Below are 57,671 nucleotides of genomic sequence, written 5' to 3' on the forward strand. Positions count from 1 at the left end.
TTCAAAGAACTACTTGGTCGCTCATTTGCGACTTCCTTATGTTAACATCTTCGTTTTTCGATGTCAACTAAGTTTTTCAATTTCTTTTTTGTCATTTTCTGCGTTTCCGCATCAGCGACGTTTATTAATATATCACGCAGTATATATAAGGTCAATACTTTTTATAAAAAAATTTCACATCCCGTTAAGGAGTTAAAAAACCTTTGATAACCCTTATTATTTCCGTTCGTTCTTCATTCCTCCTTATTTCATATCTTATCGCTTTAACATAATCTCTAGCGAATGAAAATTCTAAATTTTGTGTTATATTATTATTATAGGAGTGTGGTGAGAATGAGCATTAAATATTCAAACAAAATCAATAAGATTCGGACCTTTGCACTAAGTTTAGTATTTATCGGCCTCTTCATTGCATACTTAGGTGTCTTTTTCCGCGACAACATTATTATTATGACAACATTTATGATGGTTGGTTTTTTAGCTGTTATCGCTAGTACTGTCGTTTACTTTTGGATTGGTATGTTATCTACAAAGACTATACAAATCATTTGTCCAAGCTGCGATAAACCAACAAAAATGCTCGGTCGTGTCGACGCATGTATGCATTGCAATCAACCTTTAACACTTGATCGAAATCTAGAAGGAAAAGAATTTGATGAGAAATATAATAAGAAGAGCTATAAATTATAGGGATATAGGGTACAGTTCTATTTACAAAGCTAAAGAAGTTTCAACTCATTAAAAAGTCGATTTCTTAACCAAGAAATCGACTTTTTAATTTTTCCTTATTAAACTAAAGTTCCCGTTAGTTTAATAAGGAAAAAGGCTATTAGAAAAACGATGCCTTTCATATCGCTTACTGTCTTCTTCTAAAATTTATTATGTCTATTTTTTCGATATTACAGTAAACATCCCCGTCATGTTGGGTGAGTAATCTTTAAAATTATATTTTTCATAGAATGACGTTTTACCTTCTGATGCAAACAAACCAACAAACGCTTTATCCGGTGCAGTCTGATTTAAGTATTCAACTAAAGCACTCATTATTTTCTTTCCAATACCATTCTTTTGATAATCTGGATGAACCACTATATCTTGAATATAGAAATAGATAGCCCCATCACCAACAATTCTCCCCATACCCACAATTCGATTATTATTATTGACTGTGACGCAGTAAATAGAATTTTGAAGTGATGTTTCCACCACTTCAAAATTCATATAATTAGTCCACCCGACAGAGTCACATAAATACTTGTATTCTTCCAATGTTGGAATGTTATTTTTAATCTCATATGTTTTCAAAGCGCATCCCCCAAGATGTTATTTTCACTACATAAAATCTATTCGACGCAGTTTTATCTAACCCTCTTACTAACTTAACTTGCTCCCATGGCCTTTCCACTTAACGCTGTAATTCCAAATAAACATAAGATACCTTTATATAATAAAAAAAGAGGCTGACGTAACCGTCAGCCTCTTTTTTTATTATATATTACGCCTTATGACACTCTGGACAAACGCCATAAATTTCTAAGCGATGACTATTAATAACGAAGCCTGTCGTTTTCGCAGCTTCCTCTTCAAGCTGTTCCAATCCTCCATAAGGAAAATCAACAATCTTACCACATTTTTCACAAATCACATGATAATGTTGACTTGTAACATAATCAAATCTACTTGAAGCGTCTCCATAAGTTAATTCCTTTACAAGTCCAACTTCTTTAAATACACGTAAGTTATTATAAACAGTTGCAACACTCATATTTGGAAACTTACCTTCTAATGCTTTATAAATGTCATCCGCTGTTGGGTGCGTCATAGATTCCACAAGGTACTCTAAAATAGCATGACGCTGTGGAGTAATGCGTACACCCGTATTTTTCAGCATTTCTAGCGCTTCTTTTAATTCTTCTTTGACCACCGTCATGCACCCCGATTCTATACGGATTATTATTTTATAATTCTTATAAAGAGTGTACTCCTTTTCTTATAAATCGTCAATATTTCTACTATAAGTATGTGGTTTATTTTTGTATATAGCCTTATTCTTATGTATCTTTCCCCAGTTTCTATACATTTACATAGAAAAAAGTGCGACATAATCGCACTTGGAATACTATCATCTGAGGAGGTATGCCCTACACTTCCACTTTATGTAAGACGATAAAATATGTATAGACACTTGCCTTACTTCTATATATTTTACCTCCACTATAGGTTTACTTTATATAAGAAAGAACGTCCTCGGTATGCCCTTTTACTTTTACCTTACGCCACTCTTTTACAAGTTCACCGTCTTTATTAATAAGAAATGTCGAGCGTTCGATTCCCATATACTCTTTCCCGAAGTTCTTTTTCAATTTCCAAACATCGTACAATTCTGCCACTTTATGATCTTCATCTACTAAAAGTGTAAATGGAAGTTCATGCTTCTCAATGAATTTCAAATGTCTATTCGCTGAGTCAGGGCTTACACCAAGGATAACCGTATCCTTCTCTTGAAATAATCCATATGCATCACGAAAATCGCATGCTTCTGTTGTACACCCTGGAGTCATATCTTTCGGATAAAAATATAGAACTACATTTTTCCCGCGAAAGTCAGCTAAGCGAACTTGTTCTCCGTTACTTCCTTCTAACGTGAATTCCGGTGCCATTTCTCCTACTGTAATCATTATTATCACTCCTTATTGTTTCTTTTACTATATCAAATGCGATCTTATTTTTCATTGTCTATTACAGACCTCATCACAAAAGCAAACGGTAATGTATATCCAATTAGTGCTTCTCCGATTGCAATCCATCTCCCTATTCCAATCGGAGCTATATCACCATATCCAACGGACAATAAAGTGACTGCACTAAAATATAAACAAATTTCAACAAGCTGAAAAGAATGAGCGGTCAACCTTTCACTATCTTCTTTCAAAACTGTAAAACCCATTTCCTCTAATACAACATAACTTAATCCAAATGCAATCAGTACTGTTGTATAAATTAAAAATAACGAGGCTAAATTATATAACGAAAAGAAACGTTTTGAATCTGAATACGAACTCCATAATAATTGGACACTTCTTAAAATAGCTACTGCTGCAGTTAATAGAATAAATCCCCATAACATGTCCTCCACCTCATTTTATATGTATGAGATGGGCGGCTGATTTATCCCTTTGAAACGAACAAGCTTCTATAATTAATTCCCCGCACCACGATATCGTTTTACCCCTTGATTCCAGAGAGTAATTGCAATAGTAAAGCAAATGACACCAACAATTGGCGTTGCAAATGCATAGCTATTCCACTCTGTTTTTCTTAAGAAGTACGCCGCTGGGTATACTCCAACAAATGCAAATGGTAAAACAAACGTTAAAATGAAACGAATTACACGGTTATAAATATTAACAGGATAGCGGCCGTAATTACCTATGTTATACATAAGCGGCATAATGGAACTTTTCGCATCCGACCAAAAACCAAGGCTCGCAAGCGTAACAAATATCCCGCCGTACACAAGCGCTCCTCCTCCTACCATCAGTAAGAATAGGAAGAAATCATACCAGTAAAAGGATAAATTTAGTTCTACTGCTGCGTATCCCATTACAATAATTCCTGTAACCGCTCCAATTAAAGATTCAAGTTCCATTCTTTCTAATATAATTTGAAATAAGCTATGAATTGGTCTCGTCAATACACGATCCATTTCACCTTTAATAATGTAACGATCATTAAAGTCCCATATGTTAAAGAATGCTGAAAAAATGGCAAACGGTACTAAAAAGAAACCATAAATAAAGATGACTTCTTCTCGGCTCCATCCTTTTAATGCTTGTGTATGCCCAAATACTACGAGAATAAAGATTAAATTAACCGCTTGTAGTGATAAATCCGAAAGTAATCCGACGATAAAATCGCCTCGATACTCTAATTTTGTTTTTATATATTGGCTTGCGTATTGCAAAAATAATTTTATATATAGCATCCTATCATCCCCCTTGTACAATTAGACGTTTTCTCGCCGTTTTCCACATGAGTACAATTGGAATAATAAGTATAATTGCCCAAATTACTTGAAATAACAAAGCTTCATATAACTTACTTCCCTGTATACCTTCAGAGAAAATCATACTCGGAATATAACTAATTGCTTGAAACGGTAAAAACACCATTGCTTTTTGGGCCCATAATGGATAAAAACTAATCGGTAATAATAAACCAGAAAATAAATCAATCACGACACGTTTTGCATACATAATTCCACTATTATTAAATAAGAAGAATGTAAGCATTCCCGTCATTAAGTTTATTTGTGTATTAATGATAAAGCTAAATATTAACGATAAGAAGAAATATAACCACGTTTGAAAATTCGTTGTAATTTGTAATGAAAATAACAAAGTAACGATGACCATACCTGGGATTGAAAAGAATGCAAAACGAAATATCCCTTCGCCAAGACCTTGCATAACTTTCATTCCTAAATAGTTATATGGACGAATTAGTTCTACCGCCACACGCCCTTCTTGAATCTCCATCGCAATTTCTCTATCTATATTATTGAAATAAAAAGCACGTGCCATCCATGCGATCGCAATATACGTAGTCATTTGCGAAATAGATAAACTTTCAATATTCTCTTTCCCGCTATAAATCGCTTGCCATAAAAAATAATACGCACCGATATTAATCGTATAAATTAAAATCCCGCTGTAATAATTTGTACGATAAGCAAGCATCATTAAAAAGCGAATGCGAATCATTTCAATATACTTACCCATGCTTAATACCTTCTTCATAAATGTTACGAATTATTTCCTCTGTAGACACTTCGTTAATTTTTAAATCTTTAATTTGAAAAGCTTGTACTACTTTAGAAATAAGCATTGAAATAATAATTTCTTCATTCGGTATTTTTGCAACCCACGCATTTTCCTCTTTCGCTTTTGACCAAACGACTTGACTATCTGGCATAACCATCGATAACATCTGATAAGAAACTGGAGCGACAAATTGAAAATGGATTTCCTTCTCTGCTCCCCACTGTGTGCGAAGGTTATTTAAAGAACCGTCATACATAATATTTCCTTCATCCAGCATGATAACGCGCTCACATAAAGCTTCAATGTCAGTAATATCATGTGTTGTTAATAAAATTGTTGTTTTATAACGTTCATTCATCTCTTTTAAGAATTCACGTATTTTCAATTTCACAAGAACATCTAGCCCTATTGTTGGCTCATCTAAAAATAGTAACGGTGGATTATGAATTAATGCTGCCGCTAATTCACAGCGCATCCTTTGGCCAAGAGATAACTTTCGGACAGGCTTATCTAATAAAGGACCAATATCTAACGTTTCAATTACGTGCTCCATATGTTCCTTATACTGAGTGTCTGAAACACCGTACACTTTCTTCAATAAACGAAACGATTCTTGTACCGCAATATCCCACCAAAGCTGAGAGCGCTGACCAAAAACAACACCAATTGTTCTCACAAATTCTTCTCTTTGTTTATGTGGATTCATTCCGTTCACCGTGATTTGCCCTGAAGTCGGGGTCAAAATCCCTGTAAGCATTTTAATCGTCGTTGATTTACCAGCACCATTCTCACCAATATAACCAACCATTTCACCTTGCTTCACAGTAAAAGACACATCATTTACTGCTGGTACTATTTTATAATTACGATTTAATAAATCGCGAAATGCACCCTTTAATCCCGGACGACTTGAATAGGCTGTAAACTCTTTACGTAACCCTTGTACCTCAATTACCGATTTCATAATCGGACCCCCTTCCTAAATGTCACAACGAATAGTTTACCCAACTGCTCCTTCTATCACAAACAATACGTCTTTTCTAAAAACATGTTAGAATAATACATAGATTTTTGTAAGGAGATGAATTGTAGTGAATTTCACGAAATCAGAAGCATTACATAAAGAAGCTTTAGAACATATCGTTGGTGGTGTTAATAGTCCTTCTCGTTCTTTCAAAGCAGTTGGAGGCGGTTCTCCCGTTGCAATGGAACGTGGAAAAGGTGCTTATTTCTGGGATGTAGATGGAAATAAATATATCGATTATTTAGCAGCATACGGTCCTATTATTACTGGACATGCTCACCCCCATATAACAAAAGCAATTACAACAGCTGCTGAAAATGGTGTACTATACGGAACGCCAACAGCACTAGAAGTAAAATTTGCAAAAATGTTAAAAGAAGCAATGCCTGCATTAGATAAAGTCCGCTTCGTAAACTCTGGTACAGAATCCGTTATGACAACCATTCGTGTTGCCCGCGCTTACACTGGTCGCACAAAAATTATGAAATTTGCTGGTTGTTACCACGGTCATTCCGATTTAGTACTTGTAGCAGCTGGTTCTGGCCCTTCTACTCTTGGAACTCCTGATTCAGCTGGTGTGCCACAAAGTATTGCACAAGAGGTTATTACCGTTCCCTTTAATAATGTAGAAACTTTAAAAGAAGCGTTAGATAAATGGGGACATGAAGTAGCAGCTATCCTTGTAGAGCCAATCGTTGGAAACTTCGGTATTGTAGAGCCTAAACCTGGATTCCTTGAGAAAGTAAATGAGCTTGTCCATGAAGCTGGTGCATTAGTAATTTATGATGAAGTTATTACTGCTTTCCGCTTTATGTACGGTGGTGCTCAAGACTTACTTGGCGTAACACCAGACTTAACTGCACTTGGTAAAGTTATCGGCGGCGGACTTCCAATTGGCGCTTACGGTGGTAAGAAAGAAATTATGGAACAAGTTGCCCCGCTTGGACCTGCATATCAAGCTGGTACAATGGCAGGAAATCCTGCTTCTATGGCATCTGGTATCGCTTGTCTAGAAGTTCTTCAACAAGAAGGCGTATACGAGAAATTAGATGAACTTGGCGCAATGCTTGAAAAAGGAATTTTAGAGCAAGCTACAAAACATAATATCGATATTACAGTAAACCGCCTAAAGGGTGCATTAACTGTATACTTCACGACAAATACAATTGAAGATTACGATGCAGCCAAAAATACAGATGGTGAAATGTTCGGTAGATTCTTCAAACTTATGCTTCAAGAAGGTATTAATTTAGCACCATCTAAATATGAAGCATGGTTCTTAACGACAGAACATACACAAGAAGATATCGAATATACAATTGAAGCTGTTGGAAGAGCATTTGCTGCTTTAGCAGACAATAAATAATACTGTCATTACAAGGAAAAAAGAAAGGTTACCTTTCTTTTTTCCTTTTTTCTATTTCATAAATCCCGCATTAATAGTATAATTATTCATAATTATCTGTTTTAAATTCTTTTAGATCGTTATTATCTCTGTGTACAAGGTGATTTACACCTTAAATAGTAAGATTATTCAATCTTTTACAAAAGGGGGGATTGACGGATGCTCAATAAAAAAAATACATGGACACCGTCTTTATTTCGAGATTATAAAAATGCAGAACATGATGCGTGTGGAATCGTTTCCGTTATGGAAAAAAGAAAAATTCCTACAAAAGAAAATATCGACCTTTGTATACAATCACTAATCAAAATGAACCATAGAGCTGGTTTCATCAATGGCGAAGGCGATGGTATTGGAATCCATATTGATGTACCAAAAGCACTTTGGAACGAAAAATTGAAAAGTAGCGGATATAATCCAACGATTGTGGATCATCCCCACTTTATCGTTGGACATTTTTTTCTAAACAAAAAAGAAAATATTGTTGACTTAAAAAATTACATTCGTACGCAATTAAACAATGAAAACTTTACTATTATTTTCGAAAGTGATGATGTAATAAATTCCGATGCACTCGGTCCACTTGGTAAACAGGAAGAACCTTTATTTTGGCAAGTTGCCCTTATCTCTGAAAATGAAGTTAAAAGTATTGAGCAAACATTATTTGCTGTAACGATAAAAATAGAGGAAAACGAAGCGATTCACGTTGCTTCATTAAGTCGTGATCATGTTGTATATAAAGTTCTAGGTGCTGGAGATACACTTGTTGCCTATTACAACGATTTACAACACCCACTTATCGCTTCAACTATGACACTAGGACATAATCGCTATTCTACTAATACATTATCTAATTTTTTTCGTGTACAACCATTTAGCATTCTCGGACATAATGGTGAAATTAATACAATTGCCAAATTACGTGATCAAGCCGAAATGATTCATGTACCACTAACTGCAGGGGGAAGTGACTCCCAAGATTTAAACCGCACCTTAGAGACTCTTCTTGTTCAATATAACTACAGCTTATTTGAAGCGATGGATATACTATTCCCACCAATTATTAATGAAATAAAACTATACGAAACAAACTTACAAAACTTATACACTTATATAAGAGAAGCTTGGGGACATTTCGCACAAGGACCAGCTGGCATTATTTCACGCTATAAAGATGAAGCTGTATTCAGCGTCGATTCCCTTGGCCTACGACCAGTATGGAAAGTAGAAACAGAAAGCTCTTATATTTTCTCTTCTGAACCTGGAGTTGTATCACCAACCGAATATGTAGAAGAACCGAAACCACTCGCTCCTGGAGAAAAGGTCGGATTAAAATGGAATGAACAAGATGAACTTGTTCTTTATGAATACGACAAATACCAAATTGAAGTATATAATCGTTTCCAAAAACGAATCGATGTTAACAATTATCATTTAAACTTATCTATCCCTGAAACGAAAGAAATCCAAGGATTATGTGATTCTGTTCAAGTTGAAACGAAACAGTACGTTTCTTTCGGGTGGGATCGAGAGCATATTCAGCTCCTTGAACAGATGGCAACAAAAGGAGTTGAGCCAATTCGCTCACTTGGTCATGACTCGCCACTTGCTGCACTCGATACGGATAGACGAAATATTGCTGACTTTATTAAAGAAAGTGTAGCTGTTGTTACAAACCCAGCAATTGACCGTGATCGTGAAATTGAACACTTCTCTACACGTACTGTACTTGGAGAGCGTCCAAGTTTATTAAGTAAGATGAAACAGCCATTTGTAGTTGAGATGCTTTCACCAATTATTTTAGAAGGAAGTGTTGCACAATCTATCGCAGAGGAATTGCACACAATTACGTACGAACAACTTATACAGTTGTTCGTTACACATAGCTCTATCGCTACAATTTCTGCCACCTTCAGTCCGTTAGAAACTTTACAATGCGCATTAAATCGAATTAGTTCCGAAGCGATAGCTGCCGTTAACAATGGTGCTTCCCTACTATTATTAGATGACGCAAAAGCTCATCAAAATGAACAGTTATGGATGGATCCACATTTAGTTACCGCTAAAGTACATCAAGTATTAAGTGAAAATAAATTACGCCGAAACTGTTCTCTCGTTATACGTTCTGGCGCTCTTCGCTCCTTACACGATATCGTCACACTATATGGATTAGGAGCAGACAGTATTAATCCATATTTATTGTTCGCGACCGTAAATGATGGATCAAAAACACCAATTATGAATCTGTATAATGCACTTAATAAAGGACTAGAGAAAGTCATTTCAACAATTGGAATTCATGAGTTACGTGGTTACGGCCGCCTCTATTCCTCTATCGGATTACATGAGGAAATCGCAAATATATTACAAATTACGAATTTCTTCGGTTCAAATGATTTAGCTTTTTCACTTGAATCGCTTGCTAAAGATGCGAAATCGCGGGCAGATGATTATAACAACCCTAAAATTAGAATGCGAAAATCATTTCATATATTCCCGCGGATTTGGAAAGCAATTGGTGATGTTGCAAAAGGAAATTCTTATGATGATTACCGCGAAAAGTTAAGTGAATTAGAAGACAATAATCCGATTGCAATCAGACACCTTGTTCAAACGAAACAAACAAAGCATGTCGTTCCGGCTGAAGAAGTGTCTATTAGCATTCAAAATCATGATTTACCGTTTATTATTAGTTCCATGTCATTCGGTTCTCAAAATGAAATTGCCTTTCGTGCATATGCAGAAGCTGCCGATCAGCTAAATATGATTAGTTTGAACGGTGAAGGCGGCGAAATTAAAGATATGATTGGCAAATACCCAAATACACGTGGACAACAAGTTGCATCTGGCCGATTTGGAGTAAACGCTGAACTACTAAATTCATCAAATTTAATTGAAATAAAAATCGGTCAAGGCGCAAAACCTGGCGAAGGCGGACATTTACCAGGTTCTAAAGTAACCGCAAAAATTGCTGAGGCACGTAACGCTACAATTGGATCAGATTTAATTTCGCCTTCTAACAACCATGATATTTATTCGATTGAAGATTTAGCTCAAATGATTACAGAAATTAAAACGGCTAATCAACTTGCAAAAGTAGCCGTAAAAGTCCCTGTCGTTCCTAACATTGGAACAATTGCTGTCGGTATCGCTAAAGCTGGCGCTGATTTTATTAACATTAGCGGATTTGACGGCGGAACAGGGGCTGCACGTATTCATGCATTACAACATGTAGGTCTTCCAGTAGAAATCGGTGTTAAAGCTGCTCACAACGCTCTACTAGAAGCAGGTATGAGACATAAAGTAGAAATTTGGGCAGATGGTGGTATTCGAAGTGTAAATGACGCCTTAAAAATCATGCTTCTTGGAGCAAACCGTATTGGGTTTGGTACATTATCAATGATTGCCATCGGCTGTACAACTTGCCGTGGTTGTCATCTAGATACTTGCCACGTTGGAATTGCAACACAAATTGAATCTGAAGCACAAGCGAAAGAACATGGATTACGCCGCTTCGTCCCGCGCGAATTAGAAAGCGCAGTTGCTGGCCTATTAAATTTATTCACCACTTTCGGTTTAGAATTAAAACGGTTAACAGGGCAACTCGGTTATACAAATTTACAAGAAATTGTCGGGCGTTCCGATTTATTAGAACAAGTTCGAGGTCAAGATTTGTTAGAGTTATATAATTTACTACAAACGATAGAAAATTCAACTGTTACAACAAGAGTATCTGTGGAAGAAAAACAATTTGAAACAGTGCATTCTCCTCACTCAAAAGAATTAGTAGGAGTTGGCGTAGAACAACGAGTTATGGGCGGTTTAGAATCTTGTTATCGCGTTCGTAGTAAATTATATGAAGATACAAAGCTTGAACCACTTACATTAAAGTATACAAATGGCTCTGTTCCTGGAAATGGATTAGGTGCTTACAATAGTGAAAACTTATTTATACACGTAAATGGCGGCGCACAAGATGGCATTGGCAAAACTTCATTTGGCGGTGGCATTTATATAACGAAAGCAAAAGGTAAAAATGGAACATATTATAATGGATCTGTCGGAAAAGGATTTGGATATGGTGCACAAAAAGGTGCATTATACGTGCAAGGTAACGCCGACGCTCGTGCTGGTATTCGCCTTTCTGGAGCAGACATGATAATTGGAGGGAGAATGACAAAACCACTCCGTGAAAAAGAGCAAGGAAATATAGGATCATACTCGAATATTAAAGGTTTCGCTTTTGAATATATGACAAATGGGCGGGCTCTTGTTTTAGGAGATCCTGGTCCATGGATCTGTGCTGGTATGACTGGTGGTGTTGTTTATTTACGTCATGATTCAAACTTAGGTTTAACAGAAAAAGCCTTAAAAAGAAGAATCGCAAAAGGTGCAAATGTTACATTACAATCAATTAGTAAAAATGGTGTGCAAGATGTAACTGAACTATTGCTAGATTATATTCGTGTATTAAATGAGCATGAGCAATATGAGGAAGTTGCTTTGTTAACCCCGTTACTAGATGATATGCAGCAGCAATTTTTTGAAATTATCCCGAAAAAGGAGCAGGCTGATCCATCTATCTCAACTGAGTGATATATACCCTTTTTATTTTCAATAAAAAATTGACGAAGTATACTTCTCATAGTAATCTATAGTAACAATTTGAAACCTGCTGAAATTCAGCAGGTTTTTTTACTAAAAATTAATGTTTAAAAAGAATTAGGAAAAAATTATAAAGTGAAACTTTAATCAGTGGGGGTTTTGTTCATCCCCCACTGATTATTAGCCCACACCAATCGGGCATTTACGGGCAGCCCGACTCCCACCTAACTCCTTTGCTCTAGCCGAACTTTGAGGTAGGAGTTCTACTGCCCGCAAATAGCGGGATAAATGAATCTTAATTTCTTTTTTTATATCACTAAAATATCACTTGCTAACATATTGTAATGAATGTATAGTATCATGTTGTACATTCATTATGACAAGAGAAAGGATCTTATTAAGGGTATGAAACTTGGTGCTCGCATTTTAAAAACGGGTATTGCCATCACATTAGCTTTATTTGCTTGTACTTTACTTCACTTACCGAGTCCGGTATTTGCGGGAATCTCAGCTATATTCGCTGTTCAACCGTCTGTATATCGTTCGTATTTAACTGCACTTGAACAAATTCAAGCAAACGTAATTGGTGCGGTATTCGCTATCGTATTTGCTACTGCTTTTGGACATAATCCTTTTATTATTGGATTAACATGTATATTAGTAATTGCTCTTACATTACAATTACGATTAGAAAACACAATATCAATTGCTTTAGTAACAGTTATCGCCATTATGGAGTATCAAGGCGAAGATTTCTTTAGTTTTGCCTTACTTCGCTTTGCGACGATTATGATCGGAATTATTGCGGCTTCAGTTGTAAATTTAGTGTTTATGCCGCCAAAATACGAAACAAAGCTTTATCATCGTATCGTTGATAATACAGAGGAAATTGTGAAATGGATTCGAATGAATAGCAGACAAGCTTCTGACTTTACAACGTTAAAAACTGATATTGATCGTATGAAAGAAAAAATGATCAAACTAAACCATTACTATTTGCTGTATAAAGAAGAAAGAAGCTACACGAAAAAAGTACAGTTCGCAAAAATTCGTAAGCTCGTTTTATTCAGACAAATGTTAGCGACGACAAGCCGTGCTTTAAGTACGTTAAAATCATTACATCGTACTGAAAATGAACTGCGCTATATGCCAGAAGAATTTCAGGAATCTATTCAAAACGAACTTGACTCATTAACGCATTATCATGAACAAGTTTTATTAAAATTTATTGGTAAAGCAAAGAAACAACAATCCGTTGAGATGCTTGATGAAGTTGAAACAGGTAAACAAGAATTAATTGATATCTTTATGGAGTATCAAAACAAAGATGATGAGGAAGCATATAAAACATGGTTACATCTATTCCCTCTTATTTCTTCAATTATTAATTATAGTGAAGAAGTAGAGCATTTAGATTTACTTGTGGATAGCTTCTACACATACCATAAGCCAGAAACAGAACTCCAAATCGACGATAAAAAAGAAGACGAATAAAAAACAGCTCCTTTTACGCTAAAGGAGCTGTTTCTGTTATATTTTGAAGTTGATATAAATTGTAATAGAATCCCCTTTTTTTCATTAACTCTTCATGAGAACCTGTTTCTTTAATTTCACCATCTTCAATGTAAATAATTGTATCAACATGCGTAATCGTTGCTAATCGATGTGCAATTATAATCGTCGTCCGATCAGCAGCTAACGTTTGAAGTGCCTCTTGAATATACCGTTCGTTTTCTAAATCTAAAGCAGAAGTTGCTTCATCTAATATAAGTAACGATGGATTCTTTAGAAATACTCGCGCAATTGCTACACGTTGCCTTTGCCCACCAGATAACTTCACACCACGTTCTCCAACAACAGTATTGTAACCATCTGGTAACTCTATAATAAAATCATGAATTTGCGCGGCTTTGGCTGCTGCAATCACTTCTGTCTCTTTAGCTTTCGGATTTCCATATAAAATATTAGCTCCGATTGTATCGCTAAATAATAAATTATCTTGCAGTACAATTCCAATATGGCTACGTAAATTTCTCATATCATACTTTCTTACATCTATCCCATCTACATAAACTGACCCTTCCGAAACATCATAGAAACGCGGAATTAAACTAGCAAGAGATGACTTTCCTCCCCCACTCGCTCCTACAAGTGCTACCTTCTCTCCTGGCCGCATAGTTAATGACAAGTTATGTAATATCTCTTTTTCATCTGCATTATAACGAAAAGACACATTATCAAATACAATTTCTCCATTTAATTTTTTCGCTTGTACCGCATTTGGCACATTAACAATATCGTACTTTTCATCTAACAGTTCAAACACTCGATCCATTGAGGCGAAAGATTGCGTTAATGTTGTAGATGAATTAACAAGGCGGCGAAGCGGACTATATAAACTATCCATATAACCAACAAAAGCAACCATAGTCCCTAGCGTTAACTGACCTTGAATTACTTCATATGCTGCAAAACCAATGACAAGTAACGGGCCTAAATCAGTTAAAGTATTTACTGCCGAAAATGTTCTCGCCGTCCAACTTGTATGCGTTAATGCTTTCGTTAAAAATTCATTATTTCTTTTTTCAAACTGCTTACCCTCATACTCTTCTAATGCAAAGCTACGCGTCACTTGCATTCCTTGAATGCGTTCATGTAAATAACCTTGCATAGTTGCTAACGCTTGTGAACGTTCTTTCGTCAATTTTCGAAGACGTCCGAAAAAATATTTCACCGCAACAACATAAATAGGTAAAATCAATAAAGCAACAAACGTTAACTTTATGTTCATAGAAAACATAACAATAATAGCAATCGCAATTGTCGCAGTATCTAACCAAACATTCATTAAACCGGTAATTACAAAATCCTTCGTTTGCTCTACATCATGGATTACACGTGAAATAAGCTCTCCTGTTTTTGTATTCGAATAATAACGCAAGCTCAATTTTTGCAAGTGACCAAAAATATGTTTCCGCAAATCATATAGTATTGTATTCGCGATACGTTGCGCGAAATATTGACGATAATATTCAATCGGTGGCCTTAATACTGCAAAAATAAAAAAGGCTATCCCAATCGCCGTTATTAATTGGGACGTTTTATCTTGAAGTGAACCCCCACCTTGGATTACATCGTCGATAATATACTTTAATAACCATGGCATAATAAGCGGGATACCGAACTTAACTAGACCGATAACAATTGTAATAGCAATAAGCCATCTATATGGTTTAACAAATTGTAAATATCTTTTTATACCTTGCACATAATCCCCCCTCTAATAGGACAAACCTGCCGGGAAATCCCCTGCAGGTTTGTTTTAATTTCTGTACATTAAATATCTCTCATACCACATATCTACGAAATCTGGTGCAAATGGACCTTTTCTTTGATGAATCCACTGCGTTAAATGTGCTACATTTCGCTTTAAAATTGTATCAATAACAGGTGGATATTGCATGATTTGACTATGCTTTTCATACTCATCTTCATCTAACAGTGTATATGTCATATCTGGATACACTTTAATATCTAAATCATAATCAATATACTTTAATGCTTCTGAATCATATGCAAAAGGAGAACTTAAATTACAATAATAATATACACCCTCTTCTCTTAGCATCCCAATCACATTAAACCAATAGTTTGCATGAAAATAACAAATTGCAGGTTCCCTAGTAACCCATGTTCGGCCATCTGATTCTGTAACTATTGTTCGATCATTCGCTCCAATTACAAGACTCTGTGTCCCTTTTAAAATCGTTGTCTCTTCCCACATTCTATGAATGGAGCCATTATGTTTATAACTATGTATTTGTACTTTTTCTCCTTCTTTGGGAAATGCCATATATGCTCCCTTCTTTCAACTGCAAATGCCCTTCTTAAATTAACTCAACTATCCTTTGAACTGCATTCACTTTTTTTCTATTATAACTTTTTTGTCGAAATTTTAAAACTAAAGCGACAAGACTCTATTTTTTACACTGCATGTTTATTGTTGAATACCATATCCCTACTGAGGCTTTTCCTGACTCATTTATAAATGAGGAAATAATAACAGAAAAAGCCCTTCCTTATTTTCATGTTAAGAAGGACTTTTCATCTGAAGGTAAGAACATATCTTATCCTAAATTTGAAATCATTTTTTCAGTTTCAAAAGATTTAATCACACTATTCGTTTGCTTTTCGAATTTTTCATGTAATAGTTTCAATGCTATTTCTGTTCTATATATTTCTTGGCGAATAAAATGTAAGTCTTTTTTATCGCACGTATCCTTTTCACTCACTTCAATTTGCTGATACTTCTCTAAGTGTGATTGCAATTTTAACAGCTCATCCATCGTTTCCAATTGCTCTCCTACCAACTTATCAAAATCCTTCATTACTTACCCCCTTTTAGATTTATTCATTAGTTATTATTCCTAATTACATATTTCTAATCTTTAACTTCCTTCTCCTTTGACTACATTTGTTGACTTATTAGAAGTTATGTCGTTCACTTTCTTTTCATTACAATGACCCGCACACAAAGAAAACACTTCTCTCGAATTGGAGAAGTGTTTTTCTTTCATTACTCGTTTGAACTAGAAGATTGTGATTGTTTTGCAGCTGATTTTGCATTTTGTTTTTTCACAGCATGCACGTCTGTTTCAGTTGCAAATTCTGTACCATAACTAGCGTTTGCACTTTGTGCACCAGAAGCTTGTGCTTTCTTTGCTTCTGATTGTGCGTTTGCTTGTTTTACTGCTTGTACATTTGTTTCAGTCGCAAACTCTGTACCATAACTAGCATTTGTACCTTGAATGCTAGCACCAGAAGTTGCCTTGTTGTAACCTTGTTGTTTTTTACTCATCTTTCTCACCTCCACAACCAATAATGTAACCAATTCACTCGGAAACTATCCGTAATTTTCTGTTGAAAAATTTCCGCATATATCTCTTAATACTCATTCAAACTATAGGGTACGGAGGTGGAAATATGTATATAGGACGCGATATGACTGAACTAACGATGATTTCAAAAAATGAATGGAAAGAAGATGAATTAGCTTATTTTCATCATTCATTACAACAGATTTTGCCCTATTTAAACGCAGAAGGTCAAAGTATTTATAAAGAAATTGTAATAGAAATTGAATCAAGAGGTGGCTTACAAGAAGGTGATGCCAGTTGGACTCATGGGACAAAAATTTCTTACGATTAAAAAAGTGTTCCCAATCTAGGGAACACTTTTTTTGTTTATTGCATTGTAATTTTCTCAACACAACTCTCATAAATCGTACGATGCGATTTAGAGAAAGGTAACTGCTCAAATGCTTCTTTCGATACAAACTTTAATGTATCTGTTTCAACAATATCACCAGTTACTTTTCCGTAAAATACGAATATATCCCAGGTACGATGCGTAAACGTATGTTGCACATTCATTGCGTACTCATCAATAGAAATCGAAAGCTCAAACTTTTCCTTCATATAATCTATAAGCTGTTCTTTCTGACTTCGAATCCCTTCACCAAGTTCAATATTCGGAAACTCCCACATATTAGCTAATAATCCGCTACTTGGACGTTTATTAATAACGTAACGACCATCTTCAGTTTGAAGTACTCCTGCAACAAGCGGTACCATTGTAGGAGCTTTCGCTTTACTTTTTACTGGTAGTTCTTTTTGAACACCTTCAGCATATCCCCTACAATGCTCACGTACAGGACAAAGTAAGCATGCTGGATTTTTAGGAATACAAATTAGTGCACCTAATTCCATCAAACCTTGATTAAAATAAGATGGATTTTCAGCTGAAATAATTTCGCGCACAATCTCTTCAAAAACTTTTCGAGTCTTTGGTTTTGCAATATCATCCCATACTGATAAAATACGGGATAACACGCGCATAACATTTCCGTCAACTGCTGGCTCTGGTATACCATATGCGATACTTAAAATTGCACCTTTTGTATATGGTCCCACTCCTTTTAATTTTTCAATTTTCTTTACATCACTCGGTACTATCCCGCCATATACTTCTTTTACCTCTTTTACAGCCGTGTGTAAATTTCGTGCTCTAGAATAATACCCTAAACCTTCCCATGCTTTTAATACTTCTTCATAATCAGCATTTGCTAAAGCTTCCAACGTAGGGAACTTCCCCATAAAATTTGCGTAATATGGTTTTACAGCTTCTACCCTTGTTTGCTGTAACATAATTTCCGAAACCCAAACACGGTATGGATCTTTATTTTCTCGCCACGGTAAGTCGCGTTGCTCTTTTTCAAACCAACCAATTAAATCATTTTGAAACTGCTTTATGTTAAATTTTTCTAATATTTCAAGTGTCAAACTTGATCCCCCTCATTTTTTTGCATATACGTACTATTATAAAGATTTTTAGGAAAAAATTTAAGTAAGATGACATAGGAAATAGAAGGCAAAGGACTTGAGGTATCGAATAAAAAGAGTTACATTAATAAAAAACGGAGGTGGATTTCTATGGACACAGCCACTCACCTTGTTATGGGTGTCACTTTAGGTAGTTTGGCAACATTAGACCCAGCTATAGCGCAAAGTGATATTGGACCACAAGCAGTTATGCTCGCTACAATTGCTGGTTCCAATATTCCTGACATCGATACAGTTTTAAAATTGCGTAATAACGCTAAATATATAAGAAATCATCGCGGGGTTACTCATTCCATTCCTGCAGTAATTCTTTGGTCATTCCTTATAAGCGGCATCTCTTTCGCCTTCTTTTCAGACGCTCCATATCTTCATCTACTACTTTGGTCATTTATAGCTGTCTTTCTTCACGTCTTTGTAGATATTTTCAATGCCTACGGTACACAAGCGTTACGGCCTTTCACAAAAAAATGGGTCGCACTCGGCATAATTAATACGTTTGATACTGTCATTTTCTTTATCCATATACTTGCGATTGCTTGCATGCTCGTAGGTTCCCATAAAGGATATACAGCCTTAGCTGCATATATATTAATGATTGTTTACTATATCGGACGGATTATGATGCATAGAAATATAAGAAGCGTTGTACACAAACGTTTCAAACATGTTGAGAAGATCATCATTTCTCCTTCTTATCGATTTTATCATTATCATTTAGCAGTCGTTACGACTGATTATTACTACGTTGCGAGATGGCATCGTGGTAACATTATGATATACGATAAGTTCGATCGGGTACCGTTCCCAGATAACGCTATTATGAGAGCTGCTAAACAAGATGAAAACATCTCGGCCTTCTTATCTTTCTCTCCTGTATATCGTTGGGATATTTTTGATTATGATAACTATTACGAAATTCGCTTCATTGATTTGCGCTATCGAAGTAAAGATTATTATCCATTCGTTGCAATCGTTCAGCTCGATCAAAATTTAAATATTATTAATTCTTATACCGGATGGATTTTCAGCGAAGAAAAACTTCGAAAGAAACTGGAATTGCTTCCACATTAAAAAAAGCGACTTTAGTCGCTTTTTTAATGTTTTAAATGGTCTTCTTGATTAATTAAATGGCTGTATTTCGGATTATTTGTACGCATTTCATGAAGACGCGCTCCATGATTATTAATCCATGTTCTTACTACTTGCTCAGTCATTTCCTCACCTTGATAACGACCTGATTTCGCATAAGTTGTTTGAAAATCTTCCCAAAGTAATTCAACCCACGCACGAGCTTGTCCGTAAGAAAGCTTATCATTCTTGTCTAATAATTCTTTCGTTAATGCTTCATAAATATCATTCATGTTCTAATCTCCTTTTACCTATTTATCCCTTCATTTCTAAAGGATAGTTTCTTCTATTTTGCACATTCTATAAGTGATACTTCTTAAAGAGGTATCAACTGATGATGAGGAGGGCGTTCGCAATGGGTAAACAAGCCGAATTTTGGTCTGAGTCAAAAAACAACAGCAAAATCGACGGTCAGCCGAAAGCGAAATCACGCTTCGCTTCGAAACGACCTAACGGCACAATTAACACGCACCCACAAGAACGTATGCGTGCTGCAAATCAGCAGGAAGAGTAGTACAGGTACAACCTAAAAAATTAACTTCCTACACGAGGTGATAAAGATGAGCTACCGTGATCGTTTAGATAGTCGTTCTGAATTATTTAACCATACGTGGACTCGTCCGAAACATGCGAAAGCACAAGTTAACGGACAGACGCAACAAACCCAGTCTCTCATTATATTGGCCAACGAATGTAAAAAACGCCAATTTTAGAATCTCCTATCTCCTTTAACGCCTACCAAAGATGAAAACCAGAGAGATATTCGCTCTCTGGTTTTTATTTTTCTTGCAACAAGGAAATTGGTATCCCAATCTCTTCATTATCATTTTGCTTATAACCCCAAGCAAATACCCCATTGAAGTACGTAATTTTAAATAATACACCAGGTTCTTCTACTAATTCATATGTCTCACCAATATTGAATTTGTTTATATCAGTCATGTAAGCACGGGCCATGGCCATCTTTCTCATTAATACATCGAATTCATTTACAATTCCAAGTTGCTCAGCCTTTACTGCTTGCTCCTTTAAAGCGCCAATTTCTTCTCTAAGCTCATGCGGTGTCATTTCACTGTAGCGTTTTGGCATATTCATCTTATTATTCCCCTCATCCCTCTTCACTTTTCATTTGTAAAAATATCTCTATTTCATCAATAGAAAATCCTTTTCGATATAACGCTTGTTTCATCTTATTTTCGAATGTCCATCCATCATACTTCTTATATTTCTCATAATATTTATTTCCATGATAGTGTAACGCTTCTTGTTGCTTTTCGTCATCTTTTTCGTCTTTCAATTCTTCCAAACAAATTTGAATCACATCTCTAGAATATCCTTTACGAACAAGCATTTCATCTAACTTTAGCTTCATTTGTAAAAATGAATGCTTTTGATAAGATTTTTTCTTTTTTTCTACAAGAATCAAAGCATTTTCAATTTGCTTCTCCTTTGGATACTCTTGTAAACTATGTGTAATGATTAGATCCTGAACGCCTTTATTTAACAGCTCTCTTTTTATAACAGTTGGACCTTTTCGATTCACATTACTTTGCGTTCGCGTATATAAAATGGCATACTCTTTATCATTAATATATCGGTCATGTAATAATTTCGAAACGACTTCAGAGATGATGGCCTGTCCCACTTCTTTTTTTCGTAAAAAATCTTCTATTTCTTGTTTCGTTCTCATTTGATAGGATAAATAGGAGATTGCTTGTAAATATGCTTTTTGTACCTCTTCATTGAACAAAATATTGCCTAACTCTATTTCATCAATTTCTAAACCTTTTTGTAATCCATGTTTCATTAAGATTACTTGATCCACACTAAATCCGTACTCTTCACCTTGACCTTTATCAATATAAATATTAAATCGCTCTTTCGATCGTTTTTGCACTTCTATTTTTGTAATGACAGCCATACTCTCACCTCTCTATTATTTTAACATAGTCAAGGAACGTTTTTGCTTTTCAAGAATATATATAATGAGGAGGAAATAATTGTGAGAATCGCAATTTTTGGTGGTACCGGCTTTATCGGTAAATACCTTTCTACTTTTTTTATTCAAAAAGGATATAATGTTTACATTCTTACTCGAAACAAAACTACTGAAACTTCCCACCCTAACCTTCAGTATGTACGATGGACACCTGATTTACAAACCTTCCCCCTCTCTTCTATTGATGTAGTTATTAATCTAGCTGGAGAGTCTATTAATAGTAGGTGGACAAAGAAACAAAAGGAATCCATTTTAAACAGTCGAATTCAAACAACAAAAGGACTTATTAAACAATTGCAAACACTTGGTACAAAGCCAAATACATTTATTAACGCAAGTGCTATTGGATACTATGGAACGTCTGAAACTGAGTCTTTCACAGAACAGCATGAGATTCCTGGAAATGACTTTTTAGCAAATACAGTATATTCATGGGAACAAGAAGCATCTAAAGCACGTTCTCTTGGAATGCGAACAATCTACGCAAGATTCGGAGTCATATTAGGTGCAGACGGAGGTGCTCTTCCAAAGATGCTACTTCCCTATCAATTTTATATCGGAGGCACAATTGGATCTGGAAATCAATGGTTATCATGGATTCATATAGATGATGTCGTTCGCATGATTGATTTCATCATACACAAAGAAGAAATTAATGGTCCTCTTAATATTACAGCCCCGTTACCTATAAGAATGAAGGAATTTGGAGAAACCATGGCAACTATAATGAGAAAACCTCATTGGTTACCTGTCCCTTCATTTATGCTTCACGCTTTATTGGGTGAGATGAGTATACTTGTACTAGAAGGGCAACATGTATTACCTAGTAAAGCAATTGAACATGGGTACCAATACACATTTCCGACAATAGACCATGCATTACAAAATATACTTTCGCATACAATGTAGTACTTCTAAAACACAGTTTTACAAGGGGTTCCCTTTCAAAACTTTCATTTTCTAGGATTCAGAGCATTACTACACAAATAACCTTTCAGTTACTTTTTCTTCAATCACATTAATATTGTAAAGTAACAGAAATGAGGTACCTATGAAAATATTGCTCAAACAAGCCATTGTGTATCCTATTACATCCCCCAAGTTTCAAGGTGATGTACTCGTTATAGGAGAACGAATTGCTGAGGTCAAACCTTCTATTCAGCCTACTCAAGATATGACCGTTATAGATGCGCGAGCTCTTCATCTCTTACCTGGATTTATTGACGTCCATACTCACCTTGGTCTCTATGATGAAGGCACTGGTTGGGCTGGAAATGACGCTAACGAAACCTCTGAAGTTTCAACACCACATATCCGTTCTTTAGACGGAATCCATCCTTTTGATATCGCATTTCAAGACGCTGTACAAAACGGGATCACAACTGTTCACGTTATGCCTGGGAGTCAAAATATTATCGGCGGTACTACTTGTGTAATAAAAACTGCTGGAACTTGTATTGATCACATGATTATTCAAGAACCTGCTGGTTTAAAGATTGCCTTTGGAGAAAACCCTAAAAAGGTTCATAGTAATGGAACGAAAGAGTCCATTACACGCATGGGCATTATGGGGTTACTTCGGGAATCATTCTATGAAGCACAGCACTACGGGCATGAAGCTGATTTTCGAATGCTCCCTATTTTAAAAGCATTACGCCGCGAAATACCGGTACGTATCCACGCTCACCGTGCTGACGATATTAGTTCTGCTTTACGCTTTGCAACAGAATTCAATCTTGATTTACGTATTGAGCATTGTACAGAAGGACACTTTATTGTTGAAGAGCTTTCAAAACACAATTTAAAAGTTTCAGTTGGTCCCACTCTTACACGCCGGTCTAAAATCGAACTAAAAAACAAAACATGGGATACTTACCATATATTATCTAAAAATGGAGTAGAAGTTTCTATAACAACTGATCACCCTTATACACCAATTCAATATTTAAATGTTTGTGCTGCTGTCGCAGTAAGGGAAGGATTAGACGAGAAAACTGCATTGGAAGGAATCACTATATTTCCAGCGAGAAATTTGCGTTTAGAGGATAGAATTGGAAGCATTGAGGTTGGAAAAGACGCTGATCTCGTGTTATGGACACATCATCCTTTCCATTATTTAGCCAAGCCTGTACTAACTATGATTGACGGAAAAATAATTTACAAAAAAAATAAAAAAAACTAGTTTATTTTTTTGACTAGATAAAGTATTATACGATTATAAACTGAATGAAACCATAATCAATTTGTGTCGTGATTATCATTTTCAAATTGATGAATGGGGAAGGCAAATGGTGCGCCACCAGCGTTATAAACTGGTTCTAGTGGGTTCGATTCCCACCCCGAAATTTTTTAAAGATTGATATAAAAATTTCGAGGGTGGGGTGCTTTTTCGTCATGCTACCCTCGTGTGAGGAGGAGTTAGTGTGTTGAAAAAACGCGACTTACACGACAGCCACGTTCTATACGAGTTAATGGTGGATCCAGCTGTCTTCCCTTTTGTGCGTCAAAAGGCTTATTCTTATGAGGAATATTTATTTTTAACGAAACAAACCATTGAAGCCGAAGAGCGTGGAGAGTTAATTTCACGCACAATTTTAGATGAATGGGGTAACCCTATCGGAACAATTACTTTATTTGATGTGCAAGAAAAAGCTGGATTCCTTGGAACATGGCTTGGAAAACCATACCATGGAAAAGGCTATAATAAATTGGCGAAAGATTCATTTTTTAGCGAACTTTTCTATGAGTTAGATATTGAAACCATCTTTATGCGTATTCGCAAAATAAATATTCGTTCTATTAAAGCTGCCGAAAAACTACAATATGTGAATCTAGCAAATGAAACGAGAAAAGCCGTTTATGATGAAATTAACGTAAATGAAGAAGTATATAATCTATATGAAATTCCAAAAGATCAATATACACTTGCAACAATGCGTGATACAACATTCCAAGACGCCCACCACTTAAAAGAAGCGTAATCTAAATTTTTAGAAATAATAATTAATCATTAACCATTTGGCATATATGTATATCACCCCATGTCTTTGGAAACGATAGATAGTGACTTTAGGACACGAGGTGATTTGTAATGGATAAAAAGAAACGTGACAAAGCGAAAAATACATTATCTAGTACACAAGAAGTTCTATACCAACGAGAATTTCGAAAAGCAGATCGTGCAGCGGGATATCGCTCAAAAAGTATTTAAAGTGAAAATGAATAATTAGAAGTTTTTCCCCCCTAATTATTCATTTTCATTACATAATTTTCCCGACTGACAGAAATAACCTAAAAGAGTTCCCTTATACATAAGGGAACTCTTTTGTTGTGGACAACTTTATCCACAACATCGATATAATTGTGAATTTTTTTCTAAAAACTTTGATATTTTTATATATTTTCGCACATATCAACTACTGAAATTGTGGATATTTTTCTAAAAATTGTGGACAATGTGGATATAGTTGTTAATATTCCGACTTTACCGTCTAATGAAAGCGCATCTCTTTGTGGATAAAGTGAAGGCTTTTATGGGAAGCTATCTCCCACCTAACTTCCTCGCATTCGCCCAATTTCGAGATGGGAGTCTTACTTCCCTCAAATAGCCGGATAAAGGAATCTTTACAATAAAAGGAACCCTCTTTAAACATATAAAAGAGGGTTACATATTAAGTAAATGATTCTGCAAGAGCAGGTGATTTCATAGGTATATGATTCGGCTCTGCATGATTTTCTTCCAAAATTGTATCCACGATATGACATGCCGGTTCAGGACGATAAATATTTTTCATTGCTTCTTTCATTTGGAGAAGCTTCATATCATCTTGTAATAACGCCTCTGTTTTTGCAAAAACCTCACTGTCATCACGGATTACAACTGCAGCTCCTTTTTTTTCAAAATACAACGCATTTTCATTTTCTTGTCCTGGGACAGGCTTATATAAAATGACAGGTACTTGTAATGCTGCTGCTTCGCTTAATGTAATACCACCTGGCTTCGTAATCATACAAGAAGTAACACGGAATAACTCATCAATGTTTTCAACATAACCAAATACTTTTAAAGCATCCGAATTTTGTTCCTGTAATCCTAATAAATCCTGTTTTAAAGCTTCATTTTTTCCGCAAACGACAACTACTTGTAAATTAGGTACGGTCATAAATGACTGGCATAGTTCTTTTACACTTCCTAGTACCCCATGAGCACCTGCTACAATTAGTAAAATCTTTTTATTCTTACATAACTGATACTTATTATATATAATGTCTTGATTTATCTTTAGCTCAAAACTATTGCGAATTGGAATTCCAGTTTCAACAATTTGTTCCGCAGGTACACCAATATCAACCATCACCTTTTTCACGTGATCAGTTGCTACAAAATAACGATCTACTTCACGATGAATCCATATTTTATGCACGCAAAAATCCGTCAACACATTATAAACAGGGATTGAAATACCTGTTTGCTTTTTCAACTCAGGTACAGCTATGATTGGAAAGGTATTAATAACGATATCCGGTTTCTCCACTTGTAAAAGTGATTTCAAACGTTTCCTTCCAAAATTTGCGTACCAAGATGCTATTTTTTTATCATAAATTTTTTCTACCCCGTAATAAAACAAACGATATAATTCTTTTCCTATTGTATAACTTTTTAAATATAAATATTTTGTAATGTCAGTTATAAATGGATGTGATTCTCCAAACAAGTCGCATACAATTACATTTTCAATTCCTTTTTGGCGAAATGTTTGTTCTAATGTTTTCGCTACTTGCACATGACCATTACCGTAATGTGCAGTTAAAATTAAAACCTTGGGGTTTTTTATCAAACAAATCCACTCCTAGCTTTTTGTTTCTCCATATTGCATATACGACAATAGGAAAAACATTTTCCTTAAACATTACATACTTGGATTCCAATATTCCCCTGTTAGCTATGTACCTGTCGTGGATATGCAAAGCATATAAGATTGACCCCTTAATCCTATCCGTGCTCATATCTTTACATTATACTTTCCTATAAGAGCTTTCGCAATAACTTACAAATGTTCTCTATTCCATGATACTCACTCTTTTACTTCTTAATTCTTTTTACTATTTTGATTTCCCTTTACAATTATGTAAATTTCTCCACTTATTCCTTACAAAAATATGGATATTCTATTTTCAGTATACTCTTTTCTATATATATACTCTAGGCTTTATTGTAAAGAAAGCAAAAAGTCTAATCCAATATTTGGATTAGACTGCTTTTAAAATATGTCTCGCTTGTTCTACATTTTTTTCCGTAGGTGGTTCTACATTTGCGAGTGGATATTTATGCCCAAGCGCCTCCCATTTATATACACCAAGCTTATGATATGGTAGCACTTCAACTTTCTGAACATTAGACAGACTTTGAATAAAGATAGATAATTTTTGCAGATCCTCTTCATTATCAGTCACACCTGGAACTAATACATGTCGTACCCAAATCGGTTTATTCTTATCCGATAAATAACGAGCAAATTGTAAAATATGTTCATTTGGTTTCCCTGTTAATTTACGATGTTTCTTTGAATCAATATGTTTCAAATCCAATAAAACTAAATCTGTATAATCCATTAATTTATCCAACTTTTGCTGGAATTCTGGCTCTTCAGAATAACAACCTCCAGAAGAATCAATTGTTGTATGAATTCCAACTTCCTTACATTTCTTAAATAATTCAATTAAGAAATCTAACTGTAATAATGGTTCTCCACCACTAACTGTTATACCGCCTCCAGAAGCTTCAATAAATGGAAGGTAACATGTCACATCCTGCATTACTTCTTCAACTGTTATTTCTTTTCCTTTACCGATCTCCCACGTATCAGCATTATGGCAATATTGACAACGTAATAAACACCCTTGTGTAAATATGACATAACGAATCCCTGGGCCATCAACAGTACCACAAGACTCTACAGAATGTATTCTTCCTTTTACCATGTTACTTCCTCCTTTATTGAAACAGCCTCCCTCCACTACATATTAAAAGCGGAGGGACACTTTTTTCACTTACATGCTTTCATGCATTGTACGGTTAATTACATCAATTTGTTGTTCACGAGTTAATTTAATAAAGTTAACAGCGTAACCAGATACACGAATTGTTAATTGTGGATATTTTTCAGGGTGCTCCATTGCATCCATTAATGTTTCACGATTAAATACGTTAATATTTAAGTGATGTCCTTCTTTTATTGCATAACCATCAAGCATAGATACTAAGTTGCGTACTTGTACATCATCTTCTTTACCAAGTGCTTTTGGAATAATAGAGAATGTATTGGAAATACCATCTTGTGCATCTTCATATGGTAATTTAGCTACAGATAATAGTGATGCTAATGCACCTTTTGTATCACGACCATGCATTGGGTTTGCGCCCGGTGCAAATGGTTCTCCAGTACGACGGCCATCTGGAGTATTACCAGTTTTCTTACCGTATACGACGTTAGATGTAATTGTTAAGATTGACATTGTATGAACAGAATTTCTGTATGTTTTATGCTTACGAAGTTTATTCATAAATGTTTTCACAAGATTTACTGCGATTTCATCTACACGATCATCGTTGTTACCGTATTTAGGGAAATCACCTTCAATTTCAAAGTCAACTGCAATACCATTTTCATCACGAATTGGTTTTACTTTTCCGTATTTAATTGCACTTAATGAGTCTGCTACTACAGACAATCCTGCGATACCTGTCGCCATTGTACGAAGAACATTTGTATCATGAAGCGCCATTTCAATACGCTCGTAGCTATATTTATCGTGCATATAGTGGATAACGTTTAATGTATTTAAATATAGACCTGCTAACCATTCCATTGTCATATCAAACTTATGCATAACTTCTTCATAATCTAATACTTCAGAAGTAATTGGTGCGTACTCAGGACCAACTTGAGCTTTAGATTTTTCATCTTTACCGCCGTTAATCGCATATAGTAATGCTTTCGCTAAGTTTGCACGTGCGCCGAAGAACTGCATTTGTTTACCGATTCTCATTGCAGATACACAACAAGCAATACCGTAGTCATCACCGTAGTCAGCACGCATAATGTCATCATTTTCATATTGAATTGCTGATGTTTTAATAGACATTTTTGCACAGTAGTTTTTAAAGTTCTCTGGTAATTGTTTAGACCAAAGAACTGTTAAGTTTGGTTCTGGAGCTGGTCCTAAATTATCTAATGTATGCAAGAAACGGAATGAGTTCTTTGTTACTAATGGACGACCATCTAAAGCCATACCACCGATAGATTCAGTTACCCAAGTTGGGTCACCAGAGAATAATTCATTATAATCAGGTGTTCTTGCGAATTTCACAAGACGTAATTTCATAATGAAGTGATCCACGATTTCTTGTACTTCTTCTTCTGTTAAAGTACCATTTTCTAAATCTCTTTCAATGTAAATATCTAAGAATGTAGAAGTACGTCCAAGACTCATTGCAGCTCCGTTTTGCTCTTTAATCGCTGCAAGATATGCGAAGTATAACCATTGGAAAGCTTCTTGTGTATTTGTTGCTGGTTTAGAAATATCAAAACCATGAGAAGAAGCCATTTGTTTTAATTCTTGAAGTGCACGCATTTGCTCAGATAACTCTTCGCGTAAACGCATTGTCTCTTCGCTCATTACACCACCAGTTAAATTAAAATCAGCTTTTTTCGCTTCAATTAAATGATCTATACCATATAGCGCTACTCGGCGGTAATCACCGATAATACGTCCACGTCCATATGCATCTGGAAGACCAGTAATAACACCTGATTTACGAGCCGCTTTCATTTCTGGTGTATATGCATCAAATACACCTTGATTATGAGTTTTACGCCAGTCTCTGAAAATCTTACTAAGTTCTTTATCCATTTCGTATCCATAAGATTCACAAGCTTGTTCCGCCATACGAATACCACCATATGGTTGTAATGAACGTTTAAATGGCTTATCAGTTTGGAAACCGACTACTTTTTCAATATCTTTATTTAAATATCCTGGTTCATGTGATGTAATAGAAGAAACAATTTTTGTATCCATATCAAGAACGCCACCGTTTTCACGTTCTTTTGTTGTTAAATCCATTACTTGATCCCAAAGTGTTTTCGTTGCTTCAGTTGCTCCCGCTAAGAAAGATTCGTCCCCTTCGAAAACGTTTACATTATTTAAAATGAAATCGCGAACATCAATCTCTGCTTTCCATTTTTCACCTTTAAAGTTTTCCCATGCGTTTTTTACATTTTCTAATATTTGAGTCATCCTAATCTCCTCCATTTTTGATTAGTACAGGAATAAGATTTTTTATATAACAGCTTACACACTTAGAATACTACTTTTTTGCGAAAGTGAACGAAATAGTTGTGACATGTTTGTGAAAAGTTGAGCAAACTACTGTATGCATAGTGTTAACTTCACTCAAAAGTCTTTATAATTAACCCTTTCTTTAATTGTATTTTTTTGGTACCCTTATATACGAGTCCTATTTTGTAATATAAGAACAATACCCATTGTAGAGCTGTAATACTCTTATCTCCTAATCTGTTATAGTTTTTATAACGGAACAAAAAAGTGTACATATGTTGTACACTTTTTTTGTTACCTATAAAACATCTCTTTTTCTATTTCCATCATAGAATCCACCCCGACTGCCCTTTAATGCAATTAATTGCTCTAATCCTTCGATATGATCACCAATAATTCGAAGTACAGCTGGAGGATGTCCTATTTTTGCAAAATGTTCACTGGGACGAATACGGTTCATTTTATCGACCTCAACACGACTGACACATGCAATTTCGAATCCTGAAAGAACAGCTTTCACTTGCGCTACACAAGGTGACAGTAAAGATCTATATCCTATTGCTTTCAAACACGTCCTACTAAATGCATTAGGTACGGCAATAAGAGAGCCTACTCCTAAATCTTTTCTATCACAAGCTAAATTTAACGCATATTTAAATGCAGTTACGAGATGAAGTGGTACTCTTAAATCTAAATAATGATTTAGATCATTTAATGCGACATCTTGCCCATCTGCAATAGCTTTTGCAAAAGGATATAGCTCACTAGCTGGAATAACAAAATCACCGTCTATAAATAACACAATTTCTCCTTTTGCAAAATAAGTTGCAAGCGAACGCCCCACATCGTTTCCGAGTGCTTCTTTATATATAATTGTTGTTGCTCCTTTTTCTTTTGCAATTGTTGCCGTTTTATCTGACGAACCATTTACAACAACGATGATTTCAAAAGGTTCAATTTTACGAAGCTCCTCTATAACGTTTCCAATTGTTTTCTCTTCATCTTGTACAGGAATAATTACCGATAATTGCTTTCCTTTATACAAATTAGATGTAACGCCCCATCCTTGATAAAAATCTTCAAAATTTAAAGTATGATAGACACTCTCTCTTTTCCGATTTCCATCATAATATCCTCCACGCTCATCGCTGCCTATTATCCGCTCCGCTACAGCTTCTATATGGTCACCTATCATTCGTTTTTCAGCTTGTGCAAGATCCGTGCCATATGCTGCATGCTCGAGTGGCCGAAATTTATTCGGCGTAATAACGTCAATTGCACAATGACGACTAATTTTCCATTTACTTTGTGCTAAGCGTAAATGAGCTACAATAGGATTAACAAAACATTCATATCCAATACTTTGAACGACTTCTTTCGTCAACGCATGAGGTACAGATAATAAAGAATCAATTTTTAATTCTTCGCGCTCTAACATTGCATTTAATATTTGGCGCCATACTGTAACGGAATGTGGTTTTTGTTTTTTTAAAAATAATGCATCCAAATTATTTAAAACGATGTCAGCCTGATCATGTAAAATCGGATTAAGAAATAATTGCAATTTTGAAGTTTGAATAGCGAAATCTCCATCTATAAACAGTAATACATCACCTATCGCATGTTTTGCACCAACTGCGCGGCCAACGTCGTTACCAAGTGACTCTTTATTCTGAATTACTCTACATCCTAAACTCTCGGCAACCCCTTCTGTACCATCATTACAACCATTAGCTACTACAATAATCTCTACTGGATTGAATGGCTTTACCGATTGAATCACGTCTGAAATCGTATCCACTTCATTACATACGGGAATAATAACCGATAATGACTTAGCCATTGTTTTCTTCACGAAACCATTTAATAGTTTCTTTCAATCCTTGTTCCCACGTTATTGTCGCTTGAAATTGAACAAGTTCTCTTAATTTTGTTACGTCTGGTCTTCTATTTGGAATTTCCTCAAAACCATGTGGATATACTTTTTCAAAAGGAACTTGTACAATTTTTGAAGAAGAATTTGTTAGTTTTTTGATTACTTCTGCTACTTCTTTAATATTTTTTTCATTCTCAGAACCTATATTAATAATCTCACCATTTACATTCTCATCCATTGCTCGAATCGTTGCCTCTACTGCATCACTTACGTACGTAAAGCAACGTGTCTGCTTTCCATCGCCATATACGAGAATGTCTTCACCTTGCAAAGCCGAACGGATAAATCGTGGGATTACCCCTGCATACGGACCATCTTTCGCTCTTGGACCATAAATATTAAAATAACGAACAATCGTTACCGGTAAACCTTCTAATGCGTATCCTAAACATAATGTCTCTTCTAACGTTTTACAAACTGCATAACTCCAGCGTATTTTAGAAGTTGCACCGTATAATCGATCTCCTTCTTCAGAGAAAGGTGGCTTGCCCTTACCATATACTTCTGAAGTAGACGCAAAGACTACTTTTTTCTTGCCTTTTAATGCTGCTTGTAAAATGTTTCTCGTTCCATCAAAATTTGTTTCAATGAGTTCTATACTTTTTTCCATTGTCGTTTTAACACCTAATATTGCTGCCAAATGGAATACTACATCGTGTTGATTTACTAATTCATCGATTGCCTTTTTGTCTAAAACACTGATTGGAATAACTGGAATCTCTTTCATTAACTCATTATGATATTTATTTTTCCCTTTATAGAAGTTATCCACAATTGTGACTCCATAACCTCTTTTCACCAATTCTTCAGCTAGATGTGATCCAATAAATCCTGCTCCACCTGTAATTAAACATTTCTTACTCATGCACTCACCTTCTTTATAATTCCACGTGTATCGATTACTCGCTTTATTCTTTTAAAAAGCTCCCAATCGATATTAGAGTGATCAGTTAAAATTAATATACAATCTGCTTGTTTAACCTTTTGTTCATCCAAGGAAACAGATTGATACACCCTATCTCCAATTTCCGCAGAAGAAATATATGGATCATGGTATTCTATCTCGTATCCTTCTTTTATTAGTAATTGAATAATTGGCAATGCTGGTGATTCTCTCAAATCATTTACATCTTTCTTATACGCAATCCCTACAATTAAAACCGTTGCGGGTGATTGCACCATGCCTTTTACCTTTCCGACTATTTTCTCTGGCATTTCTTCATTAATTACATGTGCCGCCTCAATTAATTGACTAATAGCCCCATTTTTCTTTATTCTCCATTGAAAATATAAAGGATCTACAGGAATACAATGTCCTCCTATTCCTGGTCCTGGCCAATACGGAGTAAATCCAAACGGTTTTGTAGATGCAGCTTCAAGCGCCTCATAAAAATTAATATTCAAACTTTCACATAGCATATTTAACTCATTTACTAACGAAATGTTAACTAAGCGCTGAATATTTTCAAATAGCTTACACATCTCCGCTACTTTTGGAGAACTAACAGGAACAACTACATCGAAGATAGTGCTATACAAATCCTGTACCTTTTGTTTACATTGTTCTGTTTGTCCACTAATAACCTTTGGAATCGATTGAACTGAATATTGACTATTTGCCGGATCAATTCTCTCCGGTGAATAACCAATATAATAATCCACTCCTACCTTTTTACCAGTTCGAGAAATAATAGGAATGATAACTTCCTCAAGTGTACCTGGATATGTGGAGCTTTCAAAAATGAAGGTTTGTCCTTTTTGAAGGTTTTGTTGTATATAATGCGAAGCTGAAATGAGAGCACTTAAATCCGGTTCTCTTTGCTCATTAATTGGAGTCGGGACAGTAACAATAACATAATCACTCTTTTGGAACTCAGTAACACCTTTATCTGGTGTATTTACTAGTAAGCTTTTTTTAGTTAATAAACTTTGTAACTCTTTAGAAGAAACATCTGGAATATAACTTTCTCCTTTTATAATCGATTCTATTTTCCTAGTATCTTTATCTAGTCCAAGTACTGTATGTCCTCTTTCTGCGAAATGGACCGCTAAAGGAAGACCAACATACCCTAATCCAATAATAGCTACTTTACTACTAGCATTCATCTGTATTCTTTTCTTCCTTTCTCAATTGTTGAATAATATCTCTATCCCGTTCTCCATCTGTAAAACTCCCGCGTTCGTCTGTATATTGTAATAGATAAGCAATCGCCTCAAGTTGATCACCGAAAATACGGTCAAATGCTGGAATACGTCCATTAACAAATCCATGTTGCTCTGGGCGTACTCGATTTGTTTTTATAACATCTACAAATTGTACTGCTGTAATAGAGAATCCCTCCAAAATAGCTTTCATTTGAGCTAATGGCGGGATAATGAGAGAGTCATATCCAATTTTATCTATTACCTTCTTATGCATAGCATGTGGCACTGCCGTTAGTGAGTTATTCCATAAATCTGGTCGTTTCGCTACTAAATTTACAAAGTATTTTCCCATACTAATTGGATCCGCGGGATGAAACATATCTAATAAACATTGCAAATCATTTAATGCCATATCACTCCCATCTTCAATAGCATGCAAAAAGGGAGTTAGTTTTTTTGCCGGAATAGCAAAATCACCATCAACAAATAAACAAATATCAGCTGTAGCATGCATGGCTCCTATCGCTCGCGCTACATTATGTCCAAGCGCCTCCCCGAATTCAACAACAATAACATTCTCTAGCTGTGCCTGTTTAATAGTCTCGATATCCGCTCCATTCGCAACAACAATAATTTCATCTACTCCTGCTTTTTTCACTTCTTGTATAACAGATTTTATAGTCATCTTTTCTTCTGACACTGGTATAATCGCACTATATTTCGCTTTTTCTTTCTTTAATACAACTGGTTTATATTTCCCTATAAACTCTCTATCTCTGTTTCCCTCCGAAAAACCACCGCGTTTACCATACATTTCAATTACATATTGCAAAGCACGTAAATGATCACCCATAATACGACTAGTCGCTTTCGGATAAGGAGAACCAGGTGATGTTCCCGTATGCACAGGACGAACCTTATTTGTATGAATTACATCGACCGAAGCCATATCGACAATATCTACTCCTCTAGACATCGCCATCGCTTGAAATAATGCTGGATCTGCTAAATTCCACCACCCAAGTTTCTCAATAACTTCCCTACTCATCGCATGTGGAATTGCGATTAAAGATCCAACAACAAGCTCCTTTTTATTCAAATAGCGATTCAACATGAATTTTCCAACTGTCGTATAATGTGGTCTCATCTTTAAATAAACCGACCATGTTAAATTATTCACAACAATTTGGTGCCCCTGCCGAATCCCTTTCACGAAACTTTGTAACTCTTTACTCTCAATAACGATGTCACCATCTAAAAACAAGACAATTTCACCTTTTGCTTCTCTTGCTCCAATTGCCCGTCCCACATCATTGCCAAGAGAATGTTTATAATAAATCACATGACAATGATGTTGTATTGCTATTTCTTTCGTCCCATCTGTCGATCCATTATCTACTACGATAATTTCATACGGCTTCAGCTTCTCCACTTCTACTAAAACTTGAGATAACGTACTTGCTTCATTATGCGCCGGAATAACAACTGATACTCTCATACTTGTATCACGCTTACCCTTCCAAGCGAACATAGGCAATAATAGGAGTACGCACAATTACATCTTCCGGTGGTCCATAGGAAGGAGAAGTACGAACACTTACTGCCCCGTCTGTCACAGATAAAAGAATGCCTGCAACAATTTCTACAGCTGTCACAACTTGCACTAACTCACCAACATGGTTACGCAGTTCATCAGTAAATAACATATATAACTCTCCTTTCTTACACTTCTTTAATTGATATAATACTTGTAAATGGTAATAAAACTTCAGTTCCTATTCCTTCTTGCAGTGTTAAGAAATCGTCGCCAACTGCTACAATAACACCTGTTAACTGCCCAACCGTCACAGTAATTTCGACGTTTTTACCTAAATATTGCTTTGCAATTTCTTTAAACGGTGATGTATTACATTCTTTTAAAATGTTACAAATAATCGATTGAAATTGACTTGATTTAATAAATTCTTCTGTAGCTTGCTTAGAATTTCTTTGAATAAATCTCGCAAAGTTTTGCGAAAATAAAAGTCGTTCCACAGCAGGCAGTAACTTGTCATCTAAAAAATAACCTAATTGTCTATTAAACAGTCGGGATAATTTATGCCAATATTTTCTGAACAGACACATACACTTCTCCTCCTATTTATTTTTAAAATATAAAAATACATTCATACATCTTAATGTATACAAAGCAGGCTTTTTATGTGATAGGTAAGACATACATTTTTCAAAGAAACAAGAATTTTTAACTAAATAAAAAAGATAGACGGTATCCCATCTATCTTTATAAGTATTTTAATTTTTAATTGTAACAATGGCAGCTGTACTGTAATAAACTGCTCGTGGTAATTCTGCCTGTTCACTGATAGAAGCTGTAACAAGAGAACCACCGCTTGCCGAAAAATACTTAACAGCTTCTAACGGAATACCATCTTCTTTCACATCAATATGCGTGCCATCTCGCCAGTCTATTTTCTGCATTGTTGCTGAAAGGTCCCCAGTCACTTTACCAAATTCTTTACCATCCACCCCTAAAAAGATCCATTCCCATTTTGTTAAACTTAGTACTCGTTTCAACTCCCCAATTTCCTTTCCATCCATATTCGAAAAAATATAGAAGTTGCGTACTCCCATATTCTTTTGAACACGCAACAATCTTTCTCCTGAGTGATTATATAAATAAAATTGTTGCTTATGTAGTCCCTTAAAAAGAAAAGAGAGTACAGCTTGCCATACACTTTGAATAACAAAATCATACTCTTCTTTTAAAAAACCTACTGTATTTCCTTCTAATCCAAAGTACGTTATTACTTGAAATATCCCTACCTCTTTACGAACAACAAATTTTTGTTGCTCAAGTAATTCAGAAGTCTCTATATTATAATTTTCCTGTTTAAGTATTTTTGATCTTCGTTTTTCTATAAAGCTATATATTAATAATCCAATTGCTGGTAGTAAAATACCTATTAATTGCAGATTGTCTTTCTCTGAAGTGAATAGCATCCCTTTTTTATATTCCATCACTAATCCAATTGCAACGATAATCCATACAATGACAGATACAAAAAAAATACGTTTCGCATTACGTGCGTGATGCTTATGTATACTCATATCCCGTCCCCTTTTCCATTTATCCCGCTATTTGCCGGGCAGTAAGACCCACACTTCAAAATTCGGCGAAAGCAAAGAAGTTAGGTGGGTGATCGACTGCCCGTAAAAGCCCGATTGGTGAAGGCTAATAATCAGTGGGGGATGAAGAAAACGCCCACTGATTAAAGTTTCACTTTATTTCATTATCCCATTGCACATACACTTCCTCAATAAAAAAAGACTATCAAAAAAGACAGTCTTTTACACTTCAATATTTCGCAACATCGTATAAATGTCGTTGTTCACTTTACCAAATGATTTAATGTTATTTTGAATGTTAGATAATAAAACAACATATACACTACCATTTTTACTAAAACCATTTAAACAATTCCAACCTGGCATTACACCGTGATTTGAATAGCTTCCTGGATCTACATACCAGCCAAATCCGTAATCTTTTTTCACGGCAGTAAACATTTGATTATAACTCTCTTTTGAAATTAATTTTCCAGAGAAGAGTGCTTCATTAAATAAATATAAATCATGTGCGCTCGTATATATATCACCACAACCATATAGTTGTGACATACTCGGAATATTAGGTGTTGTCATATTGTTATTCACTATTTTATAACCCGTTGATGGGAATCTTGTTTGTTCCAACGCTGTTCCAAAACCAGAATGTTTCATACCTGCAGTCGCAAAAATATGCTGTTTTATATATTCTTCGAGCGACTGTCCACTTACCTTCTCAGCAATGTAAGCAAGTATAGAATAGTTTGAATCAGAATACTTCCATTTCTCTCCCGGACTCCCAATACGCTTTTGCTTTCCTATTCGTTTAATCAATTCTTCATGAGAAATATCCTCTGTCCCCTGCTCATACTCTGGAATTCCTGATGTATGTGTTAATAGATGTTTTAACTGTATGCTATTACCTTGAGGAAAGTCTGGAATATACTTTGTAACTGTATCCTCTACTTGTAACTTATTTTGATCTTTTAATTGCATAATAGCAGTCGCTACAAACGCTTTTGAAATAGAACCAATATAAAAGGTCGTCTCTGAATTATTCGGCACTTGATTCTCTTTATTAGCCATGCCGTATCCTTTATTCATAAGAACTTTCCCATTCTTCACAATAACAGCTGTTCCACTAAATCCCATGCTCTGTAAATATTGATCCAATTGAGCATTTTCATTAATTTCTTGAGGTGATCCCTCAGCAGGCTTCTCCACAGCTTGCGCTTGCTTCACTTGTTCTTCCTGCCCTGTTTGTTTTTGTGCTTCTTGCTTCTTTTTTTCTTCTTCTTTCTTTTTTAGCTCTTCTTGTTTTTTCATTTCTGCTGCCGCTTTTAAAGTTTCCTCTTTCTTATTATGCGCAACAATTTTTGTATACATGAAATATACAAGTGATAATAGTAAGACGAGAATGATTGTTCTTTTTATGTATACAATCGGCCGACGTGCTTTCCCATTCGCATTATTTTTTTCCTGATCCATGATTGCCTTTTTCCCCTTATTTACCGATAATTCACTTCTAATTTTCACCTGGATTTTGGATAATCTATTCTATAACATCACTACTTTATCACGCACTAGACATATAACCAACCTATATGTACAAAAAAGAAAAAGAAAATTTATAAAAGTAAGATTCTCGTTAAATTTTTAACATAAAAAAGAGGATATCCTCTAAAAACTGATATTATCAGCTTTTTTGGATATCCTCTTATCTAATTATTTATACGTGTTTTTTCATATCATCGGCAACAGACTCAACATTTGTACCTACGATAACTTGTACACTTGTGTTACTTAATTTCATAACACCTTTCGCACCCGCACGTTTTAATGCAGCTTCGTTTACTTGACTAGCATCTTTCACTTGTAAGCGTAGACGTGTTGCACAGTTATCAATAACTGCTAAGTTGTCTTTTCCACCTAAAGCTGCTACGTAAGTTTCACCAATTGAACCTGCAACTGGTGCATCACCCTCTTCAGCTAACTCATCTTCATCTTCACGACCAGGAGTTTTCAAGTCAAACTTCTTAATTAAGAAGTAGAATACTGCAAAGTAAATTGCTGCGTAAATTAAACCGATTCCTGCTAGCAATACTGGTTTTGTTGCAATACCAAAGTTTAAAACGTAATCGATTGCGCCGGCACTAAATGAGAAACCATCATGAATGCCAAGTGTTGTTGTAATGAATAAAGAAAGACCTGTTAATACAGCATGAATACCATATAATACTGGAGATAAGAACATGAATGAGAATTCAATCGGTTCTGTAATACCAGTTAAGAATGAAGTTAATGCTAGACCACCTAACATACCTGTAACCATTTTACGTTTTTCTGGTTTAGCAGCTGCAATCATTGCGAAACATGCTGCTGGTAAACCGAACATCATAATTGGGAAGAAACCAGTCATAAACATACCTGCTGATGGATCTTTTGCAAAGAAGCGTGCAATATCACCATGAACGATATCGCCAGCTGCGTTTGTAAAGTCACCAAGTACAAACCAGAAGTATGTGTTCATTACGTGGTGTAAACCAATTGGAATTAATAAACGGTTTAATAATCCGAATAAACCAGCACCAACTGAACCTAAGTTCACGATACCGTGTGCTACTGCATCAATACCACTTTGAATTGTTGGCCAAATTTGACCGAATACTAATCCTAAAAGCAGCATTACAATTGAAGTAATGATTGGTACAAAACGTTTTCCAGCAAAGAATCCTAACCATTCTGGTAATTTAATCTTATGGAATTTGTTGTATAGTAATCCAGCAACAACCCCAGCAATAATACCACCGAGTATGGCCATATTTATTTTCGGCGTTAACGCCGCTGCTTTTGAAACTTTTGTCATTGTATCCGCTAATTTAGTTGGATCTACTGAACCGACTAAATCTTGAACACTTTTTAATTTATCATTCAGCTCTGCTGCTGAATACGCCTTACTTAGAGCATTCGTTGTATTTTGTAAAACAAGATATCCGATTGCCCCAGCAAGTCCAGCTGCTCCACTACCATCGACAGACAAACCGATTGCAACACCAATTGCAAAAATAAGTGCTAAATTATCAAAAATTGCTGCACCGGCCTGTGCCATAACAGGAATATTAAATACGTCTTCTTGTCCTAAACGAAGCAATAATCCTGCTGCTGGTAGTACGGCAATTGGAAGCATTAGCGCTTTACCAATACGTTGTAAAAACTGCAACATTTTAATTCCCCCTATCAAGTTTATGAAATCGTTATCATTATAAGTACGCCTTAGAAAACGCTTTCTATTTACATAACCATAATAACATATAGTTGTATAGATGTGTAGTTTTTATTTCCGAACTTTTTATGGATAAGTTTTCTATTTCCAAACTGTTATATAAAAGGAAAATTCTCCTTTTTCAATATAGCATAGTCGGAACGAACGACTCACTATAGAACATGTAACTTTCGTTTTATCATTCCACTTTTTCATGTTATTATTTATTTCCGAGCATATCGGGAAAAGTAAACTTAGTTAATTCGAAATAGGAGCGTTGGTACTATGCAGTGCATTGAAACAAACAACTTACAACAGTTGTTAGAACAAGTAAAACCATATACGAAAAAAGGAAAACTTGCTACTTATATCCCCGAACTAGGAAATGCAAATCCAGACGATTTAGGGATTGCCATTTTCCATAAAGAAACAGAATATATCCATGCTGGTAACTCACAGACATTATTTACTCTTCAAAGTATTTCCAAAGTAATTACACTTGCACTTGCCCTTTTAGATCGTGGTGAAGAATATGTATTTTCTAAAGTTGGAATGGAGCCAACTGGTGACCCATTCAATTCTATTATTAAGTTAGAAACGACAAGTCCTTCCAAACCTCTTAATCCAATGATTAATGCGGGAGCATTAGCTATTACAAGCATGTTAGCGGGACAAGATAACGAAGAAAAAATGGAGCGCATTCTTCATTTTGTACGTGAAATAACAGATAATCCTACTATTAATTATTCTTCTAAAGTTGCCAATTCAGAATTAGAGACGGCTTACTTAAATCGTTCACTTTGTTACTATATGAAACAAAATGGAATTATCGATTGTGACATTGAGGAACTTATGGATTTATACACTCGTCAATGTGCAGTTGAAGTAAACTGTATTGATTTAGCACGTATTGGCTTAATTTTTGCAATGGACGGATATGATCCATATAAGAAAAAACAAATTATCCCTAAACATATTACGAAAATCTGTAAAACATTTATGGTTACATGCGGTATGTATAACGAATCTGGTGAATTTGCAATTCGCGTTGGTATCCCTGCAAAAAGTGGTGTAGCTGGAGGTATTTTCGGTTGCGTAAAAGGCGAGATGGGTATCGGCATTTTCGGCCCAGCTTTAGATGCAAACGGAAATAGTATCGCTGGTTTTAAAATTCTTGAACTTCTTTCTGCTCAAGAAGGTTGGAGCATTTTTTAATTGAGCGGTATCCTGCTAATATAGCAGGATTTTTTTACGGAAACTTCATTGTTACTGGTCATCAATATCCTTACAAAAACAGTACTGAAAGTTTCTCTTTATTATGCATATTTGCTCCCCCCTCCTGAATAGTATAGTACAACCTAGCGCTATATGTGGAGGTGTAAAAGATGAAACTAATATTTCAAATGGCGAAACAACCTGTTCTTGAAAAAACAATTGTTCTTTTTATATTGAGTATTGTAGAAAGCTTAAAGCTAAAAGTTGTTTCACTCGACGAAGCTCACCGATACATATTCAATTTAGAAGTACTTGAACTATTAATGGATCGAAACATCGATGATCAAGTACTAGAGCTTATACATTTCGGAATGGGACTCGAAGATATTCATCATGTACTCCCTGAAGAACTTGAGCATAGCATTGAGGAACTAAAATGGCTTTGTATCCAAGTTTTAAGTGAATATAGTATGCACGAGGAATCGGAACAATTAATTGAAGATATACGCTAAGAAGCACCTTTGTAGGTGCTTTTTATGTTTATTAAAAAATAAATATCCGATGTCGATATATGAAATTTATTCAAGTATTTCCGAGGAAATGCTCGAACACTGCCTTTCTATGTTTACAACAACTGATCTATCCCAATAAGAATTAATAATACTCCTGCAATTACCGTCGCCCATTTCCCTAAGTATTCAGCTAAAAATCGTTTTCCTATATATGAAAAGCCACTAATACAAATGAAACTAAACACCCCAGAAATACATGCCGTAAACCACAGATTCAAATTTGTTACTCCAGCATCAAACCCACCTGCAATATTATTAATAGATAATGCCACCCCCAAAACAAGAGCCTCAGAAAAACTAATTGTTTTCGATCCATCAAAATCTGCTTTTTCTGGATCACGTAAAATCCCCAAAAGTACACTACCATCTTTAGATTCTATGGTGTCCTTTTTACTCAAGAAAGGCTGACATAAAATAAACACTCCGATTATCCCTAAAACAATTGCTCCAATCAGGTTTGCTGTAAACTCTGAAATAAATAATGCGATCCAATTCCCCAAAAAACCAGCTAATAAAGTAAATAAAAAACCAAAAAATGCGATGATAAAATTGTTAAACCACGAAATACGAATTTTACGAATGCCATATGCAATCCCAACACCTGCATTATCTAAATTAGAAGCAATTCCGATTAAAAGAATTGAAAATATACCTGCCGTACTCATAAACAGTCACCCCTTTTTCTCACTTCTCAATGCATATTATGAAAATGTTGAGCAACTGTGCCTGTCTGTTTCATATACTTGTAATAAATGCTCAACATTTTTTCAACAATAAAAAGGGGTGCCTTCACTATGCCTAAAGAAAACCCAAACGATCGGCTTGGTAAATTAATCAAAAAGCTTTTAAAAGAACGTGCCTTATCCATGCGCCAACTAGGAATACTTACAAATATTGATCCAGCAACAATCTCAAGAATTATGAATGGTAAACAACAACCAAAACAAAAACATCTACAAAAATTTGCAGAATGTCTGCAAGTTCCGCCTCAATTGTTATTTGATGAAATGTATCCTAATTCTCCTCACATAAATAAAGAAAAGACGGATATGTATACATCTCTTGATACAATTCAGCAAACTTTACAATCCTCTAACTTATTCGACTTCGATTACACAACAACTCGCGTAAAACAAGAACTTGAAACTTATGAACGCTATGCTCAAACAACAGAAGGTGAAAAACGTATTCATGAAAGTTTTTCAAGCAAGTTAGAACAGATTGATAGTGCAGGCCCTTTCATTGAACAATTAACAGATATGTATCAACAATTTTGTAATGAAACCATTTCAAAAGAAGAACGTGCAATTCTTGGGGGTGCATTACTGTATTTCATTTTATCGACCGACATTATCCCCGACTATCTCTTTCCAATTGGCTATTTAGATGATGCAATTGCTGTTGAATTAGCAAAAGAGAAATTAATTGAACTAAAACGAAAGACATAGAAAAATAAAGTAAAACTTTAATCAGTAGGGGTTTTGTTCATCCCCACTGATTATTAGCCTTCACCAATCGGGTTTTTATGGGCCGTTGATCTCCCACCTAACTTCTTTGCTTTCCCTGAATTTTGAGGTGGGGGGCTTACTGCCCGGCGAATAGCGGGATAAAAAACTATTTCAGCTGTTGTTTAAGTTCAACTCTGAAATAGTTCACTAAAAAATCGTACAAGTTGCAGACCCGTACGATTTCAATATACAAATCTATTTTTTCGTATGACACCATTCATATATGAACGCCGTTATTACTTTTGTAAATTCAATTAACTGTTCAACTTCAACTTTCTCATTTACAGAATGGGCCTCTTCTAGTGTACCTGGCCCATAAATAATGGCTGGGATATGAAATTCACTAAACCACCCACCATCCGTTACTGTTGCAGACATATCTAAAATTGCATTTTTAGATAAAATAGATTCATGTACCGTACTAAGAGTTTTTACAGCTACATGTTCACTATCTACTTCTAAAGAAGGAAAAATTTCACCACGATCCACAATCATCGACTCTCCGCCCCACTTAAATTGCGGTGGATTTTCACTTAACCATGGATCAGCATCTGCTACTTTTCTTATATACGCTTCTATTTCTTCTATTATTTGTTCATGCGTTTCGTTTGGATAGAAGTGTACTGTTATCCACAATCGGCACTCATCGGCAATAAACGCCGCATGCCGGCCACCCTCAATAACAGCTGGATTAATTGTTGTTGTTCCAGGTGGATAGCCTTCATACGTTTTCATGACTGCCCAGTGACGCTCCAGTTCTTGTAAGCTTTGCACAATTTTCATCATTTTTTCAATTGCACTCGCTCCAAATAGACGTCCTCCGGCATGAATCATTTGTCTACGTGTTGCATCATGAAACGTTTGCGGGCTTTTCACAGTAATCCATCCAGTAATTACGCCCCCCTGTCCTTGCATATGTAAATTGCTCGTATCCACTACGACTGCAAAATCAGCATCATAACCACGTTTACAACATTGAAGTGTTCCTGCTTCTCCTACTTCTTCTCCAATTACTGATTGAAATATTAGATCACCCGGCAATTCAATTCCCGCTTCTTCTAAAAGCTGAATAGCAAATAAGGATCCAGCTAATCCACCTTTCATATCTGCCGCGCCTCTTCCAACTAACCAGTCGTCTTTTATAAACGGCTCAAACGGATTTGTTTCCCATGCCTCATCTATCGACACTTCAGCTACATCCATATGTCCATTAATAATAAGACTTTTATATGTCCCGCTTTCCGTCCCTTTTTTTACACCAACAACGTTCGGGTCATTCGGATATACATCCCATTTATCAATACTAAAATTTCGTTTTCTTAGAAAATCTGCAACAAATTCTTGTGCTTCATTTGTATTTCTCGCTGGTGGCGCTGGTGTTTCAAAACGAATTAATGTTTTTGTAAGTTCGAGCAATTCCTCTTTCCTTGAATCTATTTGTTTTAACAACTGCGAAATTTCTGGATTCATCGCTAATTCCCCTTTGCATACGTAGTATGTTTCCAGCTTTATTTTCACAAAAAAAGAGACTGTTTACAATTTTACAGTCTCTAAATGACTCACTATTATAAAGTGAAACCATAATCAGTGGGGAGGTTCATCCCCCACTGATTATTAGCCTTCACCAATCGGGCGTTTACGGGCAGTTTATCTCCAGCCGAATTTTGAAGTGGAGTTTTACTGCCCGTTAATGCGGGGTAAACTTTCTAATTCAGTTGTGTTTGTCTTTTCAATATGTTCTACGCTACTTCTCTTATTTCTGGTAGCGCGATAAAACAGTAAACAAACAATCATAAATGGAATACCACAATATAAAGCCATTCTTTGTTCTGGAATAAAAGCCATGCCAACAATTACTGTTAAATTTAATACTAACGCAAGAAGTGGAACAAATGGATACAATGGTGTTTTAAATTTCAAATCCTTAATATTCCCGCCCTGCTTTACGTATGTCCTTCTAGCTAATAAGTTAGATAAAGCAATCGATGCCCAAACTAATATTGCTCCGAACCCTGCAATTGAAAGAAGCCATAAATAAACTGTATCTTCCGCATAAATACCTGATAATAATGAGAGGCATCCTACAATCGTGCTTACAATCAACGCATAAATAGGAACACCGTTTTTAGATAACTTACCAAAAATCGGGCTAATCATTCCTTGATTAGACATAGACCATAGCATACGGGAAGTTGCATATAATCCTGAATTCGCAACCGATAATACCGCTGTAATAATAACAAAATTTATAATATCAGCCGCATAAGGAATACCAATTTTATCAAATACGACTACAAATGGACTTTCTATTACGCCTGCTTGCTGCCAAGGAAATAGTCCTGCAAGAATAAAAATAGATAGTACAAAGAAAACGAGTATGCGCCAAACTGTATTATTAATTGCCTTCGGGATCGTTTTCTCTGGATTTTCACTCTCACCAGCTGCAATTCCAACTAGTTCTGTTCCTTGGAAAGCAAAATTAACTGCAATCATTGTAATTAAAATTGCTGATAATCCATTTGGAAACAACCCTCCATAATCAGTAAAACTAGAAAACATCGGTGCTGGTTCATTTCCTTTCATATCTAGAAAACCGAACATCGCTGCCCCGCCCAAAATAATAAATGCAATGATTGTAATTACTTTAATACTTGCAAACCAAAATTCAACTTCCGCAAAACTTCTTGAAGATAACGCATTAATAGCAAAGAGCAGTACTGCGAACACTACACACCAAATCCATGACGGTACATCGGGAAACCAGCGTTTCATCAAAATACTAACTGCAATTAATTCAATGCCTATCGTAGCAGACCAGTTTAGCCACGACATCCAGCCGACTACATAACCCGCTGCAGGCGAAATGTGCTTTGTTGCATACGTTTGATAAGATCCTGCATCAGGCATTGCAACCGCTAACTCTCCTAGACAGAGCATCGTTAAATACATAACAAACCCGCCAACAAGATACGCTACAATCGCTCCTCCAGGTCCAGCTTCATGAATTGTATAACCAGATCCTAAAAAAAGACCCGTACCAATAACCCCTCCGAGTGCAATCATAAATATGTGCCGACTTTTCAACTCCCTTTTTAATCCCTGGCTTTGATCCATCACATAAATCCCCCCTTTTCATTTTTTAAAACCCATTAATTGTAAACGCTTTTAAAATTCTTCATTGTAAAATTAATTATTAAAAAGTGCAAAATACATATCACTTATATTAATCACTACCTGTTATTAAAAGGTCATCCCTTACTGTTATTAATAGTTTTTGATCAGCGATAGCTTGTCCTTCTACCACTTCTAAAGATTCGATATAACCACTGATGCCTACCTTAATTTCTACTTTCTGTTTATCTATCGTTTCAATTAACGCTAATTTCTCCCACTCATATACGTAAGAACTTTCAGTAACAAATAATTTCTCTACTTTCCCATAACAAGGACTATACACGCCTTCTATAACCGTCTTCACTTAATAAATTCCTCCTCTTAATTAATTTGCACTGAAATGTCGCATACCCTATGAAAAGTTCTAATTCATCCACTCCTTCCATTTAAAGATTTCAATTATTATTTATGCAAGATACGTACCAACCTCAATATCTATATAAAAATTAAGATTTCGTACAAAAAAATCTACATAACCGCAAAATTTTTCTATCATTTAAAAAGTTTTGAAAGAAAATAGCAAAAAAATTTTGCGATTTTATGAGAATTTTAATAAAATTATAAAAAGTCAGTCTTCATAGGGTAAAACGAGGAGAAGATGATACATGCATACAGAAGAAATTAATTTTAAACAAATTATTGAAATGAATGCGCTATATGAAGCTTTACTCAATGAACTCGATATCGGGATTCATATTATTAATGAGGAAAGTAAAACGATTATCTATAACCGTAAAATGATGGAAATTGAATCAATGGACCGCTTAGATGTGCTATATAAAAGTCCCTTAGAGGTATTTGCATTTGAAGAAAATAAAAATAGTACTCTTATAGAGGCATTAAAATTTGGAAAAACAAAAAAAAATATAAAACAAACGTATTTTAACAATAAAGGGCAAGAAATTACGACGATTAACGATACTTTCCCTATAATAGAAAATGGAAAAATTAAAGGCGCTATTGAAATTTCAAAAGAGATTAGTCACTTAAAGCAACCAATAAAAATGAGCCCTTCTCGAAAACAAAATACTAAATTCACCTTTGACCACATAATTGGTGATTCTGGAGCCATTCAATCAATCATTGCAGAAGGAAAGAGGGTAATTCGTACATCCTCATCTATACTTCTTGTAGGAGAAACAGGGACTGGCAAAGAACTATTTGCACAAAGTATACATAATGAAAGTCAGCGTTCAACAAAACCGTTTATTTCACAAAATTGTGCAGCTATACCTGATACCCTAATGGAAAGCTTATTATTTGGTACGAATCGAGGTGCCTTTACAGGAGCAATAGATAAATCTGGTTTATTTGAAGAAGCAAATGGCGGGACTTTGTTGTTAGATGAAATCAACTCATTAAGCCCAACGCTTCAAGCTAAGTTACTACGGGCTATACAAGAAAAAACAATACGAAGAATTGGAGGTGCACAAGAAAAAGAAATTGATGTTCGTATTATAGCAACTATTAATGAAGACCCTCTTGAAGCTATTGCACACAATCGGTTAAGAGAAGATTTATATTACCGATTAAGTGTCGTTACTTTATGTCTTCCACCTTTACGGGAACGAAAAGAAGATATTCCAGCTCTTGTTCAGCACTTTATCGAAAAGTACAATATTCAATTCGGGCTCAGCGTAACGGATGTAGATGTACATGTAAGAGAATTCTTTTATGTATACGATTGGCCCGGAAACGTACGAGAATTGGAACATATAATTGAAGGTTCAATGAACTTAATAGAAGATGAAAATATCATTACAGTGTTTCATATACCCACTCGCTTTCGCGAACGAATAAAAAAAGAATTCAATATGCAACCTTCACTAACTAATTACAATACTGATACACCTAAAACTTTAAAGCACACGATAGAAGAAATAGAAAAGAACTACATCACTCAAATTCTTAAAAAGAATAATGGTAATATCTCACAAGCAGCAAAATTTTTAGGATTGAGTAGACAAAACTTACAATATCGAATTAAAAAACTTCATTTACAAATATGAAATGAACCTTTCTCCAATCGCAGAAAATTGGTAAAATATGTTGTACTAAACATATAACATGCTAGAAAGGGGCGATATATATGAGTAATGATAAAAAATTAAAGTTAATACAATACTTATACTTTTTCCCTACCATGCTCTGTATGATGTTATTCATTAATGCCGATGTAAGCAGCTCTCCTTATGCAAAGCTATTAGGAACAATTTTCGGCTCCTTTGCAGCTATTATGCTTGCTGCTTTTTGGAATTTGAAAATACGTATTAAGAAAGAGAAATCTTCTTAACAGCAAAACATAAAAAATCGAGCCTACACAGCTCGATTTTTTACTGATTATTAAAACTCAACACTCTCCAAATACAAACCACTTGCCTCAGCAAGACAATTAATTTGATTGCGCTGCTTTTCTTCTAAAATATTTGGAATTGCGTCAGCATCTAGTTGTCCTAATCCAACCTCAATTAATGCTCCAACAATTTTTCGCACCATATTATGAAGGAAGCCGTTACCACTTACTCTAATTTGTACAAATCCTGCCTCTTCAGAAACCTCAAGCATATATACTTCTCGAACCATAGACTTTTTCTTAGACTTTGCATTTGAAAAAGCAGTAAAATCATGTGAACCAACTAAATGTTTCGCAGCTTTTTTCATGCTTTCCACATTTAATTTTTTATTCACGTGCATGCTGTGTTTACGCATAAATGGGTTCGTATGCTCTTCATTCCAAATTTTATATAGATATGTTTTCGCCTTAGAGTTGTAACGAGCATGGAAACGATCTGGCACTTCTTCTACATTTGTAATACTAATATCATTTGGTAAATATTGATTTAAATACTTTTTCACTTTATGTTCCACTAACTTCTCATCACTCTTAAAGTTAGCCACTTGATTCAAAGCGTGTACACCAGCATCCGTTCTACTACAGCCGATAATTTCAATTTCTTTCCCGACCATTTCAGATATGACACTCTCAATTTTCCCTTGAATCGTATTATCATTATTACCGAGACGTTGCCACCCTTTATAACGCGCACCGTCATACTGAATCGTTAATTTATAATTGTGCATAGTATTCTCCTTCATAGAAAATATTCCCTCATATCGTGAGGGAATATGAATAAACTTTATTTTTTAACAAGTCTTACTACATTTTCTACATGAGCTGTATGCGGGAACATATCAACTGGCTGCACATATTCCACTTCATAACTCTTCATTAATGCATTCACATCACGTGCTAGCGATGAAGGATTACAAGATACGTACACAACTCGTTTCGGCTGTACTTTTAAAATTGTTTCCAATAATTTATCATCGCAACCTGTACGTGGTGGATCGACAACAATTACATCTGGACGCCATCCTTCTTTTACCCACTTTGGTAACCATTGTTCAGCTTTACCTGCTTCATACTTCGTGTTTGTAAATCCGTGACGTTTCGCATTTTTTCTTGCGTCTGCAATCGCTTCTGGAATTACATCCATACCACGTACTTCCGCTGCATCATTCGCAAGCCAAAGACCAATTGTACCAACACCACAGTACGCATCTACAATTTTCTCATTCCCTGTTAAAGCAGCTGCTTTTTTCGCTTCATCATATAAAACAACCGTTTGCTCTGGATTCAGTTGGAAGAATGCACGTGCTGATAATTCAAATGATAAATCACCAAGTGTTTCTTGAATTACTTCTTTTCCAGCTAATTTAAATGTTTTGTCGCCAAAAATAACAGATGTTTTACGCCAGTTTACGTTTTGCATAATTGATTTAACAGCTGGCATCTGTTTTTGTACTTCTGCAATAAATTGTTCTTTATTTGGCAGTTCTTCTTTTGTTGTAATAAGTGTAACTTGTACTTCCCCTGTTTGAACTGCAGTACGTGTTACAATTGTGCGTACTAAACCTTTTTGTTTTTTCTCATTGTAAATAGAAACATTTAATTTTTCTAATATGCGTCTTACAACTTTTGTCGCTTCATTCGTTGCTTTATGTTGAATCATACAATGGGCAATATCAATTAACTGATGTGAGTTTTGTTTATATAACCCTGTAATAACCTTCTCATCTTTGCGCCCCACTTGTAATTGACTCTTATTACGATAATGCCATGGATTTTCCATGCCAAGCGTCGGACGAATTTTCTCTTCCAAAGTGTTATTCATGTACTTCTCAAATGCTTGTACAACGATATCACGTTTTTGATTTAATTGTTCTTTATAATCTAAATGTTGTAGCTGACAGCCACCGCACTCCTCATATACTGGACATGGCGCTTTCACACGATGTGGTGAAGCTTTACGAACCTTTTTCACTTTCGCTTCAGCGAAGCCACGCTGAATTTTCGTTGTCTCAGCAACGACTTCTTCTCCTGGTAATGCCCCTGGAATGAAAACAACTTGTCTCTTAAAATAACCAACGCCTTCTCCGTTAATCCCAAGACGTTTAATTGTCACAGGAAACGTTTGACCAACTTCCAACTTACTCTCATGTTGCTTTTGTATCATGATTACACCTCTACTCTATACTTTTCCATAAATATAACGCTGCATAACTGCAGTATGGTTCACACTCTTGTTTCACGTTTTCTAAAAATGCATCATCCGGTTTATCATCTAATTGAAATACACCTTGCACAGCACGCTGAATCCCAATGTCCGCTTTCGGAAACATATTTTTCCGCCCAAGCCCAAACATTAAAAAGTTTTGCACTGTCCATGCACCAATCCCCCTGATTGGTAACAATTGTGCTGAAACCTCTTCTTCCGTCTTGGTTTCTATACTCGCTAAATCTAATGTACCATGGGCAATACGTTCTGCTAATCCTACTATATATTCAGCCTTCCGCTGACTAAACTTCTGCTCTCTCAATTCTTCTATTGAAATATTTGCTACTATTTCCGGAGTGGGGAAAAAGAATACACCGTTCTTCTCTGTTCCATACCGTTTCACAAATTGTTCTGTTAGCACAGTAGCAAATTTCAAGTTTATTTGTTGATGAATGATACAGCGAAGAAGACACGCGAAATAATCGAATTCTAAAATAATTGGAGTATAAGCATACATCTCAAATAGTGGACGTAATGATGTGCTTAAAAAATGATTTTGTATATCTTGAAACGGATCATCCCAATGAAAAATGGCCCTCATTCGTTTCATTACCTTCTCCGGATTCCCTGCCTGACTAGAAATCCAAAACTGTGGATTTTGAACAGTACCAATCCCTTGCAAGCGAACAACAACCTGTTCCTCGTCTATACAAAGCGGGACATAAATGACTTTCTCATCTAATTGAATGACGTTGAGAGGATTAAAAGATAAACGTTTTAATACTTCTTCAAAATGATACGGATACTCTAACGTAACATGTTCGCTCCACATACGTTTCCCCATCCTTTTTACACATCATTATAGCATGAGAAAACCGCAAGCATACATGCTTACGGTTGATTGCTTTTCACTAAGTCATCTAGACTTTTAAAATGATACCCTTTCTCGCGCAAATCATCAATGATTTTCGCAAGTGCTTCTGCATTATCTTTTGATATTGCATGAAGTAATAAAACAGATCCTGGATGAATCATCGTCATTACATTGTTATGCGCATATTGCCATCCTCTTTGCTGATCCACCTTCCAATCCAAAAATGCAAGTGACCAAAATACATTATAGTAGCCCATTTCTTTCGTAAGAGCTAATGTTCTTTCACTAAATACGCCGCGCGGAGGACGTACATATTTCACTTCTTTTTGTCCTGTTACTTTTTTTATTTCCTCTGTTACACTCGTTAACTCTTCACGAAGTTTTGCATCGTTTACTGCTGTAAAATCAGGATGACTCCAAGAATGATTCCCAATAATATGCCCTTCATTTTTCATTCGTAACAACAAATCTTTTTGGGTTTTAATATAATGCCCTGTTACAAAGAAAGTGGCTGGTACCTTCTTCTCTTTTAATACATCTAAAATCTGGCCTGTATAACCATTTTCATATCCATTATCAAATGTTAAATAAATATCTTTTTTCTTCGTATCCCCTAAATAAAATCCGCCATTTTTTTGTAGCAATTCTGTATAAAGTTTCCCTGCATCTGGTACTATTTCATTTTTAGGACGCGGAATTCCCCAGTTATGTGGAGTGTTTGTATAAGCCAATGTTGAAACTGGAACAAGTGCCATCATAATTGAAAAAATGAGACCTATATATAACCATTTATATTTCATAAATAGTCTCCTTTCCATATATAATCGTACCTGTAGTTTCTGTTTCCCTGCTTTCTTTCATGCTGAACATGTTTTTCTATATATACCAAAAAAATGCACCTCGAATCATTCGAGGTGCATTTTTGTTTACTTAAATACTGGCTCTTTAAAGCTCGCTAATTTTTCAAGCGATGTTTTATCAACATCGGCATGCAAACTATTGCCATGAGAGTCCATCGTTACAACTGCTTTAAAACCTTCAATGCGTAAATGCCACATTGCTTCTGGAATACCAAATTGTAAGAAATCAACATCTTTCACTTCTTTAATACATTCCGCATAATATTGCGCCGCACCACCAATTGCGTTTAAGTACACGCCGCCGTGTTCTTCTAATGCTGCTAATGTTTTTGCACCCATGCCGCCTTTACCAATTACAGCACGAATACCAAATTTCTTCATAATATCCCCTTGGTATGGCTCTTCACGAATACTTGTCGTTGGTCCTGCTGCTTTAATTTTCCAATTGTCATTCTCGTCTTTCACTACAACTGGACCACAGTGATAAATAACTTGTCCATTTAAGTCTACTGGACAATCGTTATCCATTAAATGTTTATGGATTGCATCACGACCTGTATACATCATGCCATTAATTGTTACAACATCACCAACGCGAAGTTCACGAATTTGCTCTTCTGTAATTGGTGCTTGCAATACAATTTCACGTTGCTCTGTTTTTTCTTGCACTTCTTGCTCCAGTGTATCGTCGCCTTCTTGATATAGCCAATCCATAATTTCTCCTGTTTCAGGATGGATTTTTACACCAAGGCGGCGATATGCCCAACAATTATACGCAACAGATACGTAGAAGCTAGCTGGCAGGCGATTATATACGCCAATTTTACAACCAAGTAAAGTTGTTTCTCCGCCGAATCCCATCGTACCAATGCCAAGCTTATTCGCATTTTCTAATACATATTCTTCAAGTTTTTGTAACTCTGGTACAGGATTGATGTCATCTAATGTACGGAATAATTGATTTTTCGCTAATTCGTAACCTGATGTTCGGTCTCCCCCGATACCAACACCAATTACACCTGCACTACATCCTTGACCTTGTGCTTGATATACAGCATGAAGAAGGCATTTACGAATTCCTTCTAAATCACGGCCTGCGCGTCCAAGTCCTTCTAATTCACACGGTAAGCTATATTGAATATTTTTATTCTCACAACCGCCGCCCTTTAAAATTAAACGTGCATCAATATAATCTTTTTCCCATTGCTCAAACTTAATAACTGGTGTACCTGGTCCTAAATTGTTTCCACTATTGTCTCCAAAAAGAGAATCAACAGAGTTGGGACGAAGTTTACCATCTTTTGTCGCCCGCTCAAGCACACTATAGATAGCTTCCTTCAGTTTTAATTGATTCACACCAACTGGTGTATAAATTTTAAAAGTTGGCATCCCTGTATCTTGGCAAATCGGCGAGATGTTATCATCTGCCATTTTAATGTTATTCGTAATTGTGCCAAGTGCCATCGCTGAACGAGTCCCTGCGTTTTCTCGCTCTTTCGCTTGTTGAATCGCACGACGAACATCTTTCGGTAAGTTCGTTGACGTTTCAACAACTAGTTGATACATGCTTTCTTGAAGCTTTTCCATTGTTACTTCCCCCTCAATTGTGAACGCTACCAAAACGTTACGAGATGAAAATTCCATCGTTATACTCTTCAGCCCTTTATTTATCCCGCATGAACGGGCAGTAACACTCCCACCTCGAAATTTGACTAGAGCAAAGAAGTTAGGTTGGAGCCCTGCTGCCCGTAAACGCCCGATTGGTGAAGGCTAATAATCAGTGGGGAATAAACTTCCCCACTGATTAAAGTTTCACTTTATTTCATGCTATTAAAGTATAAATGAGATTTTTCACAACTTGATTATACCTTTTTTTCTATATTCCTTCTATTATCCGTACAGAAAAAGGCTACCAATTTTGTATTGGCAGCCTTTTTAATATATTATTCGTCTTTTTTAAATTGCTCACATTTTAATTCTAATTCATCTAACATCGCAAGAAGACGATCTACATCTTCTAACTCTACTTCTTCAGGTTCAATTGTATCAATTACTTCAATGAACATATTTAAACGCTCTTTTAAATATACTAATTGTGTATCTTTATCTTGAATTGCTTTTCCCATGAAGGCACTCTCCTTTTAATTCGAGTTGCTTTTATTATACCGCAAAAATGATTGCTATGGGCATGAAATTTCATCAATTTTGTCACGATTATCCGCTATAATGTAAGCCCTCTCTCTTTTTCCGCTAAAAAGTTTCACTTTATAAAAAGTACATATTCTTCTATTATAGAGAATGGACAAATTGTTATTTCAATAGTCAAAGGAGTATTTCATATGACGATATCACAAAAAATGAAGCCGATTACTCCTTCTTACGATCCATGGGAAGCGTATATGGACCTTGAAGAGTACGGCAAACTACTATTAACAAACGTTGAGTTTACAACGACAACGTTATGCAATATGCGTTGCGAGCATTGTGCTGTTGGTTACACATTACAGCCGAAAGATCCAAATCCGCTTCCGATGGAGCTTTTATTAAAACGATTAGATGAGATTCCTCATTTACGTTCTTTAAGTATTACTGGCGGAGAACCTATGCTTTCAAAGAAATCCGTCGACAACTATGTAACACCACTCTTAAAATACGCTCATGAACGAGGCGTTCGCACTCAAATCAACTCAAACTTAACTATAGATTTAGCACGTTACGAACAAATTATTCCTTATTTAGATGTGCTGCATATTTCTCATAACTGGGGAACAATTGATGACTTCGTTGAAGGCGGATTTGCAATGATGGAGCGTAAACCTACTTATGAACAACGTGCAAAATTATTCGAACGAATGATTACCAATAGTAAAGCTCTATCCGATGCAGGTGTACTCGTATCAGCCGAAACGATGTTAAACAAAAGAACTCTACCACACATTGAACATATTCATCGTCAAATCGTTGAGGAAATGGGTTGTAAACGTCATGAAGTGCACCCGATGTATCCAAGTGACTTCGCTAGCACACTTGAAATTTTAACAAAAGACGAAATTCGAAAAGCTATTGAACATTTATTAGAAATTCGTGACGAAAATGTATGGATGTTATTTGGAACATTACCTTTCTATGCATGTAGTGATGATGAACGCGATTTAGCTACATTTAAGAAATTACATGAAAGTAAAAATGTAACTGTACGTAATGATCCAGATGGCCGTTCTCGTTTAAATGTAAACATTTTCGATGGAAATATTATTGTGACGGACTTTGGTGATGTTCCGCTTCTAGGAAACATACAAACAAATACATTACAAGAAGCATATGAGAAATGGAGCGCTTCAAAAACAGCAAAATCATTAAGCTGTCATTGCCCTGCGGTGAAATGTCTTGGACCGAATGTTCTTGTAAAAAACAGCTACTATCCAACAGAAGATTTCTTATCAAAAAAATCAAACCTTATGTTATAAATAAAAACGTCAGCTTATATGGGCTGACGTTTTTTTATTTCATTGCGCATGCGACGAGGAAATAAATTTAAAAAACAAATGATCATGAATTGGAATAGCTGCTCCAATTCCTTGAGAGGTAACATTTTTTACAACAAGTCTTTTTTGATTTCCTTTTAAAACAAGGTACACTTCTCCAAACGTTACTTTTCCTTTTTCATTTACTGCTGGCGTATAAGCATATAAATATCCAAGTTGACTCGGACTAATATTATACACACGCTCATGTCCTGTACCATAACCAATGGTCGTTTTAAATGAAAGTGGCAACTGTACTTTTTCAAGCGCTTTTAGCAGCATCATTTTTTTCACATCTGTAGCATCTTTCATATCTGCTGTTAAATCGCCTTCAATCGTCTTTTGAGTTTCTTGCTTATAACGAAGTGGATATAAGCGATCTCCTCCTCGATTATCGTACACATTACGATTCACTTGTTTATATTCCCAATTAATCGATGTATCTACCGATTCATAATTTAAAGCCCATTGACCTAAATAAATTTTTGCGCGGTACCCTACTGCAAGCGGTGCATTTGAAATTGTCGTTTCATTAAACATCCGAATTAAGTCCGGATTTTCAATTTTAATATTTGCTGTTTTCAATAGTTCTTGAGCAAATTTACTAGGCTGTAAGCGCGGCAAATCTTGCGCATCGTTTGGAAACGTATTGTCTTTTGAAATATTTAAAACAGATGAAGGCATTTTTGTTTCTACCGTTGTCTTTGCAAAACTACTGTTAGGAAATAATAAAATAAACGAGACCATGGTTGAAAGACATATGCTGTATACTCGTTTCACCTGTCTGGCTCCTTCCTACATAAAGGTATATATACTACTTTGTTTATTGTTTTCTCTGGACACAATTGTTATGCCTATTTTTCATAATAAATAAAAACCAATTCCCATAATGACGTACGCAGCTAATAAAGTGCCTCCTTCAAACCAGTTTGTATCCCCATCATTGGAGATTGCAATCGTTAAGAAAACAGCTGTAATCATGGACACAAGTTCTGGTATTGTAAACACTAAAGGCATCCTTTGTGCAAAAAACATAGAAAGCAATACTAATACAGGAGCAACAAACATCGCAATTTGTAATGTAGAACCTACTGCAATTTCAACTGCAATATTTACTTTATTTTTATAAGCCATAATAATTGCAGATGCATGTTCCGCTGCATTTCCAACAATTGCAACGATAATAACCCCTATAAATAACTCTGACCA

57 protein-coding genes and 1 pseudogene (1 of these 58 running past the window's edge) are annotated in these 57,671 nt (G+C 35.6%); 18 read left to right on the top strand and 40 right to left on the bottom strand.

All coding sequences use genetic code 11. The features are described 5' to 3' along the window. The first annotated feature begins 333 nt into the window (after nt 1-333). Nucleotides 334-690 (top strand): YgzB family protein, encoded by a 357-nt coding sequence (locus tag JDS95_RS23715; protein ID WP_000025051.1) that lies wholly within the window; start codon nt 334-336, stop codon nt 688-690. Nucleotides 691-885: 195 nt separating this feature from the next. On the opposite strand, the gene JDS95_RS23720 is transcribed toward JDS95_RS23715, so the two are convergent. The 7 genes from JDS95_RS23720 to JDS95_RS23750 form a co-directional block, all read right to left on the bottom strand. Next, nucleotides 886-1,305, bottom strand: coding sequence for a GNAT family N-acetyltransferase (locus JDS95_RS23720; protein ID WP_085451198.1), 420 nt, complete (start codon nt 1,303-1,305; stop codon nt 886-888). Nucleotides 1,306-1,495: 190 nt separating this feature from the next. After that, nucleotides 1,496-1,924 (bottom strand): peroxide-responsive transcriptional repressor PerR, encoded by a 429-nt coding sequence (gene perR, locus JDS95_RS23725; protein ID WP_000237831.1) that lies wholly within the window; start codon nt 1,922-1,924, stop codon nt 1,496-1,498. Nucleotides 1,925-2,222: 298 nt separating this feature from the next. Further along, nucleotides 2,223-2,678: a thioredoxin-dependent thiol peroxidase gene (gene bcp, locus JDS95_RS23730; protein WP_000633719.1), complete on the bottom strand. Its 456-nt coding sequence runs from the start codon at nt 2,676-2,678 to the stop codon at nt 2,223-2,225. A gap of 44 nt (nt 2,679-2,722) precedes the next feature. Continuing rightward, a complete protein-coding gene (locus tag JDS95_RS23735; RefSeq protein ID WP_199690815.1) occupies nt 2,723-3,127 on the bottom strand; it encodes a potassium channel family protein in 405 nt (134 codons plus the stop codon). Nucleotides 3,128-3,199: 72 nt separating this feature from the next. After that, a complete protein-coding gene (locus tag JDS95_RS23740; protein WP_000965746.1) occupies nt 3,200-3,985 on the bottom strand; it encodes an ABC transporter permease in 786 nt (261 codons plus the stop codon). A gap of 4 nt (nt 3,986-3,989) precedes the next feature. Further along, the gene (locus tag JDS95_RS23745) at nt 3,990-4,781 is read right to left on the bottom strand and encodes an ABC transporter permease (RefSeq protein WP_000521522.1); all 792 of its coding nucleotides are present in this window, start codon (nt 4,779-4,781) and stop codon (nt 3,990-3,992) included. After that, the gene (locus JDS95_RS23750; protein WP_000843664.1) at nt 4,774-5,787 is read right to left on the bottom strand and encodes an ABC transporter ATP-binding protein; all 1,014 of its coding nucleotides are present in this window, start codon (nt 5,785-5,787) and stop codon (nt 4,774-4,776) included. Before JDS95_RS23750 ends, JDS95_RS23745 begins: the two co-directional genes overlap by 8 nt. Before the next feature lie 127 nt (nt 5,788-5,914). Between JDS95_RS23750 and hemL the strand changes: the two genes are divergently transcribed. The 3 genes from hemL (at nt 5,915) to JDS95_RS23765 (ending at nt 13,351) form a co-directional block, all read left to right on the top strand. After that, entirely contained in the window at nt 5,915-7,213 is a 1,299-nt protein-coding gene (gene hemL, locus JDS95_RS23755; protein WP_001011872.1) for a glutamate-1-semialdehyde-2,1-aminomutase, read from the top strand. Nucleotides 7,214-7,411: 198 nt separating this feature from the next. Next, on the top strand, nt 7,412-11,848 hold the full coding sequence (locus JDS95_RS23760) for a glutamate synthase-related protein (protein ID WP_000932745.1): 4,437 nt from the start codon (nt 7,412-7,414) through the stop codon (nt 11,846-11,848). 414 nt (nt 11,849-12,262) lie between these two features. Further along, on the top strand, nt 12,263-13,351 hold the full coding sequence (locus JDS95_RS23765; RefSeq protein ID WP_000765795.1) for an aromatic acid exporter family protein: 1,089 nt from the start codon (nt 12,263-12,265) through the stop codon (nt 13,349-13,351). A gap of 13 nt (nt 13,352-13,364) precedes the next feature. Here JDS95_RS23765 and JDS95_RS23770 read toward each other — a convergent pair whose 3' ends face one another. The 4 genes from JDS95_RS23770 to JDS95_RS23785 all read right to left on the bottom strand — a co-directional run bounded on the left by JDS95_RS23770 (nt 13,365) and on the right by JDS95_RS23785 (nt 16,715). Beyond that, a complete protein-coding gene (locus JDS95_RS23770) occupies nt 13,365-15,125 on the bottom strand; it encodes an ABC transporter ATP-binding protein (RefSeq protein ID WP_001161636.1) in 1,761 nt (586 codons plus the stop codon). A gap of 54 nt (nt 15,126-15,179) precedes the next feature. Next, nucleotides 15,180-15,710, bottom strand: a complete 531-nt coding sequence (gene ntdP, locus JDS95_RS23775) for a nucleoside tri-diphosphate phosphatase (RefSeq protein WP_000885402.1) — start codon at nt 15,708-15,710, stop codon at nt 15,180-15,182. A 274-nt stretch (nt 15,711-15,984) separates the two neighbouring features. Then, nucleotides 15,985-16,245, bottom strand: coding sequence for a YgaB family protein (locus JDS95_RS23780; protein ID WP_000651154.1), 261 nt, complete (start codon nt 16,243-16,245; stop codon nt 15,985-15,987). A gap of 188 nt (nt 16,246-16,433) precedes the next feature. Continuing rightward, entirely contained in the window at nt 16,434-16,715 is a 282-nt protein-coding gene (locus tag JDS95_RS23785) for a gamma-type small acid-soluble spore protein (RefSeq protein WP_199690816.1), read from the bottom strand. 125 nt (nt 16,716-16,840) lie between these two features. On the opposite strand from JDS95_RS23785, the gene JDS95_RS23790 reads away from it, so the two are divergent. Further along, on the top strand, nt 16,841-17,065 hold the full coding sequence (locus JDS95_RS23790) for a hypothetical protein (RefSeq protein WP_000275431.1): 225 nt from the start codon (nt 16,841-16,843) through the stop codon (nt 17,063-17,065). A 35-nt stretch (nt 17,066-17,100) separates the two neighbouring features. Here JDS95_RS23790 and mutY read toward each other — a convergent pair whose 3' ends face one another. Then, on the bottom strand, nt 17,101-18,198 hold the full coding sequence (mutY, locus tag JDS95_RS23795) for an A/G-specific adenine glycosylase (RefSeq protein WP_199690817.1): 1,098 nt from the start codon (nt 18,196-18,198) through the stop codon (nt 17,101-17,103). Between the two features lie 150 nt (nt 18,199-18,348). On the opposite strand from mutY, the gene JDS95_RS23800 reads away from it, so the two are divergent. Next, complete coding sequence (locus JDS95_RS23800; RefSeq protein WP_000379139.1) at nt 18,349-19,329, top strand: metal-dependent hydrolase; 981 nt, start codon at nt 18,349-18,351, stop codon at nt 19,327-19,329. Nucleotides 19,330-19,352: 23 nt separating this feature from the next. Here the strand turns inward: JDS95_RS23800 and JDS95_RS23805 are convergent, their stop codons facing one another. Beyond that, on the bottom strand, nt 19,353-19,619 hold the full coding sequence (locus JDS95_RS23805; RefSeq protein ID WP_000998161.1) for a YfhJ family protein: 267 nt from the start codon (nt 19,617-19,619) through the stop codon (nt 19,353-19,355). A gap of 122 nt (nt 19,620-19,741) precedes the next feature. On the opposite strand from JDS95_RS23805, the gene JDS95_RS23810 reads away from it, so the two are divergent. Then, nucleotides 19,742-19,900: a small, acid-soluble spore protein K gene (locus JDS95_RS23810; protein ID WP_000517891.1), complete on the top strand. Its 159-nt coding sequence runs from the start codon at nt 19,742-19,744 to the stop codon at nt 19,898-19,900. A 46-nt stretch (nt 19,901-19,946) separates the two neighbouring features. Further along, nucleotides 19,947-20,099 (top strand): YpzG family protein, encoded by a 153-nt coding sequence (locus tag JDS95_RS23815; RefSeq protein ID WP_000122093.1) that lies wholly within the window; start codon nt 19,947-19,949, stop codon nt 20,097-20,099. Between the two features lie 64 nt (nt 20,100-20,163). Here JDS95_RS23815 and JDS95_RS23820 read toward each other — a convergent pair whose 3' ends face one another. Together JDS95_RS23820 and recX are read right to left on the bottom strand one after the other, a co-directional pair. Next, nucleotides 20,164-20,481 carry a YfhH family protein gene (locus JDS95_RS23820; protein WP_001057022.1) on the bottom strand — a complete coding sequence of 106 codons (318 nt, stop codon included), beginning with the start codon at nt 20,479-20,481 and terminating at the stop codon, nt 20,164-20,166. A gap of 13 nt (nt 20,482-20,494) precedes the next feature. Beyond that, nucleotides 20,495-21,307 carry a recombination regulator RecX gene (gene recX, locus JDS95_RS23825; protein ID WP_000268509.1) on the bottom strand — a complete coding sequence of 271 codons (813 nt, stop codon included), beginning with the start codon at nt 21,305-21,307 and terminating at the stop codon, nt 20,495-20,497. Nucleotides 21,308-21,388: 81 nt separating this feature from the next. On the opposite strand from recX, the gene JDS95_RS23830 reads away from it, so the two are divergent. The 4 genes from JDS95_RS23830 to JDS95_RS23845 all read left to right on the top strand — a co-directional run bounded on the left by JDS95_RS23830 (nt 21,389) and on the right by JDS95_RS23845 (nt 24,596). Further along, nucleotides 21,389-22,294, top strand: a complete 906-nt coding sequence (locus tag JDS95_RS23830; protein WP_001216901.1) for a TIGR01777 family oxidoreductase — start codon at nt 21,389-21,391, stop codon at nt 22,292-22,294. 142 nt (nt 22,295-22,436) lie between these two features. Next, entirely contained in the window at nt 22,437-23,567 is a 1,131-nt protein-coding gene (locus JDS95_RS23835; RefSeq protein ID WP_000698290.1) for an amidohydrolase, read from the top strand. A gap of 241 nt (nt 23,568-23,808) precedes the next feature. After that, a complete protein-coding gene (locus JDS95_RS23840) occupies nt 23,809-24,366 on the top strand; it encodes a GNAT family N-acetyltransferase (RefSeq protein WP_000914740.1) in 558 nt (185 codons plus the stop codon). A 110-nt stretch (nt 24,367-24,476) separates the two neighbouring features. Then, nucleotides 24,477-24,596: a YfhE family protein gene (locus JDS95_RS23845; RefSeq protein WP_000358484.1), complete on the top strand. Its 120-nt coding sequence runs from the start codon at nt 24,477-24,479 to the stop codon at nt 24,594-24,596. Between the two features lie 460 nt (nt 24,597-25,056). Here JDS95_RS23845 and JDS95_RS23850 read toward each other — a convergent pair whose 3' ends face one another. The 13 genes and pseudogenes from JDS95_RS23850 to nagE all read right to left on the bottom strand — a co-directional run bounded on the left by JDS95_RS23850 (nt 25,057) and on the right by nagE (nt 40,137). Continuing rightward, nucleotides 25,057-26,223, bottom strand: coding sequence for a diglucosyl diacylglycerol synthase (locus JDS95_RS23850; RefSeq protein WP_199690818.1), 1,167 nt, complete (start codon nt 26,221-26,223; stop codon nt 25,057-25,059). 412 nt (nt 26,224-26,635) lie between these two features. Continuing rightward, entirely contained in the window at nt 26,636-27,367 is a 732-nt protein-coding gene (gene pflA / locus JDS95_RS23855) for a pyruvate formate-lyase-activating protein (protein ID WP_085451194.1), read from the bottom strand. A gap of 69 nt (nt 27,368-27,436) precedes the next feature. Further along, complete coding sequence (gene pflB / locus JDS95_RS23860; RefSeq protein ID WP_000192129.1) at nt 27,437-29,686, bottom strand: formate C-acetyltransferase; 2,250 nt, start codon at nt 29,684-29,686, stop codon at nt 27,437-27,439. Between the two features lie 152 nt (nt 29,687-29,838). Further along, nucleotides 29,839-30,058 (bottom strand): annotated as a pseudogene (locus JDS95_RS31225) (hypothetical protein). Next, nucleotides 30,027-31,571 carry a glycosyltransferase family 2 protein gene (locus tag JDS95_RS23865; RefSeq protein ID WP_001130015.1) on the bottom strand — a complete coding sequence of 515 codons (1,545 nt, stop codon included), beginning with the start codon at nt 31,569-31,571 and terminating at the stop codon, nt 30,027-30,029. The pseudogene JDS95_RS31225 and the gene JDS95_RS23865 overlap by 32 nt, the downstream one beginning before the upstream one ends. Continuing rightward, nucleotides 31,564-32,529 carry an NAD-dependent epimerase/dehydratase family protein gene (locus tag JDS95_RS23870; RefSeq protein ID WP_000037047.1) on the bottom strand — a complete coding sequence of 322 codons (966 nt, stop codon included), beginning with the start codon at nt 32,527-32,529 and terminating at the stop codon, nt 31,564-31,566. Before JDS95_RS23870 ends, JDS95_RS23865 begins: the two co-directional genes overlap by 8 nt. Beyond that, on the bottom strand, nt 32,526-33,770 hold the full coding sequence (locus JDS95_RS23875; protein WP_000994259.1) for a nucleotide sugar dehydrogenase: 1,245 nt from the start codon (nt 33,768-33,770) through the stop codon (nt 32,526-32,528). The genes JDS95_RS23870 and JDS95_RS23875 overlap by 4 nt, the downstream gene beginning before the upstream one ends. Beyond that, nucleotides 33,760-35,307 carry a glycosyltransferase family 2 protein gene (locus tag JDS95_RS23880; RefSeq protein WP_002042585.1) on the bottom strand — a complete coding sequence of 516 codons (1,548 nt, stop codon included), beginning with the start codon at nt 35,305-35,307 and terminating at the stop codon, nt 33,760-33,762. The genes JDS95_RS23875 and JDS95_RS23880 overlap by 11 nt, the downstream gene beginning before the upstream one ends. 13 nt (nt 35,308-35,320) lie before the next feature. Beyond that, nucleotides 35,321-35,515, bottom strand: a complete 195-nt coding sequence (locus tag JDS95_RS23885; protein WP_000899471.1) for a hypothetical protein — start codon at nt 35,513-35,515, stop codon at nt 35,321-35,323. A 16-nt stretch (nt 35,516-35,531) separates the two neighbouring features. Continuing rightward, nucleotides 35,532-35,933, bottom strand: coding sequence for an LSm family protein (locus JDS95_RS23890; protein WP_000335538.1), 402 nt, complete (start codon nt 35,931-35,933; stop codon nt 35,532-35,534). 168 nt (nt 35,934-36,101) lie between these two features. After that, nucleotides 36,102-36,917: a hypothetical protein gene (locus JDS95_RS23895; RefSeq protein ID WP_000022133.1), complete on the bottom strand. Its 816-nt coding sequence runs from the start codon at nt 36,915-36,917 to the stop codon at nt 36,102-36,104. Nucleotides 36,918-37,157: 240 nt separating this feature from the next. Next, the gene (locus JDS95_RS23900) at nt 37,158-38,402 is read right to left on the bottom strand and encodes a serine hydrolase domain-containing protein (protein WP_000371823.1); all 1,245 of its coding nucleotides are present in this window, start codon (nt 38,400-38,402) and stop codon (nt 37,158-37,160) included. A gap of 241 nt (nt 38,403-38,643) precedes the next feature. Then, nucleotides 38,644-40,137 (bottom strand): N-acetylglucosamine-specific PTS transporter subunit IIBC, encoded by a 1,494-nt coding sequence (gene nagE / locus JDS95_RS23905; RefSeq protein WP_000938878.1) that lies wholly within the window; start codon nt 40,135-40,137, stop codon nt 38,644-38,646. Nucleotides 40,138-40,461: 324 nt separating this feature from the next. On the opposite strand from nagE, the gene glsA reads away from it, so the two are divergent. Together glsA and JDS95_RS23915 are read left to right on the top strand one after the other, a co-directional pair. After that, nucleotides 40,462-41,391 (top strand): glutaminase A, encoded by a 930-nt coding sequence (gene glsA, locus JDS95_RS23910; protein WP_001149858.1) that lies wholly within the window; start codon nt 40,462-40,464, stop codon nt 41,389-41,391. 170 nt (nt 41,392-41,561) lie between these two features. Next, nucleotides 41,562-41,903 carry a DUF3969 family protein gene (locus tag JDS95_RS23915; protein ID WP_000766598.1) on the top strand — a complete coding sequence of 114 codons (342 nt, stop codon included), beginning with the start codon at nt 41,562-41,564 and terminating at the stop codon, nt 41,901-41,903. A 113-nt stretch (nt 41,904-42,016) separates the two neighbouring features. On the opposite strand, the gene ytaF is transcribed toward JDS95_RS23915, so the two are convergent. Next, nucleotides 42,017-42,628 carry a sporulation membrane protein YtaF gene (gene ytaF / locus JDS95_RS23920; RefSeq protein WP_000100714.1) on the bottom strand — a complete coding sequence of 204 codons (612 nt, stop codon included), beginning with the start codon at nt 42,626-42,628 and terminating at the stop codon, nt 42,017-42,019. A gap of 129 nt (nt 42,629-42,757) precedes the next feature. Here ytaF and JDS95_RS23925 point away from each other — a divergent pair, with 129 nt between their 5' ends. Then, the gene (locus JDS95_RS23925) at nt 42,758-43,411 is read left to right on the top strand and encodes a DUF1232 domain-containing protein (protein WP_001123713.1); all 654 of its coding nucleotides are present in this window, start codon (nt 42,758-42,760) and stop codon (nt 43,409-43,411) included. A gap of 255 nt (nt 43,412-43,666) precedes the next feature. On the opposite strand, the gene JDS95_RS23930 is transcribed toward JDS95_RS23925, so the two are convergent. The 3 genes from JDS95_RS23930 to JDS95_RS23940 all read right to left on the bottom strand — a co-directional run bounded on the left by JDS95_RS23930 (nt 43,667) and on the right by JDS95_RS23940 (nt 46,949). Next, on the bottom strand, nt 43,667-44,989 hold the full coding sequence (locus JDS95_RS23930) for an acetylornithine deacetylase (RefSeq protein ID WP_002042575.1): 1,323 nt from the start codon (nt 44,987-44,989) through the stop codon (nt 43,667-43,669). Between the two features lie 159 nt (nt 44,990-45,148). Next, nucleotides 45,149-46,588 carry an amino acid permease gene (locus tag JDS95_RS23935; RefSeq protein ID WP_085451191.1) on the bottom strand — a complete coding sequence of 480 codons (1,440 nt, stop codon included), beginning with the start codon at nt 46,586-46,588 and terminating at the stop codon, nt 45,149-45,151. 106 nt (nt 46,589-46,694) lie between these two features. Further along, complete coding sequence (locus tag JDS95_RS23940) at nt 46,695-46,949, bottom strand: biotin/lipoyl attachment domain-containing protein (protein WP_000859494.1); 255 nt, start codon at nt 46,947-46,949, stop codon at nt 46,695-46,697. 301 nt (nt 46,950-47,250) lie between these two features. On the opposite strand from JDS95_RS23940, the gene JDS95_RS23945 reads away from it, so the two are divergent. Next, nucleotides 47,251-48,654, top strand: a complete 1,404-nt coding sequence (locus JDS95_RS23945) for a sigma-54 interaction domain-containing protein (protein ID WP_000556684.1) — start codon at nt 47,251-47,253, stop codon at nt 48,652-48,654. A gap of 80 nt (nt 48,655-48,734) precedes the next feature. Next, nucleotides 48,735-48,938 carry a hypothetical protein gene (locus tag JDS95_RS23950; RefSeq protein ID WP_016107471.1) on the top strand — a complete coding sequence of 68 codons (204 nt, stop codon included), beginning with the start codon at nt 48,735-48,737 and terminating at the stop codon, nt 48,936-48,938. Nucleotides 48,939-48,988: 50 nt separating this feature from the next. Here JDS95_RS23950 and truA read toward each other — a convergent pair whose 3' ends face one another. The 6 genes from truA to JDS95_RS23980 all read right to left on the bottom strand — a co-directional run bounded on the left by truA (nt 48,989) and on the right by JDS95_RS23980 (nt 55,064). Continuing rightward, a complete protein-coding gene (truA, locus tag JDS95_RS23955) occupies nt 48,989-49,726 on the bottom strand; it encodes a tRNA pseudouridine(38-40) synthase TruA (protein ID WP_000553125.1) in 738 nt (245 codons plus the stop codon). A gap of 56 nt (nt 49,727-49,782) precedes the next feature. After that, on the bottom strand, nt 49,783-51,162 hold the full coding sequence (rlmD, locus tag JDS95_RS23960) for a 23S rRNA (uracil(1939)-C(5))-methyltransferase RlmD (protein WP_000615220.1): 1,380 nt from the start codon (nt 51,160-51,162) through the stop codon (nt 49,783-49,785). 10 nt (nt 51,163-51,172) lie between these two features. Continuing rightward, nucleotides 51,173-52,036, bottom strand: coding sequence for a DNA-3-methyladenine glycosylase family protein (locus JDS95_RS23965; RefSeq protein WP_199690819.1), 864 nt, complete (start codon nt 52,034-52,036; stop codon nt 51,173-51,175). A 59-nt stretch (nt 52,037-52,095) separates the two neighbouring features. Beyond that, nucleotides 52,096-52,878, bottom strand: coding sequence for a delta-lactam-biosynthetic de-N-acetylase (gene pdaA / locus JDS95_RS23970; protein WP_000875966.1), 783 nt, complete (start codon nt 52,876-52,878; stop codon nt 52,096-52,098). Nucleotides 52,879-53,004: 126 nt separating this feature from the next. After that, nucleotides 53,005-54,525 (bottom strand): class I fumarate hydratase, encoded by a 1,521-nt coding sequence (fumA, locus tag JDS95_RS23975; protein WP_000413544.1) that lies wholly within the window; start codon nt 54,523-54,525, stop codon nt 53,005-53,007. Nucleotides 54,526-54,881: 356 nt separating this feature from the next. Next, the gene (locus tag JDS95_RS23980; protein WP_000513558.1) at nt 54,882-55,064 is read right to left on the bottom strand and encodes an SE1561 family protein; all 183 of its coding nucleotides are present in this window, start codon (nt 55,062-55,064) and stop codon (nt 54,882-54,884) included. 213 nt (nt 55,065-55,277) lie between these two features. Between JDS95_RS23980 and yfkAB the strand changes: the two genes are divergently transcribed. Then, nucleotides 55,278-56,405 carry a radical SAM/CxCxxxxC motif protein YfkAB gene (gene yfkAB, locus JDS95_RS23985; RefSeq protein WP_000156031.1) on the top strand — a complete coding sequence of 376 codons (1,128 nt, stop codon included), beginning with the start codon at nt 55,278-55,280 and terminating at the stop codon, nt 56,403-56,405. 39 nt (nt 56,406-56,444) lie between these two features. Here the strand turns inward: yfkAB and JDS95_RS23990 are convergent, their stop codons facing one another. After that, entirely contained in the window at nt 56,445-57,242 is a 798-nt protein-coding gene (locus JDS95_RS23990; protein WP_002175969.1) for a YfkD famly protein, read from the bottom strand. 81 nt (nt 57,243-57,323) lie between these two features. Next, a protein-coding gene (gene cax, locus JDS95_RS23995; RefSeq protein ID WP_033661220.1) for a calcium/proton exchanger crosses the window boundary here: on the bottom strand, nt 57,324-57,671 show its 3' portion. It continues 708 nt past the right edge of the window; only the last 348 of its 1,056 coding nucleotides appear in the window; its start codon lies off the right edge, out of view; the stop codon is at nt 57,324-57,326.

The sequence above is a fragment of the Bacillus cereus group sp. N24 genome, assembly GCF_016483345.1.
Classification (GTDB): domain Bacteria; phylum Bacillota; class Bacilli; order Bacillales; family Bacillaceae_G; genus Bacillus_A; species Bacillus_A toyonensis.

Bases quoted from the DNA above. Each gene is read 5' to 3' on its own strand.
- ytaF (WP_000100714.1), bottom strand. From the start codon at position 42,628: ATGAGTACGGCAGGTATATTTTCAATTCTTTTAATCGGAATTGCTTCT.
- bcp (WP_000633719.1), bottom strand. From the start codon at position 2,678: ATGATTACAGTAGGAGAAATGGCACCGGAATTCACGTTAGAAGGAAGT.
- JDS95_RS23880 (WP_002042585.1), bottom strand. From the start codon at position 35,307: ATGAGAGTATCAGTTGTTATTCCGGCGCATAATGAAGCAAGTACGTTA.
- JDS95_RS23745 (WP_000521522.1), bottom strand. From the start codon at position 4,781: ATGGGTAAGTATATTGAAATGATTCGCATTCGCTTTTTAATGATGCTT.
- JDS95_RS23875 (WP_000994259.1), bottom strand. From the start codon at position 33,770: ATGAATGCTAGTAGTAAAGTAGCTATTATTGGATTAGGGTATGTTGGT.
- rlmD (WP_000615220.1), bottom strand. From the start codon at position 51,162: ATGATACAAAAGCAACATGAGAGTAAGTTGGAAGTTGGTCAAACGTTT.
- nagE (WP_000938878.1), bottom strand. From the start codon at position 40,137: ATGTTGCAGTTTTTACAACGTATTGGTAAAGCGCTAATGCTTCCAATT.
- JDS95_RS23805 (WP_000998161.1), bottom strand. From the start codon at position 19,619: ATGAATGATATTTATGAAGCATTAACGAAAGAATTATTAGACAAGAAT.
- JDS95_RS23885 (WP_000899471.1), bottom strand. From the start codon at position 35,515: ATGTTATTTACTGATGAACTGCGTAACCATGTTGGTGAGTTAGTGCAA.
- JDS95_RS23820 (WP_001057022.1), bottom strand. From the start codon at position 20,481: ATGAATATGCCAAAACGCTACAGTGAAATGACACCGCATGAGCTTAGA.
- JDS95_RS23890 (WP_000335538.1), bottom strand. From the start codon at position 35,933: ATGTGTCTGTTCAGAAAATATTGGCATAAATTATCCCGACTGTTTAAT.
- JDS95_RS23895 (WP_000022133.1), bottom strand. From the start codon at position 36,917: ATGAGTATACATAAGCATCACGCACGTAATGCGAAACGTATTTTTTTT.
- JDS95_RS23780 (WP_000651154.1), bottom strand. From the start codon at position 16,245: ATGAAGGATTTTGATAAGTTGGTAGGAGAGCAATTGGAAACGATGGAT.
- JDS95_RS23865 (WP_001130015.1), bottom strand. From the start codon at position 31,571: ATGGCTAAGTCATTATCGGTTATTATTCCCGTATGTAATGAAGTGGAT.
- JDS95_RS23845 (WP_000358484.1), top strand. From the start codon at position 24,477: ATGGATAAAAAGAAACGTGACAAAGCGAAAAATACATTATCTAGTACA.
- JDS95_RS23835 (WP_000698290.1), top strand. From the start codon at position 22,437: ATGAAAATATTGCTCAAACAAGCCATTGTGTATCCTATTACATCCCCC.
- JDS95_RS23715 (WP_000025051.1), top strand. From the start codon at position 334: ATGAGCATTAAATATTCAAACAAAATCAATAAGATTCGGACCTTTGCA.
- JDS95_RS23950 (WP_016107471.1), top strand. From the start codon at position 48,735: ATGAGTAATGATAAAAAATTAAAGTTAATACAATACTTATACTTTTTC.
- pflA (WP_085451194.1), bottom strand. From the start codon at position 27,367: ATGGTAAAAGGAAGAATACATTCTGTAGAGTCTTGTGGTACTGTTGAT.
- JDS95_RS23785 (WP_199690816.1), bottom strand. From the start codon at position 16,715: ATGAGTAAAAAACAACAAGGTTACAACAAGGCAACTTCTGGTGCTAGC.
- pdaA (WP_000875966.1), bottom strand. From the start codon at position 52,878: ATGAAATATAAATGGTTATATATAGGTCTCATTTTTTCAATTATGATG.
- ntdP (WP_000885402.1), bottom strand. From the start codon at position 15,710: ATGGCATTTCCCAAAGAAGGAGAAAAAGTACAAATACATAGTTATAAA.
- JDS95_RS23760 (WP_000932745.1), top strand. From the start codon at position 7,412: ATGCTCAATAAAAAAAATACATGGACACCGTCTTTATTTCGAGATTAT.
- JDS95_RS23740 (WP_000965746.1), bottom strand. From the start codon at position 3,985: ATGCTATATATAAAATTATTTTTGCAATACGCAAGCCAATATATAAAA.
- JDS95_RS23965 (WP_199690819.1), bottom strand. From the start codon at position 52,036: ATGTGGAGCGAACATGTTACGTTAGAGTATCCGTATCATTTTGAAGAA.
- JDS95_RS23980 (WP_000513558.1), bottom strand. From the start codon at position 55,064: ATGGGAAAAGCAATTCAAGATAAAGATACACAATTAGTATATTTAAAA.
- truA (WP_000553125.1), bottom strand. From the start codon at position 49,726: ATGCACAATTATAAATTAACGATTCAGTATGACGGTGCGCGTTATAAA.
- JDS95_RS23810 (WP_000517891.1), top strand. From the start codon at position 19,742: ATGGGTAAACAAGCCGAATTTTGGTCTGAGTCAAAAAACAACAGCAAA.
- JDS95_RS23765 (WP_000765795.1), top strand. From the start codon at position 12,263: ATGAAACTTGGTGCTCGCATTTTAAAAACGGGTATTGCCATCACATTA.
- fumA (WP_000413544.1), bottom strand. From the start codon at position 54,525: ATGGAAAAGCTTCAAGAAAGCATGTATCAACTAGTTGTTGAAACGTCA.
- pflB (WP_000192129.1), bottom strand. From the start codon at position 29,686: ATGACTCAAATATTAGAAAATGTAAAAAACGCATGGGAAAACTTTAAA.
- recX (WP_000268509.1), bottom strand. From the start codon at position 21,307: ATGGCTGTCATTACAAAAATAGAAGTGCAAAAACGATCGAAAGAGCGA.
- JDS95_RS23750 (WP_000843664.1), bottom strand. From the start codon at position 5,787: ATGAAATCGGTAATTGAGGTACAAGGGTTACGTAAAGAGTTTACAGCC.
- glsA (WP_001149858.1), top strand. From the start codon at position 40,462: ATGCAGTGCATTGAAACAAACAACTTACAACAGTTGTTAGAACAAGTA.
- JDS95_RS23925 (WP_001123713.1), top strand. From the start codon at position 42,758: ATGCCTAAAGAAAACCCAAACGATCGGCTTGGTAAATTAATCAAAAAG.
- yfkAB (WP_000156031.1), top strand. From the start codon at position 55,278: ATGACGATATCACAAAAAATGAAGCCGATTACTCCTTCTTACGATCCA.
- JDS95_RS23790 (WP_000275431.1), top strand. From the start codon at position 16,841: ATGTATATAGGACGCGATATGACTGAACTAACGATGATTTCAAAAAAT.
- JDS95_RS23815 (WP_000122093.1), top strand. From the start codon at position 19,947: ATGAGCTACCGTGATCGTTTAGATAGTCGTTCTGAATTATTTAACCAT.
- JDS95_RS23915 (WP_000766598.1), top strand. From the start codon at position 41,562: ATGAAACTAATATTTCAAATGGCGAAACAACCTGTTCTTGAAAAAACA.
- JDS95_RS23900 (WP_000371823.1), bottom strand. From the start codon at position 38,402: ATGGATCAGGAAAAAAATAATGCGAATGGGAAAGCACGTCGGCCGATT.
- JDS95_RS23800 (WP_000379139.1), top strand. From the start codon at position 18,349: ATGGACACAGCCACTCACCTTGTTATGGGTGTCACTTTAGGTAGTTTG.
- JDS95_RS23870 (WP_000037047.1), bottom strand. From the start codon at position 32,529: ATGAGTAAGAAATGTTTAATTACAGGTGGAGCAGGATTTATTGGATCA.
- JDS95_RS23735 (WP_199690815.1), bottom strand. From the start codon at position 3,127: ATGTTATGGGGATTTATTCTATTAACTGCAGCAGTAGCTATTTTAAGA.
- JDS95_RS23945 (WP_000556684.1), top strand. From the start codon at position 47,251: ATGCATACAGAAGAAATTAATTTTAAACAAATTATTGAAATGAATGCG.